Below are 57,671 nucleotides of genomic sequence, written 5' to 3'. Positions count from 1 at the left end.
CACAACAGTGCTTATATTATTGACACGGATGGTTCAGAAGCTGGTTTGTATCGCAAAATGCACATTCCAGACGACCCCCATTTCTATGAAAAATTCTATTTCACACCAGGTGATATAGGTTTTAAAGCATTTCCTACCAATAAAGGAAAAATTGGAACCCTAATTTGTTGGGACCAATGGTATCCTGAAGGAGCGCGTTTGACGGCTTTGCAAGGTGCTGAAGTTTTATTTTATCCAACAGCTATCGGTTGGCATCCTTTAGAAAAAGAAGAATACGGAGTCAATCAACACGGCGCTTGGATGAATGTAATGAAAGGTCACGCGGTTGCGAACGGCGTTTATGTTGCCGCTGCTAACCGTATTGGTTTAGAAAAATATTTACCAAATACCTCTGGAATCGAGTTTTGGGGTTCGTCTTTCATTGCTGGACCACAAGGCGAAATTTTGGCACAAGCCTCCCACGATAAAGAAGAAATCTTGATTGCCGAAGTGGATTTGGACTTGCAAGAAAATGTACGTCAAAACTGGCCTTTCTTTAGAGACCGCCGTATTGATGCGTTTGGAGATATTACAAAAAGAGCAATAGACTAATAATGAGTACTCCAAACAGACGTTTCCCTGCCGAATGGGAAAAACAAGAAGGTATTTTACTATGTTTTCCGCATAATGGAAACGATTGGCCTGGCAAATACGAAGCCGTTCAATGGGCTTTTGTCGAATTCATTAAAAAAGTAGCTGCTGTAGAAAAAGTATTCTTGGTAGTAGCTGATGAAAAATTGAAAACTAAAGTAGCCGAAATGCTGGAAAGAGCGCACGTTCAGCTTACTAATATTTCCTATATCATTCATAAAACGAATCGTTCTTGGATGCGTGATTCGGGTCCTATCATTGTGAAAAATGGTTCTCAAAGAGAAGCCTTGAATTTCAACTTTAATGGTTGGGCAAAATATTCCAATTACCAATTAGACAAACACGTTCCAAGTAAAGTAGCTGAATTCTTGAAGTTGCCTTTAACTCAGGTAACTTACAACGGAAAACCCGTTATTGTTGAAGGTGGCGCCATTGATGTGAATGGAAAAGGAACTTTGTTGACTTCAGAAGAATGTTTGATGCATCCTTCGATTCAAGTGCGCAATGCTCATTTTACCAAGGCGGATTATGAAGCGGTTTTTAAAGAATATTTAGGTGTTACTAATGTGATTTGGGTGGGTGACGGAATTGAAGGAGACGATACCCACGGGCATATCGATGATTTATGTCGTTTTGTAAACGAAGATACGATTGTAACGATTGTTGAGGAAGATAAAAACGATGCCAATTACCAACCGCTTCAAGACAATCTAAAGCGTTTGCAAAATGCTAAATTGGAAAACGGACAATCTCCAAAAATTGTTTGCTTGCCGATGCCAAAACGTTTGGATTTTGAAGATTTGCGTTTGCCTGCTAGTTATGCTAATTTCTTAATTTTAAATCATTGTGTTTTAGTTCCCACTTTCAATGATAGTAAAGATCGAATTGCATTAAATATCTTAGCAGATTGTTTTCCTGACAGAGAAATAATAGGAATTAGTGCTACTGACTTTATATGGGGATTTGGAACGTTACATTGTTTAAGCCAACAAATTCCAGCATAAAAACGAAACTTTATAACATAAAAAAACGACTGATTGCTCAGTCGTTTTTTTATTAGAATTTAATCCGTTTATTGTTTTGTAAATGGTATTTTTCTACCATCAGCCAAAATCATTTCAAAACCAGATTTGGCATCATTGAATTGTAATTCCATTCCGGCACGTTTAGATTCAAATTTATTTTTACCGGTTGGTGTTAAATTAAACTTTGGATAACCCGTAATCTCTACATTTAAGGCACCATTTTTTTCAGTAAGTGTAAATTTAATTGGTGCTTGCGGATTGGTATAAACTCCAAGGTAACCATCTAAAATTAGATCTTCCTCTACTTTTCCTTTTTCAGCAGTCCAAACATTATTAGCTTCATTTACATCTGGAAATACATGATCTGGATCTAGAGTAATACTTTCAATTGGTTCGGTAGAATTGTGTTTGAATGACCATTCTATATTTCTTTGCCAAATTTCAACAGGTAATTTAACACGCGTTACTTTTCCACTCCTAGTTTTGACATCTAAAACAATTGGCATTGCCATTTTTTCAAAATTCTCAATATTAATTATAATTCCTTTAGCGGGATCATTTTTAATGTATTTAATAGAATTAATTCCTTGGTCTAAGCGCCAATTGTATTGGAACCAACCTCTCCAAAACCAACTCAAATCTTCACCAACTACATTTTCAATAGTTCTAAAGAAATCATCCGGTGTTGGGTGTTTATATGCCCAGCGCTCAACATAGGTGCGTAAGGCTAAATCAAATCGTTCTGGTCCTAGCACTTGCTCTCTTAATATTACTAAACCGGCACTTGGTTTAGAATAACATAATGTTCCAATATTTGCTTCTTTCATATTATCAGGAGAACTCATCATCGTTTCTAATGCAGAATTTGTGTATTGTTCTGCATCTCTATGTAAGTCGGCTTTCTCTTCTTTGTACTCTCCATTGTTGAAATCAACTGAACTTAGTGAATTAATAAAAGTATTGAAACCTTCATCCATCCATGCAAATAATCGTTCGTTAGACCCAACAATCATAGGAAACCAAATGTGTCCAAATTCATGGTCAGTTACTCCCCACAAACCTGCTCCTTTAGACTCCCAACTACAAAATACAATTCCAGGATATTCCATTCCGCCTTCGTTACCTGCAACATTCACAGCCGCAGGATAAGGATATTCCATCCAACGTTTTGAATAATTTTCAATTGAAGTTTTAGTATATTCTGTTGATCTTCCCCAAGCTTCATTTCCATCACTTTCCACTGGATAAACAGATAATGCCAGCGCTTTTTTCCCACTAGGCAAATTGATTTTAGCACCATCTAAAATAAAGGCTGCTGAAGAAGCCCAAGACACGTCTCTAGCATTCTTGATTTTGTAATGCCATGTTTTAGTCGTAGTAGCTGTTTTTGGCAAGCTATTTACTTCTGCTGCAGTTCTAATCAAAACGGTTGCATCACTTAATTTAGCTTGAGCCAAACGTTTTTGTTCTTCTGAAGAGTACACTTCAGTAGGATTTAACAATTCTCCTGAGCACACCACAATATGATTAGATGGCGTTGTAATTTTTATGTCAAAATCTCCGTATTCCAAATAAAACTCTGATGCTCCCAAATATGGATTGGTGTTCCAACCTCTTACATCATCATACACACACATTCTTGGATACCATTGTGCCATGGTGAAAATTTTACCATTCTTGGTTTCCAATACTCCCATTCGATCTGATCCTTCAAATGGAGCAATAAAAGAAAAATCAATTTTGATTTTTACCACTCCTCCTTTTGGATTCAATCCTTGCGGAAGAAATACTTGCATTCTAGTATCTGAAATCACGTACTTCGCATCTACCTCAGTTGTCTTTCCATTTAAAGTAGAAACTATTTTAACTGACTTTATTTTATGACCTCCGTCAAAAACTTGTCCTTGAGCTCCGTTACGACTACCTGAGATAGGCACAACAGCATTTCCACGAGAATCGGATTTGAATAAATTTTGATCTAAATTCATCCAAACAAAATTCATTTTATCTGGACTATTATTCGTGTAGGTTATGATATCTGTTCCAGTAACTTCATTCTTTATTTCATCTAGTCGAGCTGTAATTTGGTAATCAGCTCTATTTTGCCAATATTCATGACCAGGCATTCCGCTAGCTGAACGCGTATTTGTTCCATTTTTAGAATAGAAAAAAGGAGCAAAAGCATCATGATAATTGTAATTTGATTTTTGTTTTACTTCGGGTGCTTGCTCTTGAGACCAAATAGTCGAAATACTAAATAATAAAGTCAATCCTAAAATGACTTTGGTACGTATGTTTTTCATGTTTTTAAATTTTATATCACAAATAAATGAAAAAAAAGCAGATTTTAAACCAAACTAATTTATTTATGTTTGAAAAATATAAATAGAACTCTTGAATTATAATTTATCATTCTATATTTACCAATAAAAATTAATTTAATGTCCGTTATAACCTTATCAAACTCGCAAATAAGTGTCGCAATCAAAACCTTAGGAGCTGAATTATGTTCAATCAAGAATAAATTAAATAGAGAATTCATGTGGGAAGGAAATCCTAATTTTTGGGGTAAACACTCTCCTGTTTTATTTCCAATTGTTGGCACATTGAAAAACAATACGTTTTATCATAACGATACAAAATATACACTTACAAGACATGGATTTGCAAGAGATATGGAATTTGAATTAATCGAAAAAACAGAAGACAGTGCGACTTTTTCGATCCAATCCAATTCAGCAACCTTGCCAAATTATCCATTCGAGTTTGAATTACAAATTCAATATACGTTAATAAATACTACTGTAGAGATTGATTACAAAGTTGTTAATAAGGATAATTCTGAGATTCCATTTTCAATTGGGGCACATCCTGCATTTGCATTACCAAGCAGTTTTGAAGATTACAACCTTGATTTTGAAAAAGTAGAACCTTTAGAATATACTTTACTTGAAAATGATTTGGTTTCACAACAAACCGAAAAAATACATACAGACACTAATAGAGTTCCTCTAACGTATGAATTGTTTAAAAGAGATGCTTTAATTTTTAAAAAATTACAATCTAATTCACTCACTATTATTGAAGAGGAAAAACCTATTTTAAAAGTTCATTTTCAAGACTTCCCTAGCTTAGGTATTTGGACAAAAGTGGGCGCACCATTTATTTGCTTAGAACCTTGGTTTGGTTACTCTGATACCACCGAAAGCAATGGTAATCTTTTTGAAAAAGAAGGCGTTATTGTTTTAGAAGCAAACGCAAAATTTCAAGCAAAATTTAGTATAGAAATCCTTTAAACACTACTATGTTGGAATTCAACTTTACACCATTTCCAAACCTCGAAACTCATCGTTTGAATTTAAGACGTCTTACTTCTACCGATGTTAATGAAGTACTTGCGTTGCGTTCGAATCCTGAAATTATGAAGTTCATTCCGAGACCTTTAATTACTAACCAAGAGGAAGCACTTGAATTCATTATAACAATGGATACAACTATTGATTCTAATACAGTAATCAATTGGGCAATTACAACCAAAGAAAACGATAAAGTAATTGGAATGATCGGTTATTACCGAATGAAACCAGAAAACTATAGAGCCGAAGTTGGTTATCTTTTAGCAACGGAGCATCATGGAAAAGGCATCATTTCAGAAGCTTTGCAACGAGTAATTCAATTTGGGTTTGAAGAAATGGGACTAAACTCAATCGAAGCGGTGATTGATCCCGAGAATATTGCTTCAGAAAAGGTATTATTAAAGACCAATTTTGAAAAAGAAGCCTATTTTAAAGAGTATCAATTTTTTGAAGGAAAATTTTTTGACAGCGTTTTTTACTCACTTCTTAAGAAAAATTTCAAGTAACATCAATTTTTGGAAGTGTTTTGATATATAGCTCTTCTACTTTTTTTCGAGCCCAGTCCGTTTTTCGTAAAAAAGTTAAACTTGATTTTATTGATGGATTTTCATTAAAACACTTAATTTTAATTAATTCGCCAAGAGTATCAAATCCATAATATTGAACTAATTGTTCTACTATATGTTGAAGTGTAATTCCGTGAAGCGGATCTTTTGAAGATTTGTTTTCCATTTGGCAAAGATATATATTCGAAGATTAATTTGTAAAATAGTTTATAATGAAAAAGCTACTTGTATTCTTATTCCTTTTTGGTTTCCAAATTCATTTTGGCCAAAATAAAACGACCCAATATTACTTCATCAGACATGCTGAAAAAGCGGATAGTTCTAAAAATCCAGATTTATCAGAAAAAGGTTTAGAAAGAGCGCAAGAATGGAAAGCATTTTTTTCAGAAATTAATTTTGATGCTGTCTATTCTACTGATTTTAAAAGAACACTGCAAACAATTAATCCAATTGTATCAGAAAATGGTAAACTACTTAAAACATACAATCCGCAATTAGTAGACATAGAAACGTTTAAAAAGGAGACTATGGGTAAAACAATTTTAATTGTTGGTCACAGTAATACTATTTCTAAAATGGTAAACCAAATAATTAAAGAAAATAAGTACGGCGATATAGCGGAAAATCAATTTGGCAACTTGTACATTGTAACTCTATTTGAAAATCAAATACTATCACAACTCTTGCATTTAAAATAATAAAGTTCTTTTGACTTTACATTTTTTCTTTTTTGTACTACTTTTGCCTTGCTATGCAAAAAACAGTTAACATACTTAATAAGAGAGCTCGTTTTGATTATGAAATAATCGAAACCTACACTGCTGGAATTGTATTAGCAGGTACCGAAATCAAATCCATTCGTTTAGGTAAAGCGAATATCACCGAGAGCTTTTGTGAATTTAGCAATAATGAACTTTTTGCTATTAATACTTACATTGAAGAATACGCTTTTGGTAATCAATTCAATCATAAATCTAGAAGCGAACGTAAACTACTTTTAAATAAAAGGGAGTTAAAAGGATTAGCCCGAAGTGTGCAAGCCAAAGGACTTACAATTGTTCCCTTAAAAATGTTTACCAATGAAAAAGGAATGGCAAAACTTGAAATTGGTCTTTGCCGTGGAAAAAAAACATATGATAAACGAGAATCCCTGAAAGAACAAGATACGAAAAGAGATTTGGACAGAATTAAGAAAGCTTTTTGATAGAAAAGTTTTTTTTACAAAAAATTATGACTAAATTTGTCTTGACAAATAAAAACATTTAAATAGAATGAAATCACTAATCAAAAACGCTAGAGAAAAAAAAGGACTCAAAACAAGAGAACTAGCACATTTATTGGGTATAGACCAAGCTTTGATTAGTAAGTTTGAATCAGGTACAAGAAAACCAACAAAAGATCAAGTAGTTAAACTTGCTTCCCTATTGGAGATTGACTACGAAACACTGATGGTGGCGTGGTTAAAAGAAAAAATATTATACGAAATTGGTCAAGATGAATTCGCTCTAAAAGCTTTACAGGTTGCCGAAGAAGAAATACGATATGTTGCAAAAAACAACACTAATACACTTTCAAAATCTTTAGCAACACTTTTAGCTCAAATTGATGTTTTAAAAGCTAAATTAGACAGTTTTCGTCAATTTGATAGTTATAGAATTTCACAGGCTTTAGAATTGGAATACACCTTTGAAAGCAATAGAATTGAGGGAAACACCATGACCCTGCGTGAAACTGATTTAGTTATTAATGAAGGTTTGACAATTTCAGGGAAAAGTATGCGAGAGCATTTAGAGGCTATCAACCATCAGGAAGCAATAGCATTTATAAAAGAGTTAATGAAGAAAAACACTTCTTTGATTGAAAGAGAAGTTTTATCTATTCATAATCTTATTTTGAGAGGGATTCATCCTGAAGATGCAGGAAGATATAGAAAAGTACAAGTAATGATTAAAGGAAGTGGACATACTCCTCCTCAACCTTTTTTAGTAGCGAAGGAAATGGAAGATTATTTTATTTGGTATGAAACCAATAAAAATAAACTACACCCAATAGTTCTTGCCGCCGAAATGCACGAACGTTTAGTTACTATTCATCCATTTATTGATGGAAATGGCAGAACATCTCGTTTAGTAATGAACTTGATTTTATTGCAACATGGCTATGTAATTGCTAATATAAAAGGAGATTATGACAGTAGAATGAGCTATTATAAAGCCTTAGAAACTGCTCAAACTCAAAATAACAAAGAAGATTTTATCTTGTTTGTAGCTCAAATAGAAAAAGAGAGTTTGGAGCGCTATTTAGCGATTATCGGTCAATAAAAAACCCGCAAATAGCGGGTTTTTTATTTAGTTAGTATCTTCTAACAAAGGAACGAATCTAAATTCTCCAAATTCGTGTTTTTCAAATTGAGTTTCATTTTTACGAATGAGCATGGTCATAATTTGTACCTCTTCTCCCAATGGAATAACTAAACGCCCACCTATTTTTAATTGAGCCATCAAAGGTTTAGGAATTATTGGAGCGCCAGCAGTAACAATTATGCTGTCAAAAGGCGCGTGAATTTCCAATCCTTTGTATCCATCTCCAGACGAAAAGTATTTGGGACGAATTCCTAATTTTGGTAGTAAAACTGATGTTTTTTTAAACAATTCAATTTGGCGTTCTATTGTATATACTTTAGCTCCCATAGTACATAAAACAGCCGTTTGATATCCTGATCCTGTACCAATTTCTAATATTTTTTGTCCTTTTTGGACTTCTAATAATTGGGATTGAAATGCAACTGTATAAGGTTGAGAGATCGTCTGACCAGCACCAATTGGAAAAGCTTTATCTTGATAAGCATAATCTTCAAAACTAGAGTTTAGAAATAAATGTCTTGGGACTTTTTTAATTGCCTCAAGCACATTTTTATCTGTAATCTCTTTTTGTTCTAAAATGCTTACTAATTGATTACGAAGTCCTTGATGTTTGGCAGTATCTTTCAAAATTTGGGTTTTTATTTTGGTAAAAGTAACAAAGAATTTTGAATTTTAAATGCCATTTTTCAAATAGAAATCATTCAAATAATTGTCTTTATGTCCTCACTATTTAAGCAATTTATTCCTATTTTTGTACAAACTACATAATTATGCTGAAAATTGGAGTATTAGGTGCAGGTCACTTAGGTAAAATACATTTACGTTTATTACAACAGTCTGAGAAATACGAGTTAGTTGGATTCTACGATGAAAATCAAGAAAACGGAGCTAAAATTGCTGCAGAATTTGGTTACAAACAATTTGACACTATTGCTAAATTAATTCATGCTGTGGATGTTATTGATATTGTAACTCCTACACTTTCTCATTATAAATGTGCCAAAGTTTCTATCAAATCTGGAAAGCATGTATTTATTGAAAAACCAATTGCAACCACTGTTGAAGAGGCAGAAGAAATTATAGCTTTAGCTAACGAATACAAAGTCAAAGGTCAAGTAGGTCATGTAGAACGATTCAATCCCGCTTTTATTGCTACTAAAAACATGATCGAAAATCCGATGTTTATTGAAACTCATCGTTTGGCCGAATTCAATCCAAGAGGTACTGACGTTCCTGTAGTTTTAGATTTAATGATCCACGATATTGACGCTATCTTGAGTGTAGTCAATTCAAAAGTTAAAAATATTAATGCTAGCGGTGTTTCAGTTATTAGCGAAACACCGGATATTGCCAACGCCCGTATTGAATTTGAAAATGGTTGTGTGGCCAATTTGACTTCTAGCCGAATTTCGATGAAGAATATGCGTAAAACACGTTTCTTCCAAAAGGATGCGTACATCTCGGTAGATTTCCTTGAAAAAAAATGTGAAGTCGTTAAAATGAAAGATGCTCCTGAAGTTCCAGGTGACTTTGATATGATTTTACAAAATGCAGAAGGAATAAAAAAACAAATCTATTTTTCTAATCCTGATGTTCAACAAAACAACGCCATCCTTGACGAATTAGAATCTTTTGCTGATGCTATTATAAATGATACAACTCCTGTTGTGACTTTGGAGCAAGCTACGAATGCCTTACGTGTAGCGTATCAGATTATTGAATCAATGGAAAAATAATACTATACACAATGAAAACAATCGCTGTAATTGGAGCCGGAACTATGGGTAACGGAATTGCTCATACATTTGCTCAAAAAGGTTTTACTGTAAAATTAATTGATGTTTCTGAAAAGGCATTAGACAAAGGTATGGCTACCATTTCTAGTAATTTGGATAGAATGTTAGCTAAAGGAACTATCACGCAAGAAGATGTAGCTAAAACTATCACGAACATCATTACCTATACCGACATAAAAGATGGGGTGGTTGGCGTTGATTTAGTTATCGAAGCTGCTACCGAAAATGTAGATTTAAAACTAGCTATTTTCAAGCAATTGAATGAGGCTTGTTCTCATAATACAATATTGGCAACCAATACCTCGTCTATTTCAATTACTCAAATTGGAGCTGTTGTAGCGCATCCGGAACGTGTTATTGGAATGCACTTTATGAATCCTGTGCCGATTATGCAATTAGTCGAAGTTATTAGAGGTTACAATACCAGTGATGAAGTGACTCAAATTATCATGCAGCTTTCGGAAAAATTAGGAAAAACGCCCGTTGAAGTAAATGACTATCCAGGTTTTGTAGCCAATCGAATATTGATGCCCATGATTAATGAAGCGATCGAAACCTTGTACAATCAAGTTGCGGGAGTTTATGAAATTGATACCGTAATGAAATTAGGCATGGCACACCCGATGGGGCCGCTACAATTAGCTGATTTTATTGGACTAGACGTTTGTCTATCTATTCTAAATGTAATGTATGATGGTTTTAAAAATCCAAAATATGCACCCTGCCCATTATTGGTCAATATGGTTCGCGCAGGAAAATTAGGCGTAAAATCAGGAGAAGGTTTTTACAATTACGCAGAAAGCAAGAAAGCAGAAAAAGTAGCTGCTCAATTTATTTAAACTAAAGGCTCCACATGTCAATTCAAAATAATTTACGTTCTATTCAAGCTTCAATTCCTGAAAATGTAACTCTTGTAGCGGTTTCTAAAACCAAACCTGTCCCCGATTTAATGGAAGCGTATAAAGCTGGACAACGTATTTTTGGTGAAAACAAAATCCAAGAAATGACCGATAAATGGGAGGCGATGCCTAAAGACATTCAATGGCATATGATTGGACACGTTCAAACTAACAAAGTCAAGTATATGGCGCCTTATGTGAGTTTGATTCACGGAGTGGATAGTTTAAAATTACTACAAGAAATTAACAAACAAGCACAAAAAAATAACCGTGTTATTGATTGTTTATTGCAAGTGCATATTGCCGAGGAAGAGTCTAAATTTGGCTTAGACGAAGAGGAATTGGGTGAGGTACTGAAACAAGTTCAAGATGACAAAAATGAAATGAACCACATTCGAATTGTCGGATTAATGGGAATGGCAACCTTTACCAATAATCAAACTCAAGTGGGAAAAGAGTTCAGCCGTTTGAAAACGATTTTTGATCAATATGCCAATCTGAATACTAAAAACTGCCAGCTGAATACTTTATCAATGGGAATGTCTGGTGACTACAAACTTGCTATCGAATGCGGAAGTACGATGGTTCGAATTGGAAGTAGTATCTTTGGAGGACGATAAATACTAATTTTAGAGGAGATTGCTTCGTACCTCGCAATGACAAAATACTAAATCTAAATACCAATTTGTACGCAATTCTCGACATAGAAACCACCGGAGGTCAATTCAACGAAGAAGGAATTACCGAAATCGCCATCTACAAATTTGATGGTCACAAAGTGGTGGATCAATTCATCAGTTTAGTGAATCCTGAAATTCCAATTCAGCCTTTTGTGGTTAAATTGACAGGGATTAATAATGCCATGTTGCGCTCAGCACCCAAGTTTTTTGAAGTGGCTAAACGCATTATTGAAATCACTTCGGATTGTGTTATTGTCGCACACAATGCTTCATTTGATTACCGAATTTTACGCACCGAATTCAAACGTTTAGGCTTCGATTTTCAAGCCAAAACCTTATGTACCGTAGAATTGTCTAAAAAATTAATTCCCGAACAACCTTCGTATAGTTTAGGAAAATTAGTTCGCGCTTTAGGCATTCCAATGGCAGACCGACACCGAGCTAGCGGAGACGCTATGGCAACAACCAAATTATTCAAAATGCTTTTGGAAAAAGATGTCGAAAAGCAAATTTTGAACGACTTTATCAAACAAGAAATCCAAAAAGGAATTGCACCAAAACTGTTGGATATTGTAGAAAATTTACCTTCTAAAACAGGTGTTTACTACATTCATAACGAAAAAGGCGATTTGATTTACATTGGCAAAAGCCGAAATATCAAAAAGCGAATTAATCAACACTTTACGGGAACTTCTACCAAATCCAAAAAGATTCAAAGAGAAGTATTTACGGTTACTTACGAAGAAACGGGCAGCGAATTGATTGCCCTTTTGAAAGAAAGCGAAGAAATCAAAATCAACAAACCTATTTTCAATCGAGCGCAACGCAAAAGTATCTTTGAGTGGGCTTTGTATTCCGAAAAAGACACAAACGGCTATTTGAATTTACGCTTGCAGAAAGCCGATGGACGCAAAAAAGAAATCACCTCTTTTACAACACTCCAAGAAGGCAAAAATGCGCTTTTCCGTATTACCGAAAAGTACCGATTGTGTCAAAAACTGACTGGTTTATATCAAACCAATTCAGACTGCTTTCAATATAAAATCAAAGAATGTGACGGCGCTTGTATTGGAAAAGTTACCCCGGAAGAATACAACAACCGAGTACAAAAATTCATCGCCGAAAATAGTTTTGAAAACCAAAATAAAATTTTGATAGATCGTGGTCGCAATGTTAATGAGCGCTCTGCGGTTTTGATAGAAAACGGAATTTACAAAGGCTATGCTTTTTATGATTTGAATTACCAAGTAACCCATATTGATATTCTTAAAAATATTTTGATTCCGATGCAACACAATCGTGATGCAAAAACAATTATCCAAGGACAAATTAGAAGAAGTAAAACACTAAAAACAATTTCGTTTTAATTTTAAGTCTTCAAGCCTTAAAACTATGTTTAGAATTCACAATATATGAAATACCTCATAACAATCATTGGTCCAACGGCAATAGGAAAAACTTCCTTAAGCATTGCTTTGGCTCAACATTTTAAATGTGAGATAATTTCGTGTGACAGTCGTCAATTTTTCAAAGAAATGCAAATTGGTACCGCAGTTCCAAGTCAAGATGAATTGACTGCCGCTCCACATCACTTCATTCAAAATAAATCCATTTTTGAGAACTATACCGTTGGCGATTATGAAAAAGAAGCCATTGCAAAACTTAACGAATTGTATCAAACCAACGACTATGTCATTTTAGTAGGTGGTTCGGGTTTGTATGTTGATGCTGTTTTAAAAGGTTTTGATTCCTTTCCAGATATTGATACCGCTGTTCGAGATGAAGTAAATAGAAACTTTGAAAAAAATGGGATTGCGTACTTACAAGAAAAATTAGAACAACTTGACCTAGTCTATTTTGAAAAAATTAAACTTGAAAATCCGCAAACGCTTCAAAACCCTCAACGTATGATGCGATTTGTAGAAGTTTGCATTGGAACTGGACAACCCTACTCCTCTTTCTTAAATCAAACTAAAAACAATCGAAATTTTACACCAATCATTATTGGTTTAGAGGCTGAACGTAGCGTTATGTATGATCGAATTAATCAACGGGTAGACATCATGCTCAATGAAGGCCTTTTGGCAGAAGCCAAAGAATTATATCCGCACAAAGAATTAAACGCATTACAAACCGTGGGCTATCGCGAATTATTCCGTTATTTTGATGGTGACGATAGTTTAGAATTCGCCATTGAAGAAATCAAAAAGAACACTCGCCGTTTTTCTAAACGACAAATAACTTGGTTTAAAAGAACCGAAAATGCGAAGTGGTTTGATTATTTATGCGATAGAAAAGAAATTATAGACTACATCAATAAATCTACAACACATCAACCCTAATTATTTATATGCCAATTTCTCCTAATTTCACTTCTATTTTAAGCAAAGAATGGGAAATCAATTTTACCCAATGTGCACCCAATGGCTATTTAAAATACACCGAATTGTGTAATATATTGCAAATGACCGCTGCGGCACATTCTGAAGTAGGCGGCATTAGTTTTACTGATATGCAGGAGTACAACCAAGCTTGGGTATTGAGCCGAATGCGAGTAGAAGTGAGTGAATTACCTCAATGGCGTGATGTAGTTACTGTTAAAACGTGGATTAATTCATTAGAAAATTCCCGTTCCGTTCGTGCTTTAGAAATGTATGTTAATGGAAAAAAGATTGTAGGTTCTGAAACATTCTGGGCGGTTTTTAATACGGAAATTCGTCGTCCCGAAGCCTTGGCTTTGCCTTACGAACATTTTGAATTATTTCCTGACAATAAAGCCACACAAGAAACTTTTTCTAAAATCAGCCTCAACCACGATAAAGAAATGGTGTTTCAAAAAACAGTTCGCTTATCCGATTTGGATATTGTCAATCACGCCAATAATGTCAAGTATTTAGAATGGTGTTTGGATCTAGTCGATGAAACCAAAATTCTGAACCAAAAAATTGAAAGTTTTGAAATGAATTTCATAAAAGAACTATCGTTAAAAAACGAAGTGGTTATTCACGAAAAAAGCGAGGAAAACACTACTATTTTTAGTATTACCAAAGAAGATAAAAGCTGTTTTGCCCTGCAATTGAATTGGAAATAATAATTGTTCATTTTTTATTTTAACAAAAAAATAACATAAATTTGTATATACAAATAAAAAATACACTACATTTGTACCTACAAATTACGTAGAGACAAATATGAAAATCGAAGAGATCTTAAAATCAACTGTACCTATGGATAATTCTAAAAAAATTATCATGAACATTATGTATACCCAAAACATAATTGCAGAAAATTTTAATGAAATTTTAAAACCCTTTGATATTTCTTCTGAACAATTTAATGTGTTACGCATCTTGCGTGGTCAAAAAGGGAATCCTACTAATATGTTTGTGATTCAAGAGCGTATGTTAGCTAAAACGAGTAATACCACTCGTTTAGTAGATAAACTCTTGTTGAAAGAATTAGTAACTCGTGAAGTTTGTCCTGATAATCGTAGAAAAATTGAAGTTACTATTACTAAAAAAGGTTTGGCTATTCTAGCTGAGTTAGAACCTAAAGTTAAAATGCATGAAGACTCTTATTCTCAAAAATTAACTGAAGAAGAGCGCATTCAGTTGAACGAATTATTAGAAAAATTTAGAAATTAATTAAACCCCTATAATGAGTACATTTTTAGAAAACCAGAATTGGAGATATGCTACAAAGAAATTTGATGCTACAAAAAAAATTACAGATGCTGATTTAGCATTTCTGAAAGAAGCAATTCGCTTGAGTACATCATCGTATGGTTTACAACCTTACAAAGTTTTCATCATAGAAAATCCTGAACTAAGAGCTAAATTAGTAGCTGCATCTTATGGTCAAGCGCAAGTTGCTGATGCTTCTCACCTCTTGGTTTTTGCCAATGAATTGAATTTTGGCGAAGCAGGAATTAATCAATTAGCAGCAACAATCTGCAAAACAAGAGAATTACCATTAGAAGCTATTCAAGGATATGTCGATTTTATGAAAGGAAACATTACTGGTTTGCCAGAAGAAACAAGAAATATTTGGACAGCAAAACAAACCTATTTAGCTTTGGGAAATTTATTGAATGCTGCTGCTGAACTTCATATTGATGTTACCCCAATGGAAGGATTTATACCAGAGCAAGTTAATGAAATCTTAGGATTAGAGAAATTAGGTCTTAACGCAACTTTATTAGCTCCAATAGGTTACAGACATGCTGAAGACGCAACTCAACATCACAAAAAAGTTAGAAAATCAAACGAAGAATTATTTATCACACTTTAATATTAACAATCCAAATTTAAAACAAATGAAAAATTTAAAAACAATTGCATTCGCATTAGTTGTAGCTTTAGCTACAGTATCGGTATCAGCTCAAACCAAAAAAATTGACGCTGCAAAAAGTTCTATTAACTGGTTAGGAAAAAAAGTTACAGGACAACACAACGGAACAGTAAACTTTAAAGATGGTGCTTTAGTTTTCAACGGGAAAAAAGTAGCTGGTGGAAACTTCACAGTAGACATGACATCTTTAACTGCTACTGATTTACAAGGTGAATACCAAGGTAAATTAAATGGTCACTTGAAAGCAGATGATTTCTTTGGAACTGAAAAATTCCCAACAGCTAAACTAGTTTTCAAAAAAGTAGTTGCAAAATCAGCAAATGTATTTTCGGTAACTGGAGATTTGACTATCAAAGGAATTACTAAACCAATTACATTTGATTTAACTACAACAGCTAACTCAGCTACTACTAAATTTATGGTAGACAGAACAAAATATGACATCAAATACGGTTCAGGAACTTTCTTTACTTCAATTGGAGACAAAGCGATTGCTGACGAATTTGAATTAGATGTAACCTTGAAATTCTAATATTTCAACTTCAAATTATAAAAAGCTCTAACAAATGTTAGGGCTTTTTTTTGTTCCAAAACAAAAATAGTTACAAAATAGAATTCCTAATTCCCAATTCCTAACTACCTTTGCACTTTCAATAAATTCATTATTATGAACCTACAACAAATTCCACAAATTAAACATACTGATAGTGACAACTTTTTTTTATTGGCAGGCCCTTGCGCTATTGAAGGCGAGGAAATGGCTTTGCGAATTGCCGAAAAGTTAGTTGGTATAACTGACAAATTAGAAATTCCTTTTGTTTTTAAAGGATCATTTAAAAAAGCCAATCGTTCTAGAATTGATAGCTTCTCTGGAATTGGAGACGAAAAAGCATTAAAAATTCTTCGCAAAGTATCCGAAACTTTTATTGTTCCAACGGTAACCGATATTCACACGAATGAGGATGCAGATAAAGCAGCCCAATATGTTGATGTATTGCAAATTCCCGCGTTTTTAGTTCGCCAAACCGATTTAGTGGTCGCTGCTGCCAATACTGGAAAAACAGTCAACTTGAAAAAAGGACAATTTATGAGTCCAGAAAGTATGAAACATGCGGTTCAAAAAGTATTAGATTGCAACAACCAAAACGTAATGGTTACTGATAGAGGAACTATGTTTGGTTATCAAGATATGATTGTAGACTACCGAGGCATTCCTACGATGCAACAATATGCTACGACTGTTCTTGATGTAACCCATTCATTACAACAACCTAACCAAACTGTTGGTGTTACAGGAGGAAGACCTGATATGATTGAAACAGTTGCTAAAGCTGGAATTGCAGTTGGTGTAGATGGAATTTTCATCGAAACCCATTTTGATCCTGCTAATGCGAAAAGTGATGGTGCTAATATGTTGCATTTGGATTATTTTGAAGAGTTAATGACCAAATTAGTTGCCATTAGAAAAACTATAAATCAATTTTAAATTACCCCAAATCGTTGAAAAATATAATTTTTACTACTTCTTTATTTTTAATTACACTTACTTTATTTTCTCAAGATACTATTCAAAATCAAGACAAATACACCGCCCATAAAAAAGGTAAAATCTTTATATCATGGGGAGGAAATCGTGAAACCTATTCAAAATCGGATATTCAATTTAAAGGAACTGATTATGATTTCACTATTTATGATGTATCCGCGCATGACAAACCAAAGGGATGGCATATAGACTATATTAATCCGGGACGTATGACGATTCCCCAAACTAATTTAAGAGTTGGATATTTCGTTAATGATCATTATAGTGTCGCGCTTGGAGTTGATCATATGAAGTATGTAATGAATCAGGGGATTACTGTAAATTACACTGGTAACTATCCTAACAGAAACTCTTATGGCGAAGCCGTTGGAAACAATCAAGTGTTACTGACAGAGGATTTTTTAACTTTTGAACATACAGATGGTTTGAACTATATCAATACAGAAGTCTCTCGACATGATGATATTTCAAAATTATTTAAAATTATTGATACCGACAAAATTCAAGTTAATGTAACAGAAGGAATTGGTCTAGGAGTATTGTATCCAAAAACAAATGCAAAAGTATTCAACAAGCAAAGACATGATGATTTCCATCTGTCTGGATATGGAGCATCAATCAAAGCAGGTTTAAATCTAACTTTTTTCAAACATTTTTATATTCAAACTGAAGTGAAAGGAGGCTATATTAATATGCCTGATATTCAAACCACTTTTAGTGCTTCTGATTCGGCTTCACAAGAATTCTTTTTCTTCCAAAAAATTATTGCTTTTGGTGGAATATTTAGAGTTTAATTAAAATCTATAAATACAAAAAAGGCTTCTTACGAAGCCTTTTTTATTATTCCATAATTCCGTTTTGATCTATTAAATATAGTAATGAGGTCATTGTTGCAGCACCTAATTCCAACTCTCTTTTATTTATTGCATCAAAATTATCATTTAATGCGTGATGGTAATCAAAATAGCGTTGTGAATCGGGTTTTAATCCTGCCTTGACAATTTTACCAGAACTAAGCGGATTAATATCTGCACCAGCACCTCCTTTTACAAAACTATGAATCAAATACGGCTCAAATAGATTTTTCCAAGAGGAAATACGTTGAAAATTAGCATCATCAGCTTCTATAGAAAATCCTCTAGGGCTAAATCCACCCGAATCACTTTCTAATGCAAAAATGTGGTTCTCGTTATTTGTTTTCGCTAATTCAGCATATTTTTTTCCTCCTCTACCTCCATTCTCTTCATTCATAAACAATACTACACGTATCGTGTTTTTTGGTTTATAACCCAACCTTTTAAATATATGAAGTGCTTCCATACTTTGCACCACTCCTGCACCATCATCGTGAGAACCATCGGCTAAATCCCAAGAATCCAAATGACCTCCAACAACCATTATATTATCCGGATGCTCTGATCCCTTAATTTCGCCAACAACATTATACGACAAAACATCTTCCATTTGCTCACAGGATTGCTTAAAGTAGAATTTTAACCCTGGATTAGCTTTTAATTTTTGACTTAATAATTCTGCTCCATTGGTACTGATAGCTGCAGTTGGAATGTATTCAGAAGGTTGTAAATCACCATAACTTTGGGCACCTGTATGCGGATAATCATCTAAACGTAAATTCATAGAACGTACAATTGTTCCTACTGCTCCAAATTTAGCCGCTTCTTTAGCACCAGCATAACGTTGATCTACACAACCACCATACGACTTAAATGTTTCAATAAAAGTAGGATCCATTGGTCGGTTATAAAAAACGATTTTTCCTTTGATTTTGTCTCCCCATTTTTTTAGATCCTCAATTCCTTGCACTTCAATAACCCCAGCTGTCAAACCATTTTTAGGAGTGGCAACAGAACCGCCTAAAGCGGCAATTGGAACAGTGATTTTTGTCTTATTATCCAAAATATAAGCAGTCTCTTTTTCACCACGAACCCATTTTGGCACCATCACTTCTTGCAAATAAACTTTGTCTAAACCTAAGGCTTCCAGTTGTGCTTTGGTATATTGAACTGCTTTTTCCGCATTTTCAGAACCCGATAATCTTGCCCCTATTTTATTGGATAAATGCTCTAACCAAGAATAACATTTTCCATTAGTTAAACTTGAATTATAAATATCTTTCAGCATTTTTTCGTCTGAAGTTTGAGCCAAAACACTCATTCCACTCAAGAAAAAAGCTCCTATGATAACTGATTTTTTCATAACTATTTATTGTATTAGTAAGGCAATTTCGGAATTCTTTTTTAAATACGTTCCACAAAAGCATAAAAAAACCCGCTTATTCAGAAAGCAGGTTTTAAATTTTATTGAATTGGCTCAAAACTAATAGCGGTTCCTCCGCCAGGTGCTAAATTCAATTGTATTTTTGAAGCATTCGTAACTTCTATTGAACGAATTTTATAGGCTTTTGGATTATTTTTCCAATCAGCGCCTTTTGCATCTTCGTAAATCGTCGCTTTGTATTTTTTCCCTTTAGTTAAAAAGTCCAATTTGATTTGAGTTTTTCTTGCATTTTCATCTGTAATAGCTCCTAAAAACCAAGATTGTTTTCCTTTTGTTTTTCTTGCAACAGTTAAATAATCGCCAGGTTCTGCTTGTAAATATTTTGTTTCGTCCCAATCTAAAGCTACATCTTTAATAAATTGAAAAGCGTCCGAATATTTTTCATAATTTTCAGGTAAGTCAGCTGCCATTTGAATTGGAGAATACATTGTCACATACAAAGCCAATTGTTTTGCCAAAGTAGTATGCACTTGCTCCGTTTTATTTTTGTCATAATGACTCATTTTAATTTCAAAAATTCCGGGTGTGTAATCCATTGGTCCGCCTAACTGACGAGTAAACGGCAAAATCGTTTCGTGCATTGGCGGATTACCAATACTCCAAGCGTTGAACTCGTTACCACGCGCAGCCTCTGCAGCGACATAATTGGGATAGGTTCTACCAAGTCCTGTCGGATGAGAGGATTCATGAGAATTGACCATCAATTTATAATCAGCAGCACGTTTAACTACATGTGCAAAATGATTCACCATGGTTTGTCCATCGTGCATTTCTCCTCGCGGAATAATCTTCCCAACATAGCCTGTTTTCACAGCTGGATAATTGTATTTCACCATGTTTTCAAACGCACGATCCAAACGTCTTTCATAATTCGCCACCGATCCCGAAGTTTCGTGGTGCATAATCATTTTTACATTCTTCGATTTGGCGTAGGCCGAAATTCCAGCAATATCAAAATCAGGATAAGGAGTAACAAAGTCAAATACTTCTTCTTTCCAATTGCCTGACCAATCTTCCCAACCTTCGTTCCAACCTTCTACTAAAACGCCGTCAAAACCATGTTTTGCAGCAAAATCAATATAGCGTTTGGTGTTCTCAGTAGTCGCTCCGTGTCCCACGGATTTCTTCAATTCGGTTCCGAAATTAGTTGCATTTTGAGAACCTGCATAATCCCAAGTCGAATTTCCTACGTGCATTTCCCACCAAATTCCAACATATTTCATTGGTTTTATCCACGAAGTATCTTCTATTTTCGAAGGCTCATTCAAATTCAAAATCATTTTAGAACCTACAATATCACGAGCATCATCACTAATCATAATCGTTCTCCAAGGCGATACACAGGGTGTTTGCAAATAGGCTTTGTCTCCAATAGCATTTGGCACTAATTCTGATTTCAGTTTATAATTTGTCACATCAGCTTTCAAGTGCATAACAGGATAGTTGATCACCGCTGCTTCAAAAATATTTAAATACAAACCCGATGGTGACTTCATCATTAAAGGCGTTTGAATAGTATATTTTCCAGGAATGGACTTCACTCCAATTCCGTTATTCATATTGATTTTTGAATTGTCAATTTCAGAGAATTGGGTTTCGTTGTATTCGTATTCATTGCTATCAAAATCGCCTGGTAACCAGAATACTTTATTGTTTTCGTTCAAATTGAATTCTGTCAATTCATCCGAAATAATAAAATAATTTAGCTCTTTTTGCTTTGGGAAATCATATCGTAAAGCAACTCCTTCATCAAACGCTCTAAACACTAAATTCAGTTTTATATTCGTTCCTTTTTGAACTAAACTAACTACTAATTCATTGTAATGATTCAAGATTGTAGCCTGTTCGCCTAAAACAGGTTTCCATGGTTCATTGAATGTGCTATTCTTTGAAGATTGGATTTCAAAATTGGCATCCAATGACGGTTTGTCCTTTAGTTTAATTCCTAAATCACTTGTCGTTACAACTGTTTTTTCCTTATAATTAACTGCATAAGTTGGCTGTCCAGTTGAAGTTAATGTAAATGTTAAAGCGATTTTTCCAGAAGGAGAATTGACTGTTTGCGCTTGTGTAAATCCAAAAGTAAACAAGGCAAAAAGAGAAAATAAATGTTTCATTATACTAAATTTAAGAATGCGAATATACTTGAATTTTTACTTACATTATACAATCAAAACCACCTTCTTTTTTTGAAATAAATCACCATAGCGATTCCTAAGAAAACCATACCTCCTATAACAGTATGATAACCATAAGGATATTTCAATTCAGGCATATTCTGAAAATTCATTCCATATACACCTGCAATAAACGTAAGCGGAATAAAAATGGAAGACACTATCGTTAAAGTTTTCATAATCTCATTCATTTTTTGAGTTTGAGCCGAAAAAAAGAAATTAGAAGCGCTATCTAAAGCAATCCTATCCGATTCAATTTGTTCCAACAGTTCCAAACTTTTTTGGTATAATCTTGAAAAAAAACTAAAATTATCGTTTTCAATTAAATTAAACACATTGTCGTCTTTAATGGTTTTAATGTCATACAATGAATCACGTAACGGAATGATGGAACGTTTTAAGAAATTATAATTATCACGATGTTTTTCAATTCGTTCTAGAATGATTGGATTGTCACTATTCTTGGATAAATTAATCAATTCTTCTACTTTATGTTCCTCATGTTCCAAAGTAATGTAGAAGTTTTCCATAATAGCATCTAACAAAACGTACAATAAAAAATCGGCTTTTTTAGTTCTCACAATTCCAGAATGAGATCGAATTCGTTCTCTAATATGAGTAAAAAAATCACTTCGTTTTTCTTGGAAGGAAATTAAAACTCCTTCTTTAATTAAAAAACTGATTTGTTCCGTTTGAATATTATCTGAATTGTCTTTCGGTAAAAGTGATTTAATATTAAAAAACAAGACATCTTGTTGTTCTTCTAGTTTAGTTCTTTTAGTAGTATTTAAAATATCGGCCAACATATAGGTATCTATTTCAAAATAATTACCTACTGATTGAAGTAATTCAATATTGTTCAAACCGTGAATATTTATCCAGTTCGTTTTTTGACATATTAAAGATTGATCAAAATCAGCCACTTCAATTTTTTCATATTCCGTCAAATCAGTATCATTATAAACAAACAATTGCATTTCTGAATCGTTATTCTTATGTAAACCTGTATACTCAAAATGCAAGGGTTGTACTTTTCTACCCTTCTTATAAACTATTTTTCTCATTTGCATAAACTAAAAATAAAAACTTGAAAATCCGTCTCGGCAATAAATGGAGAGAAGATTACTTTTCCAGTTAATTCAATTTAGTATAAAGATAAAAGAAAAAGTAGTTGCTGAATTTAAAAAAAATAAAATTCGCATTTGTATATAAATAAATATGTATAGATTTGATTTTCGTTTCTTAAACGAAAACTATTGCCTTATTCTATACTAACAATTATTAATTAAAAAGAGGAATGAAATGGTACAACTTAAATCAAGTTTAATTTTAGCAAGTTTGTTTTTGTGTTTTAGCCAAGGAGCTATAGGCCAAAACAAAAAAAAGAAAGATGCAGCAAAACCTGCTGTTACAGCTTCAGAGACCCCAAAACCTGACGCAAAAAAAGGTCCTAAACCCTACAATAAAGTAATTGATACCACAGCGGTTACACAAAAAGGATTGATAGATATTCACAAAATGGATGCTAAATACCTTTTTGAAATTCCAGCAACACTATTAGATACTGAAATTATGACCATTACCAGATTTTCTAAAACTCCTGCTGGAGGTGGAATTTTTGGTGGTGAAGAAGTAAACCGACAAGTGATTCAATTTGAAAAAGGATTGAACAACACGATGTTATTGCGATCTATCAGTTATGTTATCATGTCTCCAGATGGGGATAAGCCATTGGCTCAAGCTGTAAAAAACTCTTCAGCCAATCCAATTATTGGTAACTATGATATTCTAGCAATCAAGAAGGACAAAGATGGCAAAGAAGTAGCTTATGTTATTGACATGACACCAACCTTTGATGCGGATGTACAAACATTTTCATTGGATCCTGTAAAAAAACAAACATTGAGTATTCAGGCGTTTCAAAAGGAAAAATCATTTATTCAAAAAATAAGCAGTTTCCCTATCAATACTGAAATTAGAACGGTAAAAACCTATTCTACTGTTCCAGCTTTATTATCATTAAATCCTACACCAAAAATCGGCACTAATTTACCTGCAGGATTGGATTCAGGATTTTTAACTGTGGAACTGAATACATCGATGATAGCTTTACCAAAAAATCCGATGCGCAAAAGAACATTTGATGCGCGTGTAGGTTATTTTGCTAACCAATATGGTGTTTTTGAAGAAGAATCACATAAATCTGATACAGAGGTTTTTGCTGTAAGATGGCGTTTAGAACCAAAATCAAAAGAAGATGCTGCAAAGCAAAAAAGAGGTGAATTGATCGAACCAGCTAAGCCTATCGTTTATTACATTGACCCTGCTACACCAGACAAATGGAAAAAATACATCAAACAAGGTATCGACGATTGGCAAGTAGCTTTTGAACATGCAGGATGGAAAAATGCTATTCGTGGAGAATATTGGCCAGAAAATGATCCAACAATGAGTTTGGAAGACGCTCGTTTTTCAGTATTGCGTTATTTTGCTGCTGAAATCCAAAATGCATACGGACCAAACGTTCATGATCCTAGAACGGGAGAAATTCTAGAAAGTCATATTGGCTGGTACCACAACATCATGAGTTTGTTGCGCAATTGGTACTTAATACAAACAGCTGCTGTAGATCCTGCTGCTAGAAAAAAACAATTTGATGACAATTTAATGGGCGAATTAATTCGTTTTGTATCTTCTCATGAAGTAGGTCATACTTTAGGATTACGTCATAATATGGGAGCTAGTTCAGCTACTCCAGTAGAGAAATTGAGAGATCCTGCCTTCCAAGAGAAAAACGGACATACTTCTTCTATAATGGACTATGCTCGTTTCAATTATGTGGCACAACCTGAAGACGGTGTAAAACATTTGTTCCCAAAAATTGGTGATTATGACAAATGGGCTATCAAATGGGGGTATTCTTATTTTGATGATGCCAAAACTGACAAAGAAGAGAAAGCGATTCTGAACGAGATGACCAAAGAAGCATACAAAAATCGTCGTCTTTGGTTTGGTACAGAAACCAGTCCTTATGATCCAAGATATCAGACAGAAGATATTGGAGACAATGCTATGAAAGCTTCGGCTTACGGAATTAAAAATTTACAACGTATTCTTCCTAAATTAGTAGAATGGAGTGCAGAAAAAGGAGAAAGTTATGCTGAATTAGATGAATTATATTCAGCACTAACGGGTCAATTTAGACGTTATTTAGGACACGTAACCAAAAATGTAGGTGGTATTTATGATACTCCAAAAACCTACGATATGGGTGGAAATCAATTTGAAGTAGTACCAAGAAGTATCCAAAAAGAAGCTGTTAGTTTCTTAAATACGCAATTATTTGCTACACCAAAATGGTTGATGAATCAAAGCGTTTTAGCTAAAATCAATCCAGATAATGGCGTAGAGGCAATCAAAGCGATGCAAGAATCTACATTGAATAATTTATTGGCTGGAGATAGAATGGTTCGTTTGTTTGAAGGTTCTTCTATCAACAAAAACAACTACACAGTAGATGAATTAATGACAGATGTTCGCAACGGAATTTTTGCTGAATTAAAATCCAATACACCTATCGATATACACAGAAGAAATCTTCAAAAAGTATTTATCGATAAAGTAACTGGATTATTAAAACCAGGAAATGCAACTGTTCGTTCAGTACCTGTTGGAGTGACTTATGGTTTCAATACAAGAACAGTTAATTTGAATCAAACTGATTTACCTTCTATCGCTAGAGGACAATTAGTAGGATTAAAAGCTAGTGTAAAAGCAGCTGCGGCTCGTTCAACTGATAGATTAAGTAAGTTACACTTATTGGATTTAGCAGCTCGAATTGAGAATGCATTAGATCCTAAATAATACAATTCGACTTGTAAGAGTCGGATAGAATACTATAAAAAAACCGAGCTATTTCTAGCTCGGTTTTTTGTTGATATAAATGAAATTATTATTTCACTTCTTCGAAGTCAACGTCTTCTACATTGTCACCTGATTGCCCATCCCCTTGAGGTTGTGCATCTGCTTGACCTTGTTCTCCCTGAGCATACATCGCTTCAGTAGCCTTTTTCCAAGCTGCATTGATGTTGTCCAAAGCAGTTTGAATAGCTGGAATGTCTTGAGATTGGTGTGCCATTCTCAATTCAGTTAAAGCATACTCGATAGCCACTTTGTTGTCATCAGATAATTTATCACCCAATTCTTTCAATTGACTTTCAGTTTGGAAGATCATTCCGTCTGCTTCGTTTAATTTTTCAGCTTTTTCTCTTGCTATTTTATCAGATTCAGCGTTCGCTTCAGCATCTTTTTTCATTTTCTCGATTTCTTCAGCTGTTAATCCAGAAGAAGCTTCGATACGAATGTCATGAGATTTTCCAGTTCCTTTATCAGTAGCCGAAACTTTGATGATACCATTAGCATCAATATCAAAAGTAACTTCAATTTGTGGAACTCCTCTTGGTGCTGGTGGAATACCATCTAAGTGGAAACGACCGATAGTTTTGTTATCTGCAGCCATTGCTCTAGCACCTTGCAATACGTGAATTTCAACAGATGGTTGAGAATCAGCAGCTGTAGAGAATACTTGTGATTTTTTAGTTGGAATCGTTGTGTTAGACTCAATTAATGTAGTCATTACACCACCCATAGTTTCGATACCTAAAGAAAGAGGAGTTACGTCAAGTAACAATACATCTTTTACATCTCCAGATAAAACTCCACCTTGAATAGCAGCTCCAATAGCAACTACTTCATCAGGATTAACTCCTTTAGACGCTTTTTTACCAAAGAATTTTTCTACTTCGTCAGCAATTCTTGGCATACGAGTAGAACCTCCTACTAAGATTACTTCGTCAATATCAGATGTAGATAAACCTGCATCTTTTAATGCTTTAGCAACTGGCTCCATAGAACGTTTTACTAAAGTATCAGACAATTTTTCGAATTGTGCTCTAGTTAATTTTTTCACTAAGTGTTTAGGTCCTGAAGCCGTAGCAGTAACATATGGTAAGTTGATTTCAGTTTCAGCTGAAGATGACAACTCAATTTTAGCTTTCTCAGCAGCTTCTTTGATACGTTGTAATGACATTGGGTCTAAACGCAAGTCAATTCCTTCTTCTGCTTTAAATTCGTCTGCCAACCAGTCAATGATTGTTTGGTCAAAGTCATCTCCACCTAAGTGCGTATCTCCATTTGTAGACAATACTTCAAAAACTCCGTCTCCTAATTCTAGGATAGAAATATCAAAAGTACCACCACCTAAATCGTAAACAGCAATTTTTTGATCTTTACCTTTTTTATCCAAACCATACGCTAAAGCAGCAGCAGTTGGTTCGTTGATAATACGCATTACTTTCAAACCAGCGATTTCACCCGCTTCTTTTGTAGCTTGACGTTGTGCATCGTTAAAATAAGCTGGAACAGTAATAACTGCTTCAGTAACTGTTTGACCTAAATAGTCCTCAGCTGTTTTTTTCATTTTTTGAAGTGTCATAGCTGACAATTCTTGAGCAGTGTATAAACGACCGTCAATATCCACACGTGGCGTATTGTTGTCACCTTTTACAACTGAATAAGGAACACGTTTTGCTTCTGAAGTTGTTTCGCTGAACGATTGTCCCATGAAACGTTTGATAGAAGCAATAGTTTTGGTAGGATTTGTTACCGCTTGTCTTTTTGCAGGATCTCCTACTTTAATTTCTCCGCCTTCAACAAAAGCGATAATAGAAGGAGTTGTTCTTTTACCTTCCGCATTAGGTATTACAACTGCCTCGTTACCTTCCATTACAGAAACACAAGAGTTGGTTGTACCTAAATCAATTCCGATGATTTTACCCATTTTGATTATATTTAATTTATTTGATATTCATTAATCACTCGAACTCGACAAGTCAATCTTTGTGCCAAGTCCCTGACAGCATAGAAATTGTCAGTTTTTAGTCTGTTTGACGTGAAAATGGCTGACAAGATGACATTTTCATACAATTATAATTACAATCTAGTTATTAAGCATAAATAAGTATATTTGAAAAAAATAAAGTGAAATAAACTTTAGTTTATCAATATTATATTGAGTGTACTTTTAAATATTTTTTCGTACTTACGAAAGTTATACCTTATATATCAAAAAATCTTATAAAACTTAACAATGAAAAAAATATTATTATTCTCTTTAACTTTTATATCATTAACAGCTTTAAGTCAAAATAAAGCATTTTATAAACAAACTACTTTTGCATACGAGATAAATAAAAAAGACACTATTAAGAAAGTAGTACAAGTTACCTTTTTAGACAGTCTTAGAAATATTTTAAAAGCTGAAGAAAATGATATTAATTTAAAATCTGGAGATAAAATTAAATCAGACATAAAAACATCATTTATTAAAAAAAATAACGGAAAGTTACATATACAAGCTTACATAAACACTAAAGGGGATACTATTAATAAATTAGTGTCAATTTATGATGATAGAAGAAACCAAATCGAATCCTATCAAATTCTAAATGGTGATACCATAAATTGTCAAAAAAGAGAATATAATGAATTGAATTTGAATACTAAATTATTCAATAAAGAAAAAAATAGTCAAATATATTACCTTAGTTATGAATGGGTTTATGATGAAAAAGGAAACTATATCGAAAGTAAATCTTTTAATAAAAAAAATCAACTAACTGGTTTTAATAAATATGAAAATACCTACGGTAAAAATGGTAAAATTACCATTGTCAAATCTTCAAGTAAAAATAATATAACCTTTGAACTTGAATTTAAAAAGGTTATAGAAAAAAATAAGTCCACTATTTATTTTTATAAAAATAGTATTGGTGAAAATTATGGTATACAATTTATAGACTTAATTGGCGGATATCAAATTCAATTAAGAAATGATTTTGATGAAGTTATTGAAATGCGACTTTATGACCCTAATCATAATTTAACTTCTCTAATGTTTAAAAAAGAAGAGGAATTAAAATAAATTAACTCAAAAAACTCAAAATAAATACAAAACAGAATAGCGGTTTTTTAAAATTTAAGTATTTAAAAATCAATACTCTTATTAACATTTTAGAAATATTTTGACTGATGCTTAAATACCCTGCCTACGCCAATCAATAAACTGTTATAAAACTGAAAAGATGTTTGTACCTACCCACCATATCTTGATTTGGTACAAAAATCTACTTAATAAAATGTCTTGATTTTGAATACTATTACTATCGAATAGATTTTTTTTAAAAAAATCGAGCTTACTATTTATTTTTTTAACAAAAAAAACTGTTCTATAGTAATTACTTCTTACCTTTAACTTAGCAATGGACACTATTGAACTGAATTGAATTCCATTATCAATAAGCTTATAAACAATTACATTATCATGAATACACCTTGGGTAGAATCGCCTTTTTTTAAAGAACTATTAGACAGTAAAAATCTCTCTGAAAAAAATAAACAATTGGCCATTGATTATAACGAAAATGGATTTATTGTCATTCCCAATTTGATTTCGGAATCCGAAATTGACGCCATTAAATCAGATATGGATAACAAAGGGTATAATCCTGAATTCAAGATGGAGAATCAACGAGATCATGTCCGAATTCAAGATTTATGGATGTATTCAGAAAGCACCAAAAATGTGGCTTGTAACACTGAAATCGCTTCGGTTTTGGAAATGCTTTATGAACGTGAACCAATCCCTTTTCAAACCTTGAATTTTAGAGTAGGTTCCCAACAAAGAGCGCACTCAGATACCATTCACTTTAGTTCCATCCCGGCTAAGTTCATGTGCGGGGTTTGGGTGGCATTAGAAGATATTACACCAGAAAATGGAGCAGTTTTTTATTATCCAAAATCACAAAACCTACCTGAATATAATTTTTCCCATTTTAAATCCACTCCAGTAGATACCGCCTATTCTGATTATATTGAGTATGAAGATTTTATTGAAAAAATTGTTGAAGTGCACCAATTCGAGAAGAAACCGTTTTATGCAAAAAAAGGAGATGTTTTAATTTGGTCGTCCAATATTATACATGGAGGTTCCAAAGTATTAAATGAACAAGCATCACGATATTCTATGGTAACCCATTACTATTTCAAAGATTGTATTTATTATACACCTATGTTATCCAATATGGTGACCAATGAACTATTTCTTAGAAATAATTTAGTAGATATAAAAACTGGAGAAAAAGTAGTTCAATCCTTTAACGGTACTGTTATTAATTCCTATAAAACAGCGCCAGACAAGTACATTTTAAATGATCGTTTACAAACTAGCCCTCAATACAGTCCACCTACAAAGAAATCAAAAATACACCAATTTTTAAAGCAATTAGGTGTAGTTTAATATCAATCACACTAACAATTCATTTTTTTATAAGTCCAAAAACAAACCCCAAAAACGAAATCGCTTTTGGGGTTTGTTTTTTTATCTAAATTCATTTAACGAACGTTCGATAATTCCGAGACATTCGTGAATTTGGCTTTCGGTAATGACCAATGGTGGCGCTAAACGGATTTTGTTACCGTGAGTTGGTTTAGCCAGCAATCCATTATCTCTGAATTTCAAGCAAATTTCCCAAGCTAAATCGGAATCTTCCTCACTATCAATTACAATCGCATTCAGCAAACCTTTTCCTCTAACCAATTGAATCAACGGATTTCGAGACTGAATTTCTTGCAATCCATGACGAAAAACTTCACCTAAATAGGCCGCGTTTTGAGCTAAATTTTCGTCTTTAATGACTTCCAAAGCCGCTACCGCAACTGCCGCTGCAATTGGGTTTCCTCCAAAAGTAGAACCATGCTGTCCGGGATGAATTACATTCATAATCGCATCATTCGCCAAAACCGCCGATACTGGAAAAACGCCACCTGAAAGGGCTTTTCCTAAAATCAAAATATCGGGTTTTACTTCCGGTTTGTTTTCACAACCTTTTTTACATTCGCAATTCCCACAAGTGGCTAATAAGCGTCCTGTACGCGCAATTCCTGTTTGCACCTCATCGGCAATAAACAAAACATTGTTAGCTGCACACAAAGCTATGGCTTGTGCCAAATACCCTTCGCTAGGCACATACACTCCAGCCTCACCTTGAATAGGTTCTACTAAGAAACCTGCAATGTTATTAGAAGAAGCCAAGGCTTTCGCCAAAGCATCAACATCATCATACGGAATTTTGATAAAGCCATTGGTAAACGGCCCGAAATTTTTACGCGCCGATTCGTCATTGGAAAACGAAATAATAGTAGTCGTTCTTCCATGAAAATTATTTTCACAAACTATAATTTGCGCTTCATTTTCAGGAATTCCTTTCACCTCATAAGCCCATTTTCTACACAATTTCAAAGCGGTTTCTACTGCCTCTGCCCCTGTGTTCATGGGTAATACTTTGTCAAAACCAAAGTAGTTCGTCACATATTCCTCATACGGTCCTAATTGATCATTGAAAAAAGCTCTGGATGTCAAAGTTAATTTTTGTGCTTGTTGCACCATTGCACCAACAATCTTTGGATGACAATGTCCTTGATTAACAGCAGAATACGCCGACAAAAAGTCGAAATATTGTTTTCCATCTACGTCCCAAACATAGACTCCTTCTCCTCTTTCTAAAACGACTGGCAACGGATGGTAATTGTGTGCTCCGTATTGATTTTCTTTAGCTATTAGTGCTTCTGATATAGCAGATAAAGTAGAAGTATCGTAACTCATAGTAATTGGTTTTAATGTAAAATTTAACAAAACAAATTTAGTCAATACAACCAATAAATTATAGTATAATGTAATTTTTGACTTATAAATTTACAATAAAAGTCAATTATTAAATTTTAAAACATAATTAAAGTCAATTATATAAAATTAATACTGAAAAATACAATTCGAAATGAAAAATAACTTACTTTTATTGGCCGCAAAAAAGTAAATTTAACTTTTAAAATACCTTTCAATGGAAAAATTAGATGAATTCGACATCAAAATCATCAAGGAATTAGAAAAAGATGGACGCATTGCCTACTCCACCATTGCGGCTAATTTGAAAATATCCAATACAATGGTGCACCAACGCATCCATAAATTAACGGAGCAAGGAATTTTAGCAGGTATTCAACCCATAATCAATGAGAAAAAAGTGGGGTATGATTGGGGGGCATTTACCGGAATCACACTCAACAAAGACCACGATTCAGATCGAGTGATTGAAGAACTCAAAAAGATTCCTGAAATCACGGAATGCTACTATATAACAGGATCTTATACTTTATACGTCAAAATGATTGCTAAAAATCACGAACACATGCGTAAAATTCTGTACGAACAAATTGACTCCATTCCAGGAATTGCCAAAACCGATTCGATTATAGAATTGGGTTGTGCTTTCAAACGAAATATTTCACTTTAATTCAACAACCATGAAACTTACTATCCAAAATCAATTGCAAAAAGGAATTCAAATTGCGCTTACTCTCTTTTTTACTCTTTGTTTTTCTTTGGCGAATGCCCAAAAACCAAAAGGAAAATTATTTATCATAGGTGGCGGAAATCGCTCGGATCAATTAATGCAACATGTGGTAGACCTAGCTCAATTTAAAAAAACAGATTACATCGTGGTTTTACCCATGTCGAGTGAAGAACCCGATAGCGCATACATTTATTTTAGAGATCAGTTTCAAAAATTGGTACCCAATCCTATTGTCATGCTGAATTTTGACAAAACAACAGTTCAAAATCCTAAATTAAACGACTCTTTACAAAAAGCAAAATTGATTTTTATTAGTGGTGGAGACCAAACGCGTTTTATGAATGTAGTCGCCAATACTCCTGTTTTTAATTCCATTCACAAAGCATTTCAAAATGGAAGTATTATTGCCGGAACTAGTGCAGGTGCGGCTGTTATGTCGGAAAAAATGATTACCGGAAATCAGAAATTAGAAAAAGAATATTCTGGAACTTTTGACAATATTCGATTTGATAATTTAGAAACTACTCCTGGTTTAGGATTGGTGACTAAGGCGATTATTGACCAACATTTTTTGAGAAGAAGTCGCTATAACCGTTTGATTTCAGCTATGGTAGAATTTCCTCATCTCACCGGAATTGGCATCGACGAAAGCACAGCAATTATTGTTGATGGCAACACGATTAGTGTTGTTGGCGAAAGCGAAGTTATTGTTATGAAAAATCCAAAAGGAATTCAAAAACTGAAACAGAATAAATTGATTTCAATGGAAAAAATGGAAATGAGTATTTATGTGGCAGGACAACAATTTAAAATAGGAAACGAATGAAAAAAGTAAACGTAATTGTTATTCTATTACTACTAATTGGAACTAGCTTTTCAGGATGGTCACAAATCAGTAACAAAGAAAGTATTCGATTAGCAGAATTAGCAAAACGAGTAAGCATTACTAGAGACAATTGGGGGATTGCGCACGTATATGGAAAAACCGATGCCGATGCCGTTTTTGGTATGTTGTACGCCCAATGCGAAGACGATTTCCAACGCGTTGAAATGAATTATATCGAAAAATTAGGACGTTTGTCTGAAATTAAAGGTTCGGCTTCATTGTACAATGATTTAGAAACTCGTTTATTAATTGATTCTGAAGAAGCTAAAGCTGATTATAAAAAAGCAGCGCCTTGGCTGAAAAAATTACTCAACAGCTATGCCGATGGAATCAATTATTACTTGTACAAAAACCCAAAAGTGAAACCTCTGATGCTAACGCATTTTGAACCTTGGTTTCCTTTGCTTTGGACCGATGGAAGTATTGGCGCGATAAGTACTGCCGATTTGACTACACAAGAATTAAAAGATTTTTACGGAAAACCTGACGACAAAATCGCTTTTGTAGCCAAAGAAAAAGATATGCAAACGGGTTCGAACGGTTTTGCATTAGCACCTAATAAAACCGCTTCTGGAAATGCTATTTTGTACATCAATCCGCATACTACTTTTTATTTCAGACCCGAAATCCAAATCAGTAGCGAGGAAGGATTGCAAACCTATGGTGCAGTAACTTGGGGGCAATTTTTTATCTATCAAGGATTTAACGAAAATTGCGGATGGATGCACACCTCGTGTAATGTGGATGTGGCCGATACTTATATCGAAAAAATAGTGCGTCAAAAAGAGAGATTATTTTACGAATACGAGAATAAATTACTTCCTGTCAAAGAGAAAAAAATCACTATCAATTATCTTGACAACGGAAAATTAGTTCCTAAATCATTCACCACTTATTTCACCCATCACGGACCCATTATGGCAAAACGCGACGGAAAATGGATTAGTTTAAAATCAAACAATCGATCTATGAATAGTTTGATTCAGAGTTGGGAACGAACCAAATCGAAAAATTTTGCCGACTATCAAAAAGCCATGGATTGGAAAGCCAATACCTCTAACAATACCGTTTATGCTGACAATAAAGGTAATATTGCCTATTGGCATGGTAATTTTGTACCCAAGCGCGATATCAAATTTAATTGGGCAAAACCCGTTGATGGTACAACGGCTGCAACAGAATGGAAAGGGCTACACCCAGTTGCAGAAACGGTGCAACTCTTTAACCCAAAAAATGGCTGGTTGCAAAACTGTAATTCTACTCCTTTTTCGGTTTCAGGAAATGAAAGTCCGAAAGAAGAAAATTATCCGCCATACATGGCTCCAGACGGAGAATCTTTTAGAGGAATTAATGCCGTCCGTACTTTAGAAAAAGGGAAACAATACACTTTAGACCAAATTATTGCCGACGGCTACAACGATCAATTACCGTTCTTTGAAGAACTTATTCCAGCTTTGGTAAAACAGTTTGAAAAAAGTATACAATCTGGAGAAACGCGCTACGCAAATCTATCTGAACCTATTCAAGTTTTAAAAGCATGGGATTTTAGAAGCGGGGAGAATTCAGTTGCTTTGACTTTGGCAAACGAGTGGGGATTTAAATTGGATCCTTTGGTGCGTAAAACGTATATTGATCAAGGCGAATTGGATCAGGTAGAAAATACAAGAAACTTTATTCAAAATATGCAAACCGAACAAGTTCTCCCACAATTGCAAGAAGTCATTTCAGAATTGACAACCAAATTTGGCACATGGAAAATGCCTTGGGGGGAAATCAACCGTTTTCAACGACTTTCAGGAGACATTGACAATCGTTTTGATGATACAGCTGTCAGTTTACCAATTGGATATACATCGGTACTATGGGGTGCTTTGCCCGCTTTCAAAAGCGCTTACCAAAAAGATACTAAAAAACGCTATGGATTTAGCGGAAACAGTTTTGTTTGTGCGGTGGAATTTGGCACCAAAGTAAAAGCAAAATCGCTTCTTGCAGGGGGAAATAGTGGCGATTCAACATCCAAACACTTCAATGATCAAGCTGAAATGTACCAAAAAGCAAGGTTTAAAGATGTACTTTTTTACAGAGAAGATGTAGAAAAAAATATGGAACGTAAATACCACCCAGGAGAATAGCAATCGTTTCAATTATTAATTCGATATTTGTTGTAAACAAACCAAAAATGAAAAAAACACAATACTTTTTAATTGGACTCACATTTTTTACTGTTAATGTATTTGCTCAATTAAAAGCCGTTCAGTACAAAGATGCAGCACAAGTTCTTAATGGCATGACTATTCAACCAAGTAAAGCTAGCGCACAAAAACCTGGGATTTTAGTATTGCCTGCTTGGAAGGGAATTGATGCCCATGCCAAAGCTACTGCTGAAAAATTATCTCAATTAGGTTATCATACATTTGTGGCTGATATTTATGGAGAAGGAAATTACCCTCAAACCACTGCTGATGCAGCAAAGATGTCAGGTTTTTATAAAAAAAATACCAATCTGTATCAAAAGCGTATTGAACTAGCCTTAGAACAATTAATCCAATCGGGAGCTAATCCAGATAACATTGCCGTAATTGGCTTTTGCTTTGGAGGAACAGGGGCTTTGGAAGCCGCAAGAAAAAATTTAAAAGTGAAAGGAGTTGTTTCTTTTCATGGAGGTTTGGGTAGAGACATTGCACTTCCAATAACTCCAATTAACGCTAAAATATTAGCTTGTCACGGTGCTGATGATCCATTTGTATCGAAAGAAGAAATTGCAGGTTTTCAACAAGAAATGCGAGATGCAAAAGCGGATTGGGAAATGGTGTATTATGCCAATGCAGTACATTCATTTACAGATATTGATGCTGGAAATGACAATTCTAAAGGAGCAGCTTATAACGAAAAAGCAGCCAAACGTTCTTTTGAACACATGCAGTTATTCTTAAACGAAGTATTAAATAAATAGATTAACCTACACTTAAATTAAAATGAAAAAACTACTTTTCCTTTCCCTAATTGCTTTGGGAACTTCATGTAAAAATGGAGCTTTGATTAGCTCTAATAGTAAGAGTGATCCAACTCAATACATGAAAACCATAACCGCAGAAGATTTAAAAAAACACCTTTATATCATTGCTGCTGATTCAATGGAAGGCCGTGAAACAGGTTCGTCCGGTCAGAAAAAAGCAGGACGTTACTTAATTAGCGAATACCAAAAAAACAATGTGTCGTTTCCAAAAGGAGCATCTGATTTTTACCAAGCTGTTCCTGCATCTTTTTTAAATGGCAAACGAAATAGAAATTTACCCAATTCTGAAAACATTTGGGCTTTTATTGAAGGTACCGAAAAGCCAGAGGAAGTAATCGTAATCTCAGCGCATTACGATCATGTAGGTATTGAAAATGGAGAGATTTACAATGGTGCAGATGATGACGGATCGGGAACTTCTGCTTTATTAGAAATAGCTCAAGCTTTTCAATTGGCAAAAAAAGAGGGTAACGGACCAAAACGTTCTATTTTGTTTTTACATGTTACCGGTGAAGAACACGGCTTGTTGGGTTCACGTTATTATTCAGAAAATCCTTTATTTCCTTTAGCTAATACTGTTGCAGATGTGAATATTGATATGATAGGTCGTCGCGACGAACTTCATGCTACTACTAATAATTATGTATACATCATTGGAGCCAATCGTTTGTCTGCAGAATTAGATCATATTAGCGCTATAATGAACCAAAAATATGTAGGTCTTGATTTGGATTATCGCTTTAACGACCCTAAAGATCCAAATCGTTTTTACGAGCGTTCTGACCATTATAATTTTGCAAAACACGGCATACCATCCGTATTTTTCTTTAATGGAGTTCACGCAGATTACCACAAAAAATCAGATGAAGCTCATAAAATTGAATATGATGCTTTAGAAAAAAGAACACAATTGGCTTTTGTTGTGGCTTGGGAATTAGCCAACAGAAAAAATCGAATTCTAGTAGATGCGGATAAGAAATAATTACTATTCTCAAGAATAAAAAAAGCGCTTTGATAATTCAAAGCGCTTTTTTTATTGCTCTACAACAATCTCCCTATTGTTCCGAGACCATTCACTCCAAGAACCCACATACAATTGAGGAATGGGTAAATCGGCGATAGCAAGTGCTAACAGCGTATGACAAGCCGTAACTCCAGAGCCGCAGTGCACTACCCTATTCTCTTCTGGAATATTTTCAAATACTTTTTGATACTTTGCTTTCAATTCTTCAGGTGATAAGAAAAAACCGTTTTCATCTAAGTTAGTCATAAACGGAATATTAGTAGCGCCTGGAATATGACCCGCAACCAAATCAATCGGTTCTGTTTCGCCTCTATAGCGTTGCGATTCACGTACATCAATAATCACGAAACGATCCTTAAGTATCATTTCATCCATTCCTTGCAAATCAATAGTTGGCCATTGCCAATCTTGAACAGGATACGATTCCACTAGAGTTGGAACTTCAACGGCTGAACTTGTTGGAAACCCTGCTTGAATAGCCGCTTGAATGCCACCACTCAATACTTGTACTTTTTGGTGTCCAATAGAACGCAACATCCACCAAAAACGAGCCGCAGCATTCGCTCCATTTTTATCATCATAGACCACTACCCAAGTTTCAGGAGTAATGCCTAAATCGGTTAGTGTTTTAGAAAATTGTTCTACGGTTGGCAATGGATGACGTCCGCCTATGGAAACATCTTCTTTGATATCGGCTAGTTGAGTATTGACATCCACAAACAAAGCGCCTTGTAAATGGGATTGTTGGTAATTCTGGTAAGCCGTCGGACTGTTAGTGGCGTCAACCAAGACTATTGCGTTGGATTGTACAGCTACGAGTAATTGATTTGGAGTAATTATTGGACTCATATTGATGTCGAATTGATGAATATAAACTTAGCTATTTTATTTCAATTATTTCCACAAAAAAAGCCCCGAATTGCTTCGAGGCTTTTGCCTTTTGGGTGGATGACCGGGTTCGAACCGGCGACCCTCGGCACCACAAACCGATGCTCTAACCAGCTGAGCTACAACCACCATTTGTATAACGGGTGCAAATATAGCACAATTGTTCACTTTCGCAAAGAAAATTTTAAAAAAATAAAGCAATTTTAAATCAAATCTCCTAAGCTATTGACAGCCAAATACCTTTCTACTGTAAAACCTTCTGCATGCTCTACTCCTACTAAACGTTAAAAAATTATTGGGACACAATCGCATCAAAAAACATTGAAATTTTAAACTTTTTTTTGCACGAAAAGTATCCAATAAACTAACAGGCATTTAAACAATTTGATGAAATAATTATTTATATTTGAAAATAAATACTGCTGTTTGTCAGACAAAGTGAACCAAATTAGGGATGATAAGTCTGATTTTATAAGACATATATACAAGTTATGCCTCACCCTAAAACCAACCGCACAAATCCAACGCTCGACAAAAATTTATAGAAACAAACTTGCTGAATTAAAACATTTAGTTAAATTTGTCATTTATTGACAAGTTAATATTTACAAGAAAATGAAAGCAACTTTTGGAGAATATATCAGACAATTAAGAACAGACAAAGGATTTACTTTGACTGAACTTGCAGCATTGCTAAAACTTGATTCTGCTAATTTGAGCAAGATTGAAAACGGCAAACGTGAATTTGACGAAAAGCGATTAGATAAATTAGCAAATGCTTTCGACCTTGACTTTGAAAAATTGAAAGTAGAATATTTTGGCGACCAATTTGCTAAAAAAATGTATGCTTACAATTGTTCTTCGGAAACATTAATGGTTGCAGAAGAAAAAGTAAATTACTTGAAAAGTATAAATGTAAAACAAGCCGAAATAAAATTCTAAAACTATGAACAAACCTTTGACATACATTAGTTTATTCAGCAGTGCAGGAGTTGGATGTTATGGCTTCAAACAAAACGGTTTTGAATGCATTGCAACAAATGAAATTTTAACAAAACGCTTAAAAATTCAAGTATTCAACAACAAATGCAAATATGAAACAGGCTATTTAGACGGAGATATTTCAACAAAAGAAATTAAAAATAAACTTTTTGCTGAAATCAAAAAATGGCAAACTGAACACAAAATTTCAGAACCTGATGTCATTGTGGCTACGCCACCTTGTCAAGGAATGTCTGTTGCCAATCACAAAAAAAATGAAGAATTAACTCGAAATTCTCTGGTTGTAGAATCAATAAAAATCACTAAAGAAGTAAATCCGAAATTCTTCATTTTTGAAAATGTAAGAGCTTTTTTAAATACAACTTGTACTGATATTGATGGGCAAGAAAAGTCTATTGAAGAAGCAATAAAATTAAATTTAGGAGGTCATTATAATATTCTTTTCAAGGTTGTTAATTTCAAAGAACACGGCTCTAATTCAAGTAGAACAAGGACACTTGTAATAGGTGTTCGTAAAGATTTGCAAAATATTAGTCCTTATGATATATTTCCAGCAAAACAAAAACCTCAAACGTTACGCAAACTTTTCACAGGTTTGGAAGAATTAAACGAAATGGGAAAAATATCGGAAATCGATATTTTCCATTCGTTCAGAGAGTATAATATTAATATGTTACCGTGGATTGAAACTCTAAAAGAAGGACAATCTGCATTTCAAAACACTGAAGAAAATAGAATTCCTCATCAAATAAAAGATGGGAAAGTTGTATTTAACGAAAGTAAAAATGGAGATAAATATGCTCGTTGGTATTGGGACAAAGAAGGTCCTTGCGTACATACAAGAAACGATATTTTGTCAAGCCAAAATACTGTTCATCCATCAGAAAATCGAGTTTTCAGTATTAGAGAACTAATGTTAATGATGAGTATTCCTGAAAATTTTCAGTGGACAAACACTTCAATTGATAAATTGAATAAGTTAAGTTTTCTTGAAAAGAAAATGTTTTTGAAAAAAGAAGAATTAAATATCAGACATTGTATTGGTGAAAATAATTTGGGCGTTCCCCTATCGGGTCGGGCTTTCCGTTCCAATCTTTTTTTCGTACCTCAAAAAAGGATTTCCACTTCAATCCCTAACGCATTAAAACAAGTCGCATAATGGAAGACGAATTGAATGAAACCGAAAGACAATCAGAAATAATGAATTTGATAGGTTATGGTTTAGCTAAATTTGATTTGGCATTCGTGAATGAATTTGGGTGTAAAACAAAAACAGCTTTTAGTAGATTAATTGTAGAATTAGGTTTGGCAAAAACTGAAAAAGCTGTATCAAATAGACAAGATAGTTTTGACCCATATTTTGATAATGGCAGAAAAGGTTGGTGGCAGAGAAATCAAAGAGAACACGTAAAACTTTTTATTGACAGCCTTTTCGGAAATGAAGATGCAAAATCATTTTCAAACATTGTTAAATTGTTTATTAAAGATTATGACCAAAAATTAATTTTAACTACACAAGAGGTTCAGCCAATTATAAAATCAAAATTTAAACAGCTTCAAGAAACAGGAAACGAAGCAGAATTCTATTTTATGAGCAATTATAAGACAATTTCAGTTTTTGAAAATGGATTATTGCAGGATGCAAGATTATGGGGTGATGGTTATGATTTTCAAATTCAATTACAGGAAAAATTCGTTTTAGCAGAAATAAAAGGAGTAAGAAATAAAAATGGTGCAATTAGAATAACACAAAATGAATTCGATAAAGCAGAAGAATATAAAGAAGATTATTTTATTGTTGTAGTGAGTAATTTATCAAAATCGCCACAATTAAATGTAGTTGAAAATCCTTTAAAGAACTTAAAATTCAATAGAAAGGAAATGAACTCAATTCAAGTTAATTATCATACAGAACATATAAATTGGTAAAAGATGGAAGAAACAAAAATCGTATATGGTGTAAAATATTATATTAAAGAAGTTGGAACTGAATTTGATATTTTTGAAACTCAACAAGAAGCTGATGCTTTTTTGGAAAATAAAACTTACGATAATATTATTCCTTTGAAATTAGTGAAAGGTTCAGTCAATAAAAATGCAATTTTCAAAGACGAACATAATGAACTAAAATATTCAGATGAATTAATGGTTTTTAAAAGTTTAGAAATAATAAAAACAATTTTTTAGAACAATTTGATTTTGATATACGAAAATCAAAAGATGCAAGATTTGTTGACCAAAAATGTACTCCTGACATTGTTTGTTTTATGGCTGATTGTGTTTTAAATATGATTGCAACTAAACCAACTTTTGTAATAAATGATATTTGGGAAACTCAATATTTCATTCAAAATAGTAGAGTTGTTTTTAACAAACCTTGGGCAAATGATAAAAATGCAAAAAACGAATACAATAAAGTACTTTCACAACCTTTGAAACTACTAGCATATTCACAAATATTAAAAGTTGAAAAAATCAAAGGTTCGTTGACCTTTTCAGTAAACAATGAAGAACTTTTAGATTACATTTCCAGAAAAGACAGAAATGCTTACAATTTTCTTTATTGCTACTTTACAAAAGTTCTTGCAGACAGCGGATTTTTAAAAAATTTAGAAGAGTACAAATTAGAACACAGTAAAAGTTTAAGTAACGCAAGAGAAAACCTGTACGACAAATATTTTCGATTTATATCAGGGAATACTCCAACTCGTTCAAGACTTGATATTCGAAGAATGTTTCATAAGATTTTGAATATTTATGCTGTTGAGCATCATCTTCCTGGAAGTAAAGGAAAATTCATAATGACATTTTCTGAAACTATGTATAATAAAAAGAATTGGAGAGATGTAAAAAAAGAAAAATCTATTACAAGACAGGAAATATTAAGTTCACAAGATTTAGAAAAACAAGAAATTATAAATGCATATTATGTACAAAAAGCAATTGCACTAATACGTAAAATACATAAGGAAAGTGAAGTAAAAGACCAATGGGGTATTGGAGAAGCAACTCAAGTGCATCATATTTTTTCACGTGCTGAATTTCCAGAACTTGCCCATTATGTGGAAAATCTAATTTTATTGACAGCAACACAACATAATACAAAAGCTCATCCAAGCAACAGAACACAACAGATAAATAAAGATTATCAATTAACTTGCTTGCTGGCTAAATCTGACAGTATTGAAAAATCACTAAAAAAAGGAGAGTTTGTTTATAGAAAAGAATCATTCATTTTCGTAATTAATACAGGTTTATTAGTTGAATTGAGTGACAAACTTGATTTTGGAACTATTAAAACGGAACTGACAAGAATATATAATGCAGCTTAATCAAACTCCAAAAATTGAAGGGCGAAGGCATAACAGCAGTTTGGCAAAATGGCGGGTTCAGTGCTAAAATCAAGGTCAGTTTTTCAAATGAACTTTGATGCTAAATTGAAAGTAAGTACCTTGAAATCCGCCACTTCGCCAAGCTGCGAAAGGCTATGCCTAATATTTACTCAACAAAATGGAAAAAATAGATACTTATTATTGCCGAAATTGTAAAGGACAAAGAAATCAAAAAATTGTAGCAGAAAAGAAAACTAGCGGTTCAGTTGAAGACTATATCCAATGGATTGATAATTATTTTATTATTGAGTGTTTGGGATGCAATAATATTTCGTTTCTAAAAATCTACAGCGATACCGAAATGACTCATTATAACGACTATGGCGAACCTGACTATGAAGAAGACATAAAGATATTTCCTTTGTATTTAGAAAATATAGATGAACTAAATCACACTTACTATTTACCTCAAAAAATTAGGTCAATTTACAATGAAACAATAACCGCACTAAAAAATAATATAAATATACTTGCAGCTGGCGGTTTAAGAGCAACTATTGAAGCTATCTGTAATCATTTGAAAATTAAAAAAGCTGATTTGTCAATAAGAATAGACTTATTACATGAAAAAGGATATTTGAGTTTAAACGAATCCAAAAGATTACATTCTATCAGATTTCTTGGAAATGATGCTTTACATGAAATGGAAGCTCCAAAAAATGATCAAATTGTAATATTACTTGAAATTGTAAATCATTTGTTGGAAAATTTATTTATTCAAGACAAAAAAATTGTCGATAAAATTGAAATTGTCATTGACAAGTATGAAGATTTCATGAAAGCAATAAGGAATAACATAAGTGAAAAACAAATTGGTGAAGTCAAATCAATTAATGAAATTTTAGGCAAATCAAGAAGGCTAATTAAGCCGAAATTATTTACAAGTTTTGTTGAAGAATTAAATAATGAAATTAAAGACTCTAAAGTAGATTTCTTAACTGTAAACGAAGAATTTGAAAACAAATACAATATAGTTAAAAAACCAGAATTCACTTTCGACTTCTAATACTAGGCATAACACTTGCTAAAACTTATGGCTAGTTTTTCGGTAAATTGTCCGTTTACTTTTCATAACTTAGCTTGGTCGGTTATGGAAAAAAAGATTTCCATAAGCCGCCACAAGCTCTAGCAAGGAAACGTTAGAAACCGTTTAAATATAAAAAAAAGAGTAGTTATGAAAAATAGACTGCACTTTTTTTGCTACTTCAAATCTCCTAAGCTATTGACAGCCAAATACCTTTCTACTGTAAAACCTTCGGCGTGGTCTACTCCTACTAAACGTCCTAAATCTCTAGAACGGTAATTCAAGCTTTCCAAAAAGTTTTTAGTCGTTATTGGAGATTCTGGCTCATTGGAATTAGGGTCGTAAAATTGAGATTTATAAGCTAAAATGGAAGCTACTTTTTTATCTGTAAATCCTGTAATATCGACTACAAAATCAGGTTTGATATCTTTCCATTGGATGTAATGATACACTAGTTTAGGTCGCCATGCTTTTTGATTTTCTCCATCAAGCTGTGTTTCAATCTTCATTAAACCCGATAAAAAACAAGCGTCCGAAACCAATTGACTTCCTTTGCCATGATCAATATGGCGGTCCTCAATTGCATTGCATAAAACAATCTCCGGTTGGTATTTGCGAATCATTTTGATTACTTCCAATTGGTGCGCCTCATCATTCGCAAAAAAACCATCTCGAAAACGAAGATTTTCTCGTACTGCAACACCCAAAATTTGAGCCGAAGCTGCTGCTTCTTGGTCTCGCAAATCTGCCGAACCACGCGTACCCAATTCGCCACGAGTCAAATCGACAATACCCACTGTTTTGCCCAAAGAAATTTCTTTTAAAATTGTCCCCGCGCAACCCAATTCAACATCGTCAGGATGTGCTCCAAAAGCTAGTATATCTAATTTCATCTTAGTTTTATTTTGATATTGTTATTGTAATTGTATTTCTACAATATTAGTTTCATAATCATGGACTTATTCACGCTTTCCTTCCATTCTTTTTCAGGATCACTGTCTTTCGTAATGCCGCAACCCATATACAAATGCGCTTGATTATTTTCAATTTGCATACAACGCAAATTTACAAACAAATCCGATGCAAAATTCCGATTCAATTCACCTAAAAAACCCGTATAAAAACTACGATTGTAATTTTCATTGGCTACAATAAAAGCTTTCGAAATAGCCTTAGGTACACCACAAACCGCCGGAGTGGGATGCAATAACTGAATCGCTTTTTTTAAATTCAGCTCTTGTCCAAACACACCTGAAATATCCGTTTTAATATGCCAAAGAGTACCAGCTTTTACACTATAGGCCTCCGAAACTTGAATTTCGGTACTCACCGACTTTAGTTTTGAAACAATATAATCGGTTACAAATTGCTGTTCTTCCTTTTCTTTTTGTTGCCAAATAACAGTCTCTTCTCCGGTATCTTTTTGCGTTCCCGCCAAAGCCATGGTTTCGAATGAATCCGCATTTGCTTTAAGCAATTGTTCCGGACTAGCGCCTAACCAAGTGCCAATTTTTGGATGGTGAAAACAATACACAAAAGCCGAACGATACTGTTGCACCAATTTTTGAAAAGTAGTTACTAAATCAAAATGAGCTACAGACACAGTTTCCTTTCTAGACAAAACTACTTTTTGAAATTCATTATTCTGTATGGCTTGAATTCCTTTGCACACTAAATCCTGAAAATTAGTTTTTGCTGATTCATCCTCTTTTGTTTCAAAATCGTTTTGCAAAATACTTTCATAATTGCTCATCCAATCTTCGCTCCATTGTTCCGATTCATTCTCAGGAATAATGTAATTATGACTTCCGTCAAAAGAAGCAAAAACGAAGCCTTTTTCATTAAAATCGTGTACTTCAAACAGCTTATCATTTTGCTGAAACAAACCCAAAACGGTATCCGAATTAGGCTTACAATACACCACAAAAGGTAAATTTTGCTGATGATGAAGAGCAATTTTATCGACTAATGAAATCATAGGAATGTTTTCTTATTATTCGGTTTTTCTTTTTGGCAATACCATATTTGTCAATTTGCAAATCGAAATTAGATTGTCATTCTCATCAACTATTCGGATTTCCCAAAGATGAATGCTTTTCCCTTTGTGGATAATTTTGGCGGTAGCAGTCACTATTCCGTTGCGTTTAGACTTCAAATGATTGGCAGCAATTTCTATTCCGCGAACTTCAAACAAATCAGAATTAACAAACAACATCGAAGCTGCACTTCCCACACTTTCTGCCAAAGCAACTGTCGCTCCGCCATGTAACAATCCCATAGGTTGATGAACTGAAGGGGTTACAGGCATGGTGGCTACTAAGAAATCTTCCCCTGCATCTACATATTCAATATTTAAAGTTCCCATCAATGTGGTCGCAGCAAACTCATTGCAATATGCTAATATCTTTTGTTTATCAAATGTCATAGTCTTGTGTTTGAAGATGTAAAAATAGCCAATTTTATCGAAATCGAACTACACAAATATCGTCCCTACGGGACTAATTGGTTGGGCGATAATCAATTTCCTACCGAAATTTAACTCCTACGGAGTTTATTATGATATAATTAGATATCCCGTTAGGGATTTTATTTCGGTAACATTAAGCAATAATAAGAGAAAATCTCGTTAGGGATGACATTTTACCCAAATGCAACACCTACGGAGTTATCAATAATAAAATTGAATATCTCTGTTTTTAATCCCGTTAGGGATTTAATATTGCTAACAAAAAATAGTAACGAGAGAAAAATCCCGTTAGGGATGACATTTAAATTAGATCTTTAAAAACATATCTTTCATCATAATCAATTTCAAAAGCATTCAAAAAATCTAAATATTCTTCGTTAAACGATTTTACTTTATGTTTTTCTTCTTGATTCTGAATGTAATGAATAACATTTTGAACGTGTGATTTAGAATACGAGAAAGCACCATAGCCTTCTTGCCATTCAAACTTTACCTTTAAAAACTTTTTCTCATTGATCCATTTTGATGAATTCGCTTTAATATCTTGCATCAAATCAGAAACCGATTGGGAGGGTCGCATACCTACCAAAATATGAAGATGATCCGACATTCCATTTATAGCCAATAATTTATGATTATTCGCTTTAATTATTCCTGAAATGTATTGATACAGTTCTTGTTTAAAGGAAGAATGAATAAGTCCGTTTCTGTATTTTACTGCAAATACAAATTGGAGGTGAATTTGGGTATAGGTATTCGCCATAGATTTGGATTCAATTGGGATTGGACATAAAGTTAAAAAATATGTTGTTATGGCATATGAAATTATTCGTTATTTTTACCAAAAAACTAAATCCATGCAACTGAATCGATTGTTATTTCTTATCGGAATCCTAGTTACGGTTTGTGCCTGCCGTTCCGATTTTGAGACGGTTACAAGCAAAGGAGATTTAGTTTTTTCTCAAGACACCATTTATTTAGATACTGTTTTCAGCACCATTGGTTCCAGTACCTTTCAACTCAAAGTGTACAACAAAAGTAACGAAGACATCTCGATTCCTTCGATTCAATTAGGCAAAGGACTGAATTCCAAATACCGAATGACGGTGGACGGCATGTCTGGGAATCAAGGAAAACTTTTTCAAAATGTGACACTTTTAGCCAAAGACAGTCTGTATATTTTCATCGAAACTACCGTCAATGCAGCAGATGCTAATTCAACCGACTTTTTATATACTGACCAAATTGAATTTGATAGCGGTGTAAACCTTCAAAAAGTAGCATTGGTAACTTTAGTCAAAGATGCTATTTTCCTTTTTCCAAAGCGCTTGCCCAACGGAAGTAAGGAAACTATACCTGTTGGAAACAAAACCGTAGAAGGTTTTTATTTAGACGATTCTCAATTGCGCTTTACCAATCAAAAAGCTTTTGTTGTTTATGGATATGCTGGCGTTCCTTCAGGAAAAACCGCTATTTTTGACGCGGGTGCTAGAGTCTATTTTCATGCCAATTCAGGATTGATTGTAGGTAATAATGCTTCGCTTCAAATTAACGGAAGTAAATCTTCAACAAGCCAACTCGAAAATGAAGTCATCTTTCAAGGCGACCGACTCCAATCCGACTATGACAATGTGCCTGGACAATGGGAAACTGTTTGGATCAATGAAGGAGCTATCAATAACAATATCAATCACCTAACAATTAAAAACGCATCCATCGGGTTGTTAATACAAAACAATAATGGAAGTAATACAAGCATCAAAAACTCACAGATTTACAATTCTACTCACTATGGAGTATTAGCCCAAAACGCAAAAATAACCGCAGAAAATTTGGTAATTAATAATGCAGGACAAGCTGCGTTAGCTTGTGTTTATGGCGGAAATTATACCTTTACCCATTGTACGTTTAATAACAATTGGAATAATCCCAATCAAATGGCAGTTACCTTGAGCAATTTCAAATTAGGTAGCGTTCCAGAAACGAATGCGCTTAGTAAAGCGACTTTCAACAATTGCATTATTTATGGTGCCTACTCTAACGAATTGGAACTGAATAAAAAAACAGGTACCGCTTTTGAATACCAATTTAATAATTGCTTGATTAAATTTGATTCGAAATCAGCAGCTGCAAATCCGTTATATCAATTTACAACAGATGCGACGCATTATAATGCCATTATCTTAAACCAGGATCCTAAATTTCAAAGTGTTACTAAAAACAAATTCAATATCGATGGAAGTTCATCGGCTGTTGCCAAAGGAAATGCTACTTATTTAATTCCGTTAGACATTAAGGGAAATACTCGAGCATTACCGCCTGATTTGGGTGCTTACCAAAACAAACCTTTTGTTAACTAATTTTTAATAAGTCTTTACTTTTGGTATTTGCCTAAACTGTTTATTTACACTAAATTTGCAGTACAATACAACAAACTCACTACAATGATTCATTTCTTTGAAAACCAAAGTAAAACTGTTTTTGCCGTTCAAACTAGCAATCCCGAAACTTCGGGAGAAATATCGGCTGAAGACATTTCAAAACTAAACTGGCTTTTTGCCAACGCGCATAAAATTGAAAAATCCGTCCTAGCGGATTTTTTTGTTGGTCCACGCGCCACAATGATTACGCCTTGGAGTACCAATGCTGTTGAGATTACCCAGAATATGGGTATTTCAGGAATCATTCGAATTGAAGAATTTCATTACGCTACGGAAGATTTTACGGATTTCGACCCGATGCTTTCGCAAAAATACACTGAATTAAACCAAGATATATTTACCATCAATGTTACGCCAGAACCTATTTTGGATATTGATGATATTGATGTTTATAACAAAACAGAAGGTTTGGCTTTAAGCCCAGAAGAAGTAGAATACTTGGATAATTTATCGACTAAATTAGGTCGTAAATTAACCGATTCTGAAATTTTCGCCTTTTCTCAAGCCAATTCAGAACACTGTCGCCATAAAATTTTCAACGGAACTTTCGTAATTGATGGGGAAGAAAAAGAAACTTCTTTATTCAAATTAATCAAGAAAACGTCTCAAGAAAATCCAAATGATATTGTTTCGGCTTACAAAGACAATGTGGCATTTATAAAAGGACCAAAAGTGACACAATTTGCACCAAAAAGTGCTGACAAACCTGATTTTTACCAAGAAAAAGAATTTGATTCGGTGCTTTCATTAAAAGCCGAAACCCATAATTTTCCAACAACTGTGGAGCCTTTCAACGGAGCTGCAACGGGTTCAGGAGGAGAAATTCGTGACCGTTTAGCGGGAGGTCAAGGTTCGTTGCCTTTAGCAGGAACTGCAGTATATATGACTTCCTACTCTCGATTGGAAAATAATAGAAATTGGGAAAATGGTGTTGCCGAGAGAAAATGGTTGTACCAAACTCCAATGGATATTTTAATTAAAGCTTCGAATGGTGCTTCTGATTTTGGAAATAAATTTGGGCAACCCCTAATTACAGGTTCGGTTTTAACTTTTGAACACCAAGAAAATGCTTCGACAGGCTCAGCAAAGGCTAGAAAATTAGGTTATGACAAAGTAATCATGCAAGCGGGTGGAATTGGCTACGGAAAATTAGATCAAGCAATAAAGCACAAACCTTCAGCAGGCGACAAAATCGTTATTTTAGGTGGTGAAAATTATAGAATTGGAATGGGTGGCGCTGCAGTTTCTTCAGCAGATACTGGTGCTTTTGGTTCAGGAATTGAATTGAATGCCATTCAACGTTCGAATCCAGAAATGCAAAAACGTGCTGCCAATGCCATTCGTGGTTTGGTAGAAAGCGACTCCAACCCTATCGTATCGATTCACGATCACGGTGCGGGTGGACACTTGAACTGTCTTTCAGAATTAGTAGAAGAAACTGGTGGATTGATTGATTTAGACAAATTACCTGTAGGCGACCCTACCCTTTCTGCTAAAGAGATTATCGGTAACGAATCGCAAGAAAGAATGGGATTGGTTATTGGTCAAAAAGACATTGATACCTTACAACGCATTGCCGACAGAGAACGTTCTCCAATGTACCAAGTGGGTGATGTTACTAACGATCATAGATTTACTTTCGAATCAAAATCGACTGGGTTGAAACCAATGGATTATGCTTTGGAAGATTTCTTCGGTAGTTCGCCAAAAACTATAATGACTGATAAAACAGTTACTTATAATTATAAAGACGTTCAATACGATGCAACTCAATTTACTTCCTATTTAAAAGAAGTATTGCAATTAGAAGCGGTAGCTTGTAAAGACTGGTTAACCAATAAAGTTGATCGTTGTGTAGGCGGAAAAGTAGCCAAACAACAATGTGCAGGTCCATTACAATTGCCTTTAAACAATTGTGGTGTAATGGCATTGGATTACAATGGAAAAGAAGGAATTGCAACCTCTATCGGTCACGCTCCTATTGCTGCCTTGATTGATCCTGTAGCAGGAAGTAGAAATGCCATTGCCGAATCCTTATCGAATATTGTTTGGGCACCAATCAAAGACGGATTGAAAGGAATTTCATTGTCGGCCAACTGGATGTGGGCCTGTAAAAATGAAGGTGAGGATGCTCGTTTGTATGCGGCTGTAGAAGGTTGTTCAGATTTTGCTATCGAATTAGGAATTAATATCCCAACAGGGAAAGACTCGCTTTCGATGAAGCAAAAATACCCTAACGACGAAGTAATCGCGCCAGGAACAGTAATTATTTCGGCAGGTGGAAATTGTAAAGATATTAGAAAAGTAGTAGAACCAGTATTTAGATTCCCTGGCGAGGGAATGACAGCTGGTTCTATTTATTATATCAATTTGTCACAAGATGAATTTAAATTAGGCGGTTCTTCTTTTGCACAGATTTTAAATACTATTGGTACTGAAACTGCAACTATTAAAGATGCCGCTTTCTTCAAAAAAGCATTCAATACCATTCAGGAATTAATTGGCGACAATCAAATTGTAGCTGGACATGATATTGGAAGTGGTGGATTAATTACTACGCTTTTAGAACTATGTTTTGCCGATATCAATTTAGGAGCACAATTGGATTTTAGTGCTTTCGCAGAAAAAGACCTAGTTAAAATTCTTTTTGCTGAAAATATCGGATTGGTGTTGCAAGCGAAATCGGATGCAGAAGTTGAAGCAAAATTAAATGCCAATCAAATTGAATTTTTCAAAATTGGTAACGTAAGCAATACTTCTACATTAGAAATCGCTAATTGGAAACTAGACATTTCTGAATACCGCGATATTTGGTTCAAAACATCGTTTTTATTAGACCAAAAACAAGCGAAAAACGGAACAGCAAAAGAGCGTTTTGACAATTATAAAAATCAAGCGTTACAATTTAGTTTTCCAACTCATTTTACAGGAAAAAAACCAGTTATTGACGCGAGTAAACCACGTCCAAAAGCAGCTATTATTCGTGAAAAAGGAAGTAATTCGGAACGCGAAATGGCGAATGCGATGTACCTAGCTGGATTTGATGTAAAAGACGTACACATGACCGATTTGATTTCGGGTCGTGAGAATTTGGAAGACATTCAATTTATCGGGGCCGTAGGTGGCTTCTCTAACTCAGATGTTTTAGGGTCGGCTAAAGGTTGGGCAGGTGCCTTTTTATACAATGAAAAAGCAAAAACAGCATTAACCAATTTTTACAAAAGAGAAGATACTTTATCTGTAGGGATTTGTAATGGATGTCAGTTGTTGATGGAATTGGAATTAATCAATCCGGAACATGAATTACATGGAAAAATGCACCATAACAACAGCCACAAACACGAAAGTATTTTTACTTCCGTGAAAGTACAAGAAAACAATTCGGTAATGTTATCTAGTTTAGCCGGAAGTACTTTAGGAGTTTGGGTATCGCATGGTGAAGGGAAATTCAATTTACCAATGGGAGAAGAAAATTACAATATAGTAGCCAAATACGGTTACGAAGGCTACCCAGCTAATCCAAATGGTTCTGATTACAATACTGCCATGTTATGTGATACCACAGGCCGTCACTTAGTAATGATGCCTCATATTGAACGTTCTACATTCCCTTGGAACTGGGCTAATTATCCAAAAGATAGAAACGACGAAGTTTCGCCTTGGGAGGAAGCCTTTGTTAATGCCAGAAAATGGATTGAAAACAAAAAATAATCTTTAAAATCAGCCTTATTTGGCTGATTTTTTTTTATTATTGTAAACCAAATTTTAATTCATGAGCCTTCCTAATAAATGTTTAAATTGTAATTTTGAAACTAATGGTAATTTCTGCAGTAATTGTGGACAAAAAACAAACATCCACAGAATAACCTTTAAGCATTTTATTTTTCATGATGTACTTCATGGATTATTTCATTTTGATAAAGGGATGCTATTTACTGCAAAAGAATCCTTAATTAGACCTGGAAAAGCTGCGATTGATTATATTGAAGGAAAAAGAATTCGTTACTATAATGTATTTTATCTAATTCTACTTCTCATAGGGCTTAATATTTTTCTATCCTCTTACTATGATAATCTTTCTGAAATTTATAATCCAAAAATTAATGAGAGAGTAAGTAATGCTTTAGGAGAAAAAATAGAGCAGTTTTTCAGTGATTATGCCAAAATAATTATTTTTTCATTTGTGCCTTTGTTTGCTATCAATGGATATGTTTTGTTTAGAAAACGTAAATTGAATTTAAGTGAACATTTTATTATTGCAGGTATTACTTTTTTAGGAATTCTATTGGTAAATACTTTTAGCTCAATAATTTCATTTTTAGATTTTACAATCTACTTTGATTTTTTAAGTGATATAATGTCTTTAGCAAGTTTTATAGTCATTTTATCCCTTCCGATTTACAGTTACTATCAAACATTCAAAGGCTTCTATAACAAAAAATACTTCACAATTCGAATGTTGATTTTTTCTTTATTATTACTGTTTGAACTTGTACTTATTGTAATCTTTATTGTTGGAATTGTCAGTAATTGGAAATTTAAATAATTAAGAATTCTAATGCTGCGCTAATTTTTTATCCATTATTCTCGCCATATAATCTTGTATATAAGCTTTACATTTTAATTCAATTAGATCCATTTCGGAATTTCTTTTAGCAATTAAATTGTATTTTAAGTCCTTATCATTTTTACCATAAAAGCCAACCACTTTATTGCCGTCAAATGTGCAGATGTAATTACCGCTCATGAACTGGTACAAATTAGAAGAATAACGAATTACAAAGGGTTGTATTTTCTTGTCTCCTACCAAACTTCTACCCCAACTTCTAAATGGCTTATTGTAACCCATCAAGTCTAAAATAGTAGGATACAAATCGATTTGCTGAGCATATTCTTTACTCTCCCCTACCAAATCAGAATTAGGTTTATATATCATCATAGCTACCGCATTCTTATTCATTTCTTTCTTGTATTCGTCGTAATAAATAGTATTACCATGATCACCTACAAAAACAAAAATTGTATTCTTAAACCATGCTTCTTTTTTAGCAGAAGCAAAAAATTGTTTCAACGCATAATCGGTGTAGCCAATACATTGATGAATATTAACATCGCCTTTGGGAAATTTCCCTTTGTATTTATCTGGAACTTGATACGGTTCGTGAGAACTAACTGAAAAAAGTGTAGCCATAAAGGGCTGTTTTTCTTTGCCAATAGTAGTATTAAAGTATTGAAAGAAGGGTTCGTCCCAAATTCCCCAAACGCCATCAAAATCTGCATCATTATTATATTCGTTTTTACCATAATAATGATCAAATCCTAAAATGTTGGCATAGCCTAAAAATCCCATCGAACCATTAGGTGCACCATGAAAAAAAGAAGTAGCGTATCCTTCACTTTTTAATGTAGAAACTAAGGACTCTGTTTTTTGTTTTGGATACGGAGATGATGTGAATGCATCTTTAAATGACGGAATCCCAGCTAAAACAGAAGACATTGCATGAATGGATTTATAACCATTGGCATACGCATTTGTATATATCATACTATGTTGGGCCAATGAATCTACAAAAGGCGTATAACCCTTGTAATTAGGAATTTTAATGTCTTTATTAAAAGAACCAAAATACTCTTTAGCATTACTTTCCAAAATAAATATAACCACATTAGGTTTTGATTTTGGATTGTTTTTGTATTGTTTTATGGGCTGAACCAATGAGTCAATTGTAATTGAATTAACAAAATTCACTTTCTTGAAATTATTACTAAACATAGTTCTAATTAATGCGAATGGGGTGTTTAGCACAACATCTGCCTGAGAAGAATTTTTAACATTACGACTGGCATCTATCATATTGATTGGACGTGTACTTTTTTTGAAATCACCACGAATACCCCCAATTATTAATGTACTAGTTAGTAAGAAACTAATAAGAGAACTTCCGAAATAAACCTTTCCTGAATGATGCTGAACTTCAGAAATTGATACTTTCTTATACAGATACACCCAAAAAAATGAAACCAATACGAACAAAACAAAAACATGCCAGTAATTCATTAAAAAATTAACCAATAATATAGTCTTATTACTTTCATTTTTTAAAGAATCTAGTGCTGCAATAGTTGAACGCCCAAAATTAAATCGATAATAAATGAAATCAATGAAGTTAGTAGCGTAGCCCAAAAGATTGGGTATGAAATACAAATAAAATAAAAACGATTGGTACTTTTTGGTGTGATTAATTCGGAGTGGAAGTATTGAAAATACAATAAAAAGCACATTTAAATATAGGATAGCAGCGGTATCAAAAGCCAATCCATAAAAACACATTGATGCGATATCACCAATTCCATCAATTTGAATTAAATTTTTATTGTAGAAGTAAAATAAAAGTCGTGCTAAAAAATAAAAAAAATAGATTAGCATAATTCTGTATGCTAATACTTTATATTCGCTATATCTTGGTAATCGTTTCATTTTAACTCTAAAAATTAAGTAAGTGCCAAAAATAATCATTTCCTATTTACCAATACAGCTAAAAATAAATTTTGATATTACATTATAAATTAATTAAATTGCATAAAAATTTTTAATATGATAACAATTACTAGGCTTTTTGATTTTCCGTATTACCAAAAAGAAAATTTTAATATTTCAGATTCTTTGGTAACCAAACAAGGTGGAGAATGGATAAAGACATCTACTGAAGAGTATATTAGTAAAGCTAACGCTATCTCGCGTGCTTTGTTGAGAATTGGAGTTCAAAAAAACGATAAAATTGCTATTATATCAACCAACAATAGAACCGAATGGAATGTAATGGATATTGGTATACTCCAAACTGGTGCCCAAACCATTCCAATCTATCCAACAATTTCTGAAGAAGATTATGAATACATTTTAAATCATTCAGAATCAATATATTGTTTTGTTTCTGATGAGGAGGTATTAAAAAAAGTCAATGCTATCAAAAAGAATGTAAGTTCTTTAAAAGAAGTTTATTCTTTTAATAGTATAGAAGGTTGTAAAAACTGGACTGAATTATTGGAATTAGGAAAAGATGAAAGCAATCAAAGTGATGTAGAAGAATGCAAAAATAAGGTTAAGCCAGGAGATTTAGCGACTATAATTTACACTTCTGGAACAACTGGAAAACCTAAAGGGGTGATGCTTTCTCATAAAAATATTGTTTCAAACGTAATCAGCAGTGCACCTAGAATTCCTTTTGAAAAAGGAAATAGTCGCGCATTAAGCTTTTTACCGGTTTGTCATATTTTTGAAAGAATGATTTTATATTTATACCAATATTATGGTGTATCTATTTATTTTGGAGAGTCTATAGAAAAAATCAGTGATAATATCAAAGAAGTACAACCTAACGTAATGTCGGCTGTTCCTAGACTTTTAGAAAAAGTGTATGACAGCATATATGCAAAAGGAACTCAATTAACTGGTATTAAAAAGAAATTATTCTTTTGGGCAATTGAACTCGGCTTACGTTATGAACCATACGGAGCAAACGGTTGGTGGTACGAATTCCAACTTAAAATAGCTCGTAAATTGATTTTCAGCAAATGGAAAGAAGGATTAGGTGGTAATCTAGATCTAATGGTTTCTGGAAGTGCAGCATTACAACCGAGATTAGCAAGAGTATTTGCTGCAGCTCAAATACCCGTTATGGAAGGTTATGGTTTAACAGAAACATCACCTGTTATTACCGTAAACGATATGAGGAATTTCGGGTTTAAAGTAGGTACAGTTGGTAAAGTAATTGAAGGAGTAAAAATTAAAATTGCTAAAGATGGCGAAATTCTTTGCAAAGGCCCGAATGTAATGATGGGATACTACAAAAACGAAGAACTTACTGCTGAAGTTATTAGTAAAAATTATTTTCATACAGGAGACATTGGTGAAATTGATGCTGAAGGATTCTTAAAAATCACAGACAGAAAAAAGGAAATGTTCAAAACTTCTGGAGGTAAATATATTGCTCCTCAGATTATTGAGAATACGATGAAACAGTCCCGATTTATTGAACAAATAATGGTTGTTGGTGAAGGTCAAAAAATGCCAGGAGCAATAATTCAACCAAGTTTTGATTTTATAAAAGAATGGGCTAAAATGCATCAAATAAGTATTGGAAACTCAAATGAAGAAATCGTTACTAATGAAAAAGTAATTGAGCGCATTCAAGAAGAAGTCGATAAATTAAATGAGAAATTTGGAAATTGGGAAAAAATCAAACGTTTTGAACTTACACCAGATGTTTGGTCGATAGATGGAGGACATTTAACTCCAACACTAAAACTTAAACGAAAAATTGTGATGGAAAAGTATTCCGATTTATTTCAAAAAATATACAATTAAAAATCTATTTTTTATTATTCAATCCCCTGTTCAAAACGACAGGGGATTTTTTTTTGAAAAAAAATAATAAATTTATTATGCACGCATAGTATTTTTATTTATATTTGAAATCGATATAGTTTAAAATGAAAGATAAAACAATTGATTACTTATTAAGAGCCACTTGGCAAGCGGTTTCTAGAATGTATAATGAAGAAGCTTCAAAATATGAAGCAACAATGGCAACAGGATTTGTATTATTAAGTATAGATAAAGATAAAGGAACACCATCAACCACTCTTGGTCCCAAAATGGGAATGGAGGCCACGAGCTTAACAAGAACTTTAAAATCAATGGAGGATAAGGGTTTGTTAATTCGGAAAAAAAATCCTGGCGATGGAAGAGGCGTTTTAATATACCTTACTAAACTTGGAAAAGAAAAAAGAGAGCTTTCTAAAAGTACTGTATTAAAATTTAATGAAGCAATAAAAGAATATGTAACTGAAGAGAAATTAAATCATTTTAAAGAGGTTACAGAAATTATTAATGAGTTAATTCAAAACAAAAGAATTTTTAATCAAACGGATACAATAAACAATGAAACGAATCATTAAAAAAGTAGCAGTAGTAGGTTCTGGAATAATGGGTTCTGGGATTGCATGTCATTTGGCTAACATTGGATTAGAAGTCCTTCTTCTAGACATTGTCCCAAATACATTAACAGAAGCTGAAGAAAAAAAGGGATTTACTTTAGAAAATAAAGTTGTTCGTAATCGAATAGTAAATGACCATTTAGCGAATGCTTTAAAATCAAAGCCCTCTCCTATTTACCATACAAAATTTGCGAACCGAATCACGACTGGAAATACTTCAGACGACATGTCTAAAATTGCCTCTTATGATTGGATTATTGAAGTGGTTGTTGAACGTTTAGATATTAAAAAACTAGTCTTTGAACAAATTGACAAGTACAGAAAACCAGGTACTTTGGTAACCTCTAACACTTCTGGAATTCCAATTCATTTTATG

Annotated in this window: 52 protein-coding genes, 1 tRNA gene and 1 pseudogene (2 of these 54 running past the window's edge); 38 read left to right on the top strand and 16 right to left on the bottom strand. The window is 33.7% G+C overall.

The genetic code is table 11. The annotated features are described in order from the left end of the window. Positions 1 to 591, top strand: the 3' portion of a protein-coding gene (locus LPC20_RS07155) for a carbon-nitrogen hydrolase (RefSeq protein ID WP_229323930.1). 297 nt of this gene lie to the left of the window's left edge; 591 of the gene's 888 nt are visible here — the last part of the coding sequence; the start codon falls outside the window, past its left edge; the stop codon is at positions 589 to 591. 2 nt (positions 592 to 593) lie between these two features. Beyond that, the gene (locus LPC20_RS07150) at positions 594 to 1,634 is read left to right on the top strand and encodes an agmatine deiminase family protein (RefSeq protein ID WP_229323928.1); all 1,041 of its coding nucleotides are present in this window, start codon (positions 594 to 596) and stop codon (positions 1,632 to 1,634) included. A 68-nt stretch (positions 1,635 to 1,702) separates the two neighbouring features. Here the strand turns inward: LPC20_RS07150 and LPC20_RS07145 are convergent, their stop codons facing one another. Next, complete coding sequence (locus tag LPC20_RS07145; RefSeq protein WP_229323926.1) at positions 1,703 to 3,958, bottom strand: M1 family metallopeptidase; 2,256 nt, start codon at positions 3,956 to 3,958, stop codon at positions 1,703 to 1,705. 138 nt (positions 3,959 to 4,096) lie between these two features. Between LPC20_RS07145 and LPC20_RS07140 the strand changes: the two genes are divergently transcribed. Next, positions 4,097 to 4,951: an aldose 1-epimerase family protein gene (locus LPC20_RS07140; RefSeq protein WP_229323924.1), complete on the top strand. Its 855-nt coding sequence runs from the start codon at positions 4,097 to 4,099 to the stop codon at positions 4,949 to 4,951. An 8-nt stretch (positions 4,952 to 4,959) separates the two neighbouring features. Continuing rightward, positions 4,960 to 5,517 carry a GNAT family N-acetyltransferase gene (locus LPC20_RS07135; protein ID WP_229323922.1) on the top strand — a complete coding sequence of 186 codons (558 nt, stop codon included), beginning with the start codon at positions 4,960 to 4,962 and terminating at the stop codon, positions 5,515 to 5,517. On the opposite strand, the gene LPC20_RS07130 is transcribed toward LPC20_RS07135, so the two are convergent. Then, positions 5,510 to 5,743, bottom strand: a complete 234-nt coding sequence (locus tag LPC20_RS07130; RefSeq protein WP_229323920.1) for a VF530 family protein — start codon at positions 5,741 to 5,743, stop codon at positions 5,510 to 5,512. The two genes, LPC20_RS07135 and LPC20_RS07130, sit on opposite strands and share 8 nt — an antisense overlap. 46 nt (positions 5,744 to 5,789) lie before the next feature. On the opposite strand from LPC20_RS07130, the gene LPC20_RS07125 reads away from it, so the two are divergent. The 3 genes from LPC20_RS07125 to LPC20_RS07115 all read left to right on the top strand — a co-directional run bounded on the left by LPC20_RS07125 (position 5,790) and on the right by LPC20_RS07115 (position 7,898). Further along, positions 5,790 to 6,275 (top strand): phosphoglycerate mutase family protein, encoded by a 486-nt coding sequence (locus tag LPC20_RS07125; protein WP_229323918.1) that lies wholly within the window; start codon positions 5,790 to 5,792, stop codon positions 6,273 to 6,275. A 53-nt stretch (positions 6,276 to 6,328) separates the two neighbouring features. Next, positions 6,329 to 6,781 carry an SsrA-binding protein SmpB gene (gene smpB / locus LPC20_RS07120; protein ID WP_229323916.1) on the top strand — a complete coding sequence of 151 codons (453 nt, stop codon included), beginning with the start codon at positions 6,329 to 6,331 and terminating at the stop codon, positions 6,779 to 6,781. Positions 6,782 to 6,848: 67 nt separating this feature from the next. After that, complete coding sequence (locus LPC20_RS07115) at positions 6,849 to 7,898, top strand: Fic family protein (protein WP_229323914.1); 1,050 nt, start codon at positions 6,849 to 6,851, stop codon at positions 7,896 to 7,898. 27 nt (positions 7,899 to 7,925) lie between these two features. On the opposite strand, the gene LPC20_RS07110 is transcribed toward LPC20_RS07115, so the two are convergent. After that, positions 7,926 to 8,567: a protein-L-isoaspartate(D-aspartate) O-methyltransferase gene (locus LPC20_RS07110; RefSeq protein ID WP_229323912.1), complete on the bottom strand. Its 642-nt coding sequence runs from the start codon at positions 8,565 to 8,567 to the stop codon at positions 7,926 to 7,928. Between the two features lie 143 nt (positions 8,568 to 8,710). Between LPC20_RS07110 and LPC20_RS07105 the strand changes: the two genes are divergently transcribed. The 11 genes from LPC20_RS07105 (at position 8,711) to LPC20_RS07055 (ending at position 18,005) form a co-directional block, all read left to right on the top strand. Beyond that, a complete protein-coding gene (locus LPC20_RS07105; protein ID WP_229323910.1) occupies positions 8,711 to 9,676 on the top strand; it encodes a Gfo/Idh/MocA family protein in 966 nt (321 codons plus the stop codon). 11 nt (positions 9,677 to 9,687) lie between these two features. Next, on the top strand, positions 9,688 to 10,575 hold the full coding sequence (locus tag LPC20_RS07100; protein WP_229323908.1) for a 3-hydroxyacyl-CoA dehydrogenase family protein: 888 nt from the start codon (positions 9,688 to 9,690) through the stop codon (positions 10,573 to 10,575). A gap of 14 nt (positions 10,576 to 10,589) precedes the next feature. Beyond that, entirely contained in the window at positions 10,590 to 11,255 is a 666-nt protein-coding gene (locus LPC20_RS07095) for a YggS family pyridoxal phosphate-dependent enzyme (RefSeq protein ID WP_229323906.1), read from the top strand. Between the two features lie 65 nt (positions 11,256 to 11,320). Continuing rightward, complete coding sequence (locus LPC20_RS07090; RefSeq protein ID WP_229323904.1) at positions 11,321 to 12,682, top strand: exonuclease domain-containing protein; 1,362 nt, start codon at positions 11,321 to 11,323, stop codon at positions 12,680 to 12,682. Positions 12,683 to 12,727: 45 nt separating this feature from the next. Continuing rightward, a complete protein-coding gene (miaA, locus tag LPC20_RS07085; RefSeq protein WP_229323902.1) occupies positions 12,728 to 13,657 on the top strand; it encodes a tRNA (adenosine(37)-N6)-dimethylallyltransferase MiaA in 930 nt (309 codons plus the stop codon). An 8-nt stretch (positions 13,658 to 13,665) separates the two neighbouring features. Then, positions 13,666 to 14,406, top strand: a complete 741-nt coding sequence (locus tag LPC20_RS07080) for an acyl-[acyl-carrier-protein] thioesterase (RefSeq protein WP_229323900.1) — start codon at positions 13,666 to 13,668, stop codon at positions 14,404 to 14,406. A gap of 100 nt (positions 14,407 to 14,506) precedes the next feature. Further along, the gene (locus LPC20_RS07075) at positions 14,507 to 14,959 is read left to right on the top strand and encodes a MarR family winged helix-turn-helix transcriptional regulator (protein ID WP_229323897.1); all 453 of its coding nucleotides are present in this window, start codon (positions 14,507 to 14,509) and stop codon (positions 14,957 to 14,959) included. A 13-nt stretch (positions 14,960 to 14,972) separates the two neighbouring features. Continuing rightward, positions 14,973 to 15,605 (top strand): NAD(P)H-dependent oxidoreductase, encoded by a 633-nt coding sequence (locus LPC20_RS07070; protein ID WP_229323895.1) that lies wholly within the window; start codon positions 14,973 to 14,975, stop codon positions 15,603 to 15,605. Positions 15,606 to 15,630: 25 nt separating this feature from the next. After that, on the top strand, positions 15,631 to 16,197 hold the full coding sequence (locus tag LPC20_RS07065) for a YceI family protein (RefSeq protein ID WP_229323893.1): 567 nt from the start codon (positions 15,631 to 15,633) through the stop codon (positions 16,195 to 16,197). A 135-nt stretch (positions 16,198 to 16,332) separates the two neighbouring features. Continuing rightward, positions 16,333 to 17,151, top strand: a complete 819-nt coding sequence (gene kdsA, locus LPC20_RS07060; RefSeq protein WP_229323892.1) for a 3-deoxy-8-phosphooctulonate synthase — start codon at positions 16,333 to 16,335, stop codon at positions 17,149 to 17,151. 14 nt (positions 17,152 to 17,165) lie between these two features. Continuing rightward, entirely contained in the window at positions 17,166 to 18,005 is an 840-nt protein-coding gene (locus LPC20_RS07055; RefSeq protein WP_229323890.1) for a hypothetical protein, read from the top strand. Between the two features lie 46 nt (positions 18,006 to 18,051). Here the strand turns inward: LPC20_RS07055 and LPC20_RS07050 are convergent, their stop codons facing one another. The 3 genes from LPC20_RS07050 to corA form a co-directional block, all read right to left on the bottom strand. Continuing rightward, positions 18,052 to 19,428 carry a M20/M25/M40 family metallo-hydrolase gene (locus tag LPC20_RS07050; protein WP_229323888.1) on the bottom strand — a complete coding sequence of 459 codons (1,377 nt, stop codon included), beginning with the start codon at positions 19,426 to 19,428 and terminating at the stop codon, positions 18,052 to 18,054. Between the two features lie 101 nt (positions 19,429 to 19,529). Next, positions 19,530 to 21,626: a glycoside hydrolase family 97 protein gene (locus LPC20_RS07045; protein ID WP_229323886.1), complete on the bottom strand. Its 2,097-nt coding sequence runs from the start codon at positions 21,624 to 21,626 to the stop codon at positions 19,530 to 19,532. A gap of 53 nt (positions 21,627 to 21,679) precedes the next feature. Then, the gene (gene corA / locus LPC20_RS07040; protein WP_229323884.1) at positions 21,680 to 22,750 is read right to left on the bottom strand and encodes a magnesium/cobalt transporter CorA; all 1,071 of its coding nucleotides are present in this window, start codon (positions 22,748 to 22,750) and stop codon (positions 21,680 to 21,682) included. A 238-nt stretch (positions 22,751 to 22,988) separates the two neighbouring features. On the opposite strand from corA, the gene LPC20_RS07035 reads away from it, so the two are divergent. Then, on the top strand, positions 22,989 to 25,550 hold the full coding sequence (locus tag LPC20_RS07035) for a zinc-dependent metalloprotease (RefSeq protein ID WP_229323882.1): 2,562 nt from the start codon (positions 22,989 to 22,991) through the stop codon (positions 25,548 to 25,550). 88 nt (positions 25,551 to 25,638) lie between these two features. Here LPC20_RS07035 and dnaK read toward each other — a convergent pair whose 3' ends face one another. After that, positions 25,639 to 27,525, bottom strand: coding sequence for a molecular chaperone DnaK (gene dnaK / locus LPC20_RS07030; RefSeq protein WP_229323880.1), 1,887 nt, complete (start codon positions 27,523 to 27,525; stop codon positions 25,639 to 25,641). A 309-nt stretch (positions 27,526 to 27,834) separates the two neighbouring features. On the opposite strand from dnaK, the gene LPC20_RS07025 reads away from it, so the two are divergent. Both LPC20_RS07025 and LPC20_RS07020 read left to right on the top strand, forming a co-directional pair. Then, entirely contained in the window at positions 27,835 to 28,668 is an 834-nt protein-coding gene (locus LPC20_RS07025) for a hypothetical protein (RefSeq protein WP_229323878.1), read from the top strand. Between the two features lie 399 nt (positions 28,669 to 29,067). Beyond that, positions 29,068 to 30,042 carry a phytanoyl-CoA dioxygenase family protein gene (locus LPC20_RS07020; RefSeq protein WP_229323876.1) on the top strand — a complete coding sequence of 325 codons (975 nt, stop codon included), beginning with the start codon at positions 29,068 to 29,070 and terminating at the stop codon, positions 30,040 to 30,042. A gap of 81 nt (positions 30,043 to 30,123) precedes the next feature. Here LPC20_RS07020 and rocD read toward each other — a convergent pair whose 3' ends face one another. Beyond that, positions 30,124 to 31,407, bottom strand: coding sequence for an ornithine--oxo-acid transaminase (gene rocD / locus LPC20_RS07015; RefSeq protein WP_229323874.1), 1,284 nt, complete (start codon positions 31,405 to 31,407; stop codon positions 30,124 to 30,126). 235 nt (positions 31,408 to 31,642) lie between these two features. Here rocD and LPC20_RS07010 point away from each other — a divergent pair, with 235 nt between their 5' ends. The 5 genes from LPC20_RS07010 to LPC20_RS06990 are packed head-to-tail and all read left to right on the top strand — an operon-like array spanning position 31,643 to position 37,039. Further along, on the top strand, positions 31,643 to 32,095 hold the full coding sequence (locus LPC20_RS07010; RefSeq protein ID WP_229323872.1) for an Lrp/AsnC family transcriptional regulator: 453 nt from the start codon (positions 31,643 to 31,645) through the stop codon (positions 32,093 to 32,095). Between the two features lie 10 nt (positions 32,096 to 32,105). Beyond that, positions 32,106 to 32,981: a cyanophycinase gene (locus tag LPC20_RS07005; protein ID WP_229323870.1), complete on the top strand. Its 876-nt coding sequence runs from the start codon at positions 32,106 to 32,108 to the stop codon at positions 32,979 to 32,981. Continuing rightward, a complete protein-coding gene (locus LPC20_RS07000) occupies positions 32,978 to 35,173 on the top strand; it encodes a penicillin acylase family protein (protein ID WP_229323868.1) in 2,196 nt (731 codons plus the stop codon). The genes LPC20_RS07005 and LPC20_RS07000 overlap by 4 nt, the downstream gene beginning before the upstream one ends. Before the next feature lie 47 nt (positions 35,174 to 35,220). Next, on the top strand, positions 35,221 to 35,994 hold the full coding sequence (locus tag LPC20_RS06995) for a dienelactone hydrolase family protein (protein ID WP_229323866.1): 774 nt from the start codon (positions 35,221 to 35,223) through the stop codon (positions 35,992 to 35,994). Between the two features lie 22 nt (positions 35,995 to 36,016). After that, the gene (locus tag LPC20_RS06990) at positions 36,017 to 37,039 is read left to right on the top strand and encodes a M28 family peptidase (RefSeq protein ID WP_229323864.1); all 1,023 of its coding nucleotides are present in this window, start codon (positions 36,017 to 36,019) and stop codon (positions 37,037 to 37,039) included. A gap of 51 nt (positions 37,040 to 37,090) precedes the next feature. On the opposite strand, the gene LPC20_RS06985 is transcribed toward LPC20_RS06990, so the two are convergent. The 3 genes and pseudogenes from LPC20_RS06985 to LPC20_RS06975 all read right to left on the bottom strand — a co-directional run. Continuing rightward, positions 37,091 to 37,930, bottom strand: a complete 840-nt coding sequence (locus LPC20_RS06985; protein WP_229323862.1) for a sulfurtransferase — start codon at positions 37,928 to 37,930, stop codon at positions 37,091 to 37,093. Between the two features lie 94 nt (positions 37,931 to 38,024). After that, positions 38,025 to 38,098 (bottom strand) — tRNA-His (locus tag LPC20_RS06980). A 74-nt stretch (positions 38,099 to 38,172) separates the two neighbouring features. After that, a pseudogene (locus tag LPC20_RS06975) lies at positions 38,173 to 38,253 on the bottom strand (bacillithiol biosynthesis deacetylase BshB1); the annotation flags it as partial. Positions 38,254 to 38,584: 331 nt separating this feature from the next. Here LPC20_RS06975 and LPC20_RS06970 point away from each other — a divergent pair. The 6 genes from LPC20_RS06970 (at position 38,585) to LPC20_RS06945 (ending at position 43,369) form a co-directional block, all read left to right on the top strand. Further along, on the top strand, positions 38,585 to 38,911 hold the full coding sequence (locus tag LPC20_RS06970) for a helix-turn-helix domain-containing protein (protein ID WP_229323861.1): 327 nt from the start codon (positions 38,585 to 38,587) through the stop codon (positions 38,909 to 38,911). Between the two features lie 4 nt (positions 38,912 to 38,915). Continuing rightward, complete coding sequence (locus tag LPC20_RS06965) at positions 38,916 to 40,130, top strand: DNA cytosine methyltransferase (protein WP_229323858.1); 1,215 nt, start codon at positions 38,916 to 38,918, stop codon at positions 40,128 to 40,130. A gap of 11 nt (positions 40,131 to 40,141) precedes the next feature. Further along, positions 40,142 to 40,900 carry a protein NO VEIN domain-containing protein gene (locus tag LPC20_RS06960; protein ID WP_229323856.1) on the top strand — a complete coding sequence of 253 codons (759 nt, stop codon included), beginning with the start codon at positions 40,142 to 40,144 and terminating at the stop codon, positions 40,898 to 40,900. A gap of 3 nt (positions 40,901 to 40,903) precedes the next feature. Continuing rightward, positions 40,904 to 41,158: a hypothetical protein gene (locus LPC20_RS06955; protein ID WP_229323853.1), complete on the top strand. Its 255-nt coding sequence runs from the start codon at positions 40,904 to 40,906 to the stop codon at positions 41,156 to 41,158. A gap of 101 nt (positions 41,159 to 41,259) precedes the next feature. Further along, the gene (locus tag LPC20_RS06950) at positions 41,260 to 42,303 is read left to right on the top strand and encodes a hypothetical protein (RefSeq protein ID WP_229323851.1); all 1,044 of its coding nucleotides are present in this window, start codon (positions 41,260 to 41,262) and stop codon (positions 42,301 to 42,303) included. Between the two features lie 178 nt (positions 42,304 to 42,481). Beyond that, on the top strand, positions 42,482 to 43,369 hold the full coding sequence (locus LPC20_RS06945) for a DUF4145 domain-containing protein (protein ID WP_229323848.1): 888 nt from the start codon (positions 42,482 to 42,484) through the stop codon (positions 43,367 to 43,369). A gap of 194 nt (positions 43,370 to 43,563) precedes the next feature. Here LPC20_RS06945 and bshB1 read toward each other — a convergent pair whose 3' ends face one another. The 4 genes from bshB1 to tnpA form a co-directional block, all read right to left on the bottom strand. After that, on the bottom strand, positions 43,564 to 44,280 hold the full coding sequence (bshB1, locus tag LPC20_RS06940) for a bacillithiol biosynthesis deacetylase BshB1 (protein ID WP_229323846.1): 717 nt from the start codon (positions 44,278 to 44,280) through the stop codon (positions 43,564 to 43,566). Between the two features lie 38 nt (positions 44,281 to 44,318). Then, on the bottom strand, positions 44,319 to 45,365 hold the full coding sequence (locus LPC20_RS06935) for a chorismate-binding protein (protein ID WP_229323844.1): 1,047 nt from the start codon (positions 45,363 to 45,365) through the stop codon (positions 44,319 to 44,321). A 15-nt stretch (positions 45,366 to 45,380) separates the two neighbouring features. Next, positions 45,381 to 45,812, bottom strand: a complete 432-nt coding sequence (locus tag LPC20_RS06930) for a PaaI family thioesterase (protein ID WP_229323842.1) — start codon at positions 45,810 to 45,812, stop codon at positions 45,381 to 45,383. A 343-nt stretch (positions 45,813 to 46,155) separates the two neighbouring features. Further along, complete coding sequence (gene tnpA, locus LPC20_RS06925; protein WP_229323840.1) at positions 46,156 to 46,617, bottom strand: IS200/IS605 family transposase; 462 nt, start codon at positions 46,615 to 46,617, stop codon at positions 46,156 to 46,158. Positions 46,618 to 46,666: 49 nt separating this feature from the next. On the opposite strand from tnpA, the gene LPC20_RS06920 reads away from it, so the two are divergent. The 3 genes from LPC20_RS06920 to LPC20_RS06910 all read left to right on the top strand — a co-directional run bounded on the left by LPC20_RS06920 (position 46,667) and on the right by LPC20_RS06910 (position 52,841). Next, the gene (locus LPC20_RS06920; RefSeq protein WP_229323838.1) at positions 46,667 to 48,214 is read left to right on the top strand and encodes a right-handed parallel beta-helix repeat-containing protein; all 1,548 of its coding nucleotides are present in this window, start codon (positions 46,667 to 46,669) and stop codon (positions 48,212 to 48,214) included. Positions 48,215 to 48,298: 84 nt separating this feature from the next. Beyond that, positions 48,299 to 52,006: a phosphoribosylformylglycinamidine synthase gene (purL, locus tag LPC20_RS06915; protein WP_229323837.1), complete on the top strand. Its 3,708-nt coding sequence runs from the start codon at positions 48,299 to 48,301 to the stop codon at positions 52,004 to 52,006. Positions 52,007 to 52,067: 61 nt separating this feature from the next. After that, complete coding sequence (locus LPC20_RS06910) at positions 52,068 to 52,841, top strand: DUF3667 domain-containing protein (RefSeq protein ID WP_229323835.1); 774 nt, start codon at positions 52,068 to 52,070, stop codon at positions 52,839 to 52,841. A gap of 9 nt (positions 52,842 to 52,850) precedes the next feature. On the opposite strand, the gene LPC20_RS06905 is transcribed toward LPC20_RS06910, so the two are convergent. After that, positions 52,851 to 54,773, bottom strand: coding sequence for an LTA synthase family protein (locus LPC20_RS06905; protein WP_229323833.1), 1,923 nt, complete (start codon positions 54,771 to 54,773; stop codon positions 52,851 to 52,853). A gap of 117 nt (positions 54,774 to 54,890) precedes the next feature. Here LPC20_RS06905 and LPC20_RS06900 point away from each other — a divergent pair, with 117 nt between their 5' ends. The 3 genes from LPC20_RS06900 to LPC20_RS06890 form a co-directional block, all read left to right on the top strand. After that, complete coding sequence (locus LPC20_RS06900) at positions 54,891 to 56,663, top strand: AMP-dependent synthetase/ligase (protein ID WP_229323831.1); 1,773 nt, start codon at positions 54,891 to 54,893, stop codon at positions 56,661 to 56,663. 125 nt (positions 56,664 to 56,788) lie between these two features. Next, complete coding sequence (locus LPC20_RS06895) at positions 56,789 to 57,256, top strand: MarR family winged helix-turn-helix transcriptional regulator (RefSeq protein WP_229323829.1); 468 nt, start codon at positions 56,789 to 56,791, stop codon at positions 57,254 to 57,256. Beyond that, positions 57,240 to 57,671, top strand: partial view of a 3-hydroxyacyl-CoA dehydrogenase/enoyl-CoA hydratase family protein gene (locus tag LPC20_RS06890; protein WP_229323827.1) — the 5' portion only. 1,959 nt of this gene lie beyond the right edge of the window; only the first 432 of its 2,391 coding nucleotides appear in the window; it begins with the start codon at positions 57,240 to 57,242; the stop codon falls past the right edge of the window. Before LPC20_RS06895 ends, LPC20_RS06890 begins: the two co-directional genes overlap by 17 nt.

The sequence above is a fragment of the Flavobacterium ammonificans genome (assembly GCF_020886115.1).
In the GTDB taxonomy this organism is placed as follows: Bacteria; Bacteroidota; Bacteroidia; order Flavobacteriales; family Flavobacteriaceae; genus Flavobacterium; species Flavobacterium ammonificans.
Note: the sequence above shows the minus strand (reverse complement) of the source record. Positions and strands in the feature narration are given on the sequence as shown.

Coding starts and splice junctions, on each gene's coding strand:
- LPC20_RS07150 (WP_229323928.1), top strand. CDS start 594: ATGAGTACTCCAAACAGACGTTTCCCTGCCGAATGGGAAAAACAAGAA.
- LPC20_RS07145 (WP_229323926.1), bottom strand. CDS start 3,958: ATGAAAAACATACGTACCAAAGTCATTTTAGGATTGACTTTATTATTT.
- LPC20_RS07140 (WP_229323924.1), top strand. CDS start 4,097: ATGTCCGTTATAACCTTATCAAACTCGCAAATAAGTGTCGCAATCAAA.
- LPC20_RS07135 (WP_229323922.1), top strand. CDS start 4,960: ATGTTGGAATTCAACTTTACACCATTTCCAAACCTCGAAACTCATCGT.
- LPC20_RS07130 (WP_229323920.1), bottom strand. CDS start 5,743: ATGGAAAACAAATCTTCAAAAGATCCGCTTCACGGAATTACACTTCAA.
- LPC20_RS07125 (WP_229323918.1), top strand. CDS start 5,790: ATGAAAAAGCTACTTGTATTCTTATTCCTTTTTGGTTTCCAAATTCAT.
- smpB (WP_229323916.1), top strand. CDS start 6,329: ATGCAAAAAACAGTTAACATACTTAATAAGAGAGCTCGTTTTGATTAT.
- LPC20_RS07115 (WP_229323914.1), top strand. CDS start 6,849: ATGAAATCACTAATCAAAAACGCTAGAGAAAAAAAAGGACTCAAAACA.
- LPC20_RS07105 (WP_229323910.1), top strand. CDS start 8,711: ATGCTGAAAATTGGAGTATTAGGTGCAGGTCACTTAGGTAAAATACAT.
- LPC20_RS07100 (WP_229323908.1), top strand. CDS start 9,688: ATGAAAACAATCGCTGTAATTGGAGCCGGAACTATGGGTAACGGAATT.
- LPC20_RS07095 (WP_229323906.1), top strand. CDS start 10,590: ATGTCAATTCAAAATAATTTACGTTCTATTCAAGCTTCAATTCCTGAA.
- miaA (WP_229323902.1), top strand. CDS start 12,728: ATGAAATACCTCATAACAATCATTGGTCCAACGGCAATAGGAAAAACT.
- LPC20_RS07080 (WP_229323900.1), top strand. CDS start 13,666: ATGCCAATTTCTCCTAATTTCACTTCTATTTTAAGCAAAGAATGGGAA.
- LPC20_RS07075 (WP_229323897.1), top strand. CDS start 14,507: ATGAAAATCGAAGAGATCTTAAAATCAACTGTACCTATGGATAATTCT.
- LPC20_RS07070 (WP_229323895.1), top strand. CDS start 14,973: ATGAGTACATTTTTAGAAAACCAGAATTGGAGATATGCTACAAAGAAA.
- LPC20_RS07065 (WP_229323893.1), top strand. CDS start 15,631: ATGAAAAATTTAAAAACAATTGCATTCGCATTAGTTGTAGCTTTAGCT.
- kdsA (WP_229323892.1), top strand. CDS start 16,333: ATGAACCTACAACAAATTCCACAAATTAAACATACTGATAGTGACAAC.
- LPC20_RS07050 (WP_229323888.1), bottom strand. CDS start 19,428: ATGAAAAAATCAGTTATCATAGGAGCTTTTTTCTTGAGTGGAATGAGT.
- LPC20_RS07045 (WP_229323886.1), bottom strand. CDS start 21,626: ATGAAACATTTATTTTCTCTTTTTGCCTTGTTTACTTTTGGATTTACA.
- corA (WP_229323884.1), bottom strand. CDS start 22,750: ATGAGAAAAATAGTTTATAAGAAGGGTAGAAAAGTACAACCCTTGCAT.
- LPC20_RS07035 (WP_229323882.1), top strand. CDS start 22,989: ATGGTACAACTTAAATCAAGTTTAATTTTAGCAAGTTTGTTTTTGTGT.
- dnaK (WP_229323880.1), bottom strand. CDS start 27,525: ATGGGTAAAATCATCGGAATTGATTTAGGTACAACCAACTCTTGTGTT.
- LPC20_RS07025 (WP_229323878.1), top strand. CDS start 27,835: ATGAAAAAAATATTATTATTCTCTTTAACTTTTATATCATTAACAGCT.
- LPC20_RS07020 (WP_229323876.1), top strand. CDS start 29,068: ATGAATACACCTTGGGTAGAATCGCCTTTTTTTAAAGAACTATTAGAC.
- rocD (WP_229323874.1), bottom strand. CDS start 31,407: ATGAGTTACGATACTTCTACTTTATCTGCTATATCAGAAGCACTAATA.
- LPC20_RS07010 (WP_229323872.1), top strand. CDS start 31,643: ATGGAAAAATTAGATGAATTCGACATCAAAATCATCAAGGAATTAGAA.
- LPC20_RS07005 (WP_229323870.1), top strand. CDS start 32,106: ATGAAACTTACTATCCAAAATCAATTGCAAAAAGGAATTCAAATTGCG.
- LPC20_RS07000 (WP_229323868.1), top strand. CDS start 32,978: ATGAAAAAAGTAAACGTAATTGTTATTCTATTACTACTAATTGGAACT.
- LPC20_RS06995 (WP_229323866.1), top strand. CDS start 35,221: ATGAAAAAAACACAATACTTTTTAATTGGACTCACATTTTTTACTGTT.
- LPC20_RS06990 (WP_229323864.1), top strand. CDS start 36,017: ATGAAAAAACTACTTTTCCTTTCCCTAATTGCTTTGGGAACTTCATGT.
- LPC20_RS06985 (WP_229323862.1), bottom strand. CDS start 37,930: ATGAGTCCAATAATTACTCCAAATCAATTACTCGTAGCTGTACAATCC.
- LPC20_RS06970 (WP_229323861.1), top strand. CDS start 38,585: ATGAAAGCAACTTTTGGAGAATATATCAGACAATTAAGAACAGACAAA.
- LPC20_RS06965 (WP_229323858.1), top strand. CDS start 38,916: ATGAACAAACCTTTGACATACATTAGTTTATTCAGCAGTGCAGGAGTT.
- LPC20_RS06955 (WP_229323853.1), top strand. CDS start 40,904: ATGGAAGAAACAAAAATCGTATATGGTGTAAAATATTATATTAAAGAA.
- LPC20_RS06950 (WP_229323851.1), top strand. CDS start 41,260: ATGATTGCAACTAAACCAACTTTTGTAATAAATGATATTTGGGAAACT.
- LPC20_RS06945 (WP_229323848.1), top strand. CDS start 42,482: ATGGAAAAAATAGATACTTATTATTGCCGAAATTGTAAAGGACAAAGA.
- bshB1 (WP_229323846.1), bottom strand. CDS start 44,280: ATGAAATTAGATATACTAGCTTTTGGAGCACATCCTGACGATGTTGAA.
- LPC20_RS06935 (WP_229323844.1), bottom strand. CDS start 45,365: ATGATTTCATTAGTCGATAAAATTGCTCTTCATCATCAGCAAAATTTA.
- LPC20_RS06930 (WP_229323842.1), bottom strand. CDS start 45,812: ATGACATTTGATAAACAAAAGATATTAGCATATTGCAATGAGTTTGCT.
- tnpA (WP_229323840.1), bottom strand. CDS start 46,617: ATGGCGAATACCTATACCCAAATTCACCTCCAATTTGTATTTGCAGTA.
- LPC20_RS06920 (WP_229323838.1), top strand. CDS start 46,667: ATGGCATATGAAATTATTCGTTATTTTTACCAAAAAACTAAATCCATG.
- purL (WP_229323837.1), top strand. CDS start 48,299: ATGATTCATTTCTTTGAAAACCAAAGTAAAACTGTTTTTGCCGTTCAA.
- LPC20_RS06910 (WP_229323835.1), top strand. CDS start 52,068: ATGAGCCTTCCTAATAAATGTTTAAATTGTAATTTTGAAACTAATGGT.
- LPC20_RS06905 (WP_229323833.1), bottom strand. CDS start 54,773: ATGAAACGATTACCAAGATATAGCGAATATAAAGTATTAGCATACAGA.
- LPC20_RS06900 (WP_229323831.1), top strand. CDS start 54,891: ATGATAACAATTACTAGGCTTTTTGATTTTCCGTATTACCAAAAAGAA.
- LPC20_RS06895 (WP_229323829.1), top strand. CDS start 56,789: ATGAAAGATAAAACAATTGATTACTTATTAAGAGCCACTTGGCAAGCG.